The sequence below is a fragment of the Kitasatospora sp. NPDC085464 genome, assembly GCF_044541955.1.
Taxonomy (GTDB): Bacteria; Actinomycetota; Actinomycetes; order Streptomycetales; family Streptomycetaceae; genus Kitasatospora.
Genome location: NZ_JBITTM010000067.1, coordinates 1 through 45,191, shown reverse-complemented (window position 1 = coordinate 45,191; position 45,191 = coordinate 1). Strand labels below are relative to the sequence as shown.

The window sequence follows — 45,191 nt, the reverse complement described above, 5'->3', positions numbered from 1 at the left end:
GGGGACGGTGACCTGACGTTCTTCGGTGCGGCGGCGAAGTGCTACGCGTCGGACGCGGCGATGGAGATCACGACGGACGCGGTGCAGTTGCTGGGTGGGTACGGGTACACCCGTGACTACCCGGTGGAGCGGATGATGCGGGACGCGAAGATCACGCAGATCTACGAGGGCACCAACCAGGTCCAGCGCATCGTCATGGCCCGCAACCTCCCGTAAGGCGGCCACGGGCCCCGTCCGGCCCGGGCACCCACGGCCCCCGACCGCCCGTCCGCGGTCGGGGGCCGCGCCGGTCGGAGGAAATCCGGGCGACGGCGGGCAGCTCCGCTCCCTAGGCTGCCCGCCATGTCCTCAGCACCTTCCGTGTCCGCCCTGCCCGCCTCCGCCACGGCCTCCGGTTCCGCCACGGCCCCCGCGCCGTCCACCCTCAGCCTGGCCGCCGTCACCCCCGAGAACATCGACGCCGCCCTCGCCCTGCGGGTGCGCCCCGACCAGGAGGGCCTGGTCGCGCCGGTGGTGAAGTCGCTGGCCGAGGCGTACGCGTACGGGGAGACCGCGTGGCCGCGGCTGATCCTGGACGACGGGAAGCCGGTCGGCTTCGTGATGGCCTTCTTCGACATCCGCTTCCACCCGGAGCAGCCCGACGACCACCCGCGCTCCGGCCTGTGGCGCCTGCTGGTCGACGCCGACGCGCAGCGCGGGGGCTACGGCCGCTTCGCCGTCGAGCAGGTCTGCGCCGAGATCCGCCGCCGCGGCGGCACCCGGGCCACCGTCACCTACGTGCCCGGCCCCCACGGCCCGGCGGAGTTCTACGCCCGCCTCGGCTTCCGCCCGACCGGCGAGCTGAGCGGCGACCAGACGGTGGCCGAGCTGGAGCTCTGAGGCCTCCCGGGGCCCGTCCCCGGGAGCCGGTCAGTCGAGCAGTGCCGCCGCCTGCGCCCGCGCCCGCCGCAGCCATTCGGCGCGGTCGGCGGCGGTCGAGTCGGTGACGGTGCGGAACACCGTCCGCCGGACGTCGGTGACGCCGACGTACGGCAGCACGCAGGCCGCCCAGATCCGCTCCAGCGGGTCGCCGAACTCGCTGCGCTCGCGGTCCTCGGGCGTGTCCGAGGTGTTGAGCACCAGGGCCCGCCCGGCCCGCAGCAGTCCGGCCGGTTCGCCGTCCGCCGTGCCCAGCTTGTAGGCGACGCCGGGGGCCAGCACCCGCTGCACCCAGCCGGCCAGGACGGCGGGCGGCATGCCCCACCAGTTGGGGTGGACCAGCACGATCGCATCCAGGGTGGCCACCTCGGCGCGGTGCAGGGCGAGGCCGGCATCGGCGGACGGGTCCGCCGCGTCCACCGTGCCGGTCTCCTCGGCGGTCAGCAGCGGCGCGAAGCCCTCCGCGTAGAGGTCGTGCGCCCGTACCTCGCAGCCGCGCCCCCGCAGTTCGTCTACCACGGCCTCGTACAGGGCGTGGTTGAAACTGCCGGGGCGCGGGTGCGCCAGGTAGACCCCGATCGTGCTCATCGTCCGTTCCCCTCCCGCTGGTTGACGAAAGGTGATGCTACGTTCCGAGGGCGACGGGTAGGGTGCCGGGCCATGACCGAGCCGGACTTCCTCACCACGACCAGGGCGTTCTACGACACCATCGCCGCCGACTACGCCGACCGCTTCAGTCGCGCGATGGACACCAGGCCGACGGACCGCGCCGTGCTGGCGCTCTTCGCCGACCTGGTCCGCGCCGAGCGTCCGGACCCCAGGACGGCCGAACTCGGCTGCGGCCCGGGCTACGTGACGAGCCACCTGCACGGGCTGGGCCTGGACGTGCGCGGGATCGACCTCTCGCCCCGGATGGTCGAGCTGGCCCGGGCCGCCTACCCGGAGGTTCCGTTCGAGGTCGGCTCGCTGTTCGAACTGCCCTTCCGGGACGGCGAGTTGACCGGCGCGGTGGCCTGGTACTCGATCATCCACACCCCGGCGGAGCGCCTCCCCGAGGTGTTCGCCGAGTTCGCCCGGGTGCTCGCCCCCGGCGGCCGACTGCTGCTCGCCTTCCAGGTCGGCGAGGAGCCCCTGCGTCTGGAGCGGCCCTTCGGCCACCCGGTGTCACTGGACTTCCGCCGCCTGCGGCCGGAGCGCGTCGAGGAGCTGGTCCGCGGGGCCGGTCTGGTGATGACCTCCCGTACGGTCCGCGAGCCGGACGGCGAGGAGAGCACCCCGCAGGCCTACCTGCTGGCCCGCAAGCCCGCAGCCGCCCGCCAGCCGTCCGTCGGCGGCCCGGCCGGGCCGTCCTAGGCGGCCTCGGACGCGGACGGCTGCGCGGGCCGGGCCGGCTGTGATGGCGCCCCGGAGGCGGTCACGATCACCTCGTCCAGCACCTCGCGCGAGCGCAGCAGGTCGTTGATCGTCCGGTCGATCCGCTCCCGCTCCGCGGTGAGCTCCTCGACCAGCAGCGGGGTGGCGATCTCGCTCGGGCTGCCGTCGGAGTCCCGCATGCAGGGGAGGATCTTGTAGATGGTGCGGCTGTGCAGCCCGGCCGCGAACAGCTCCTGGATGTGCACCACGCGGTCGACGGCCGCCTCCGGGTACTCCCGGTGGCCGCCGTCGGTGCGGCGGGCCACCAGCAGGCCCTGCTGCTCGTAGTAGCGCAGCGAGCGCTCGCTGACGCCCGTCCGCCGGGCCAGTTCGCCGATCCGCATGCCGTCCACCCCGTCGTCCGATCCGAGCCCCGAAAGGGCTTCGCCCCGTAGGGACTTGAACCTGACACCGATGTTAGCTTCTACGGTCTCCGGCATGACGACGAACACTGGAACCGCCGGTCTCTTCGAGCCCGCGGACCTGGGCCCGCTCCGCCTCCCCAACCGCCTGGTGATGGCACCGATGACGCGCACCCGGGCCGGCGCCGACGGTGTTCCGCAGCCGATCATGGCCGAGTACTACGCGCAGCGCGCCGGCGCCGGGCTGATCATCGCCGAGGCCGCCACCCCGAACCGGGTCGGCCGGACGTACGCCGGCACCCCCGCCGTCCACGCCCCCGAGCACGTGGCCGGCTGGCGCACCGTGACCGGGGCCGTCGCCGCGGCCAGCGGCCGGATGTTCCTGCAGCTCCAGCACGGCGGGCGGATCGGCCACCCGGAGAACAGCGGGCTGCACCCGGTGGCGCCCTCGCCGGTGGCCTTCCCCGAGACGGTCCACACGCCGAGCGGGCACCGGGAGGCCGTCGTCCCCAGGGAGCTCACCGGGGCGGAGATCCGGCAGACCGTGGCCGACTTCGCGGCCGCCGCCCGCAACGCCGTCGAGGCGGGCTTCGCCGGGGTCGAGGTGCACGGCGCCAACGGCTACCTGCTGCACCAGTTCCTCGCCCGGAACACCAACCGGCGCACCGACGCGTACGGCGGCCCGGTTGCGAACCGGATCCGCTTCGTGGTCGAGGTGGTCCGGGCGGTCGCGGCGGAGATCGGCCCCGAGCGGGTCGGCCTGCGGGTCTCGCCCGGCTTCACCGGCCAGGGCATGGACGAGGGGGACACCGCCGAGATCTACCGCGCGCTGGTCGGCGAGCTCGCCGACGACGGCCTCGCCTATCTGCACGTGGTCTTCGCGGACCCGGAGGACGCCGTCTTCCAGGAGCTCCGCAAGACCTGGCCGGGCACCCTGATCGCCAACCCGGTGCTCGGCTGGGGCGGGCCGCTGCCCGAGGACGGCGGCCGGGCCGCCGCCGAACGGCTGCTGGCGGCGGGGGCGGACCTGATCTCCTTCGGCCGCGGCTTCCTCGCCAACCCCGACCTGGTCGAGCGCCTGCGCACCGGCGCCCCGCTCAATCCGCTCCGCGACGGGCTGATGTACGGAGGGGGAGTCGAGGGGTACACCGACTACCCCGCGCTGAGCGGCCGGCAGACCGGATAGCACGGCGCCTCCGGCCTGCGCGCTCCCGGGGGTACCGCGCGGGAGCGGACCGCTCGTGCCATGATCCCTGCATGAGTTCCAACGTTTTCTTCGACATCACCATCAACGACGAGCCGGCCGGCCGCATCGTCTTCAAGCTGTTCGACGAGGTCGTCCCGAAGACGGCCCAGAACTTCCGCGAGCTGGCCACCGGCCAGAACGGCTTCGGCTACGAGGGCTCCGGCTTCCACCGCGTGATCCCGGCCTTCATGCTGCAGGGCGGTGACTTCACCAACCACAACGGCACCGGCGGCAAGAGCATCTACGGCGAGAAGTTCGCGGACGAGAACTTCCAGCTCAAGCACGACCGCCCGGGCCTGCTGTCGATGGCCAACGCCGGCCGCAACACCAACGGCTCGCAGTTCTTCATCACCACCATCGTGACCGACTGGCTGGACGGCAAGCACGTCGTCTTCGGCGAGGTCGTCGAGGGCATGGACCTGGTGAAGAAGATCGAGTCGCTCGGCTCGCAGAGCGGCCGCACCTCGGCCGTCATCAAGATCGCCAAGTCCGGCGTGGTCGAGTAATCACCGCCGTCTGAGGCACGCGTACCGCCCCGGAGTGGGAAGTCGGATCCGCCGACTTCCCACTCCGGGGCGGTGGCGTTTCCCGCCGACCGCCCACGAACGAGGGTCCTAGGCCCAAGGACCGATGGCCCGGCGTCCCCGGCCCGGCTGGAATGGGCGGATGGACGACGACAAGGCGTACGAGGGCCTGACACCCGCCGCACGGGCGGCCTACCTGGGGCGGATCGGCGTGCCGGACCCCGGGGAGCCGTCGGCGCAGGCGCTGGCGCGGCTGCAGGAGGCCCACCTGCGGGCCGTCCCGTTCGAGAACCTGAGCCTCCACCTCGGCGAGACCGTGGTGCTCGACCCGGCGGCCCTGGTGGCGAAGGTGGTGGAGCGGCGGCGCGGCGGGTTCTGCTACGAACTGAACGGCGCCTTCGCCGAGTTGCTGCGCTCCCTGGGCTACCGGGTGAGCCTGCTGTCGGGCCGGGTCTTCGACGGGGAGCGCCTCGGCCCGCCGTTCGACCACCTCGCGCTGCGGGTCGACCTGGACGAGCCCTGGCTGGTCGACGTCGGCTTCGGCCGGTTCAGCCGCCTCCCGCTGCGCCTGGACGGGCGTGCCCCGCAGCCCGACCCGCACGGCACGTTCATCGTGGCCCCGTACGGCGCCCACGGCGAGCTGGACGTCCGGATGGACGGCGCCCCGCAGTACCGCCTCGACCCGCGCCCGTACCCGCTCGCCGACTTCGGTCCGACCTGCTGGTGGCAGAGCACCTCGCCGGACTCGCCCTTCACCCGCTCGACCACCTGCTCCGTGCTCACCGAGGACGGCGGCCGGACGACGCTCAGCGGCACCCGGCTCATCCGCTCCGCCGCCGACGGCACCCGCACCGAGCGGCAGCTCACCGGGGCGGAGGCGCTGAGCGCCTACCGCGAGCACTTCGGCATCGCGCTCGACCGACTGCCCGGCTGAGGTCGGGTCGGGGCCGGCCGGGTCGCGGGAGGGGCAGGGTAGCCCGGGCGGGCGGCCGCCGGGCCGGAACCGCCCAATCGTCCCGACCCGCGCCGACGCCGCCCTACGCTCTCCTCGGACGTGGGCCGAGCCGCGGCCGAACCCGACTTCCCGGCAAGGTGGTTCAGCGATGATCGAGCAGGGCGCCGACGACGGTGAGGTGACCTACGAGCAGGTGACGGTGGTCTCCCTGGCCTCCTGCGAGCCGGCTTCCCGCGAGCCGGCCGCGGGGGAGCCGACCGGCCCGGCGCGGTTCGCGGTCCGGGTGGTCCGCGAGGGCATGACCGTCAAGCGGGTGGCGGGCTACTGGGTGCGCTGGGACGAGCGCCGGGGCGACGAGCTCCGCCACCACGCCCGCTGGGTCGCCGACGAGGAGTACGTCCGGCCGGGCACCGGCAGCCTGGACGGCACGCTGGCGGTGACGGTCGCCGCCTACTGGACGGACGGGGCGCGGGTCTTCACCCGGCGCCCGAGCACCGAGACCGCGGTGATCTTCCGGCCCGGCGAGACCGAGCACGAACTGGTGCTGGAGCAGGCCGCGCCGCACCGACCGGCCGCCCTGTCGGTGCAGCTCGCGCACGCCCGCTGGCTGGGCGGCGCCGGGCAGCCGATCCACTACGGCTACTCGGGTGCCACCGAGGACGCGGGCGGCGAGGGGGAGTGGCTGGTGCGTTTCCCGGAGTGCGGCACCGGCCTGCTGCCGTACGCCGGTCAGGCCGAGGCAGGCTGACCCGGCGGGGAACCGGGGAGGGTCGGCCGGACGCCGCCCCCGGAGGGCCCCCTGGGCGCATCCCCGTCCCGTGGAAACGCCGCCGCCTCCCGGACCGGGCGGTCGGGGAGGCGGCGGCGTCGACGGTGGAGCGGGGCGAGCGCCTACTTGACGTCCGGCACCGCGGTGTCGTTCTTGAAGGCGTCGAAGACCTGCTTGGACTTGTTGGCGTCCCACAGCACCGCGGACTCGCCGGTCTTGGTCCGGAAGTCCGCGTTGCCGATCGGCACGGTGATCGTCTTGCCGCCGCCGCCGTTGACGTCCTTCATGGCGAGGAAGAGCGAGCCGAGGTCGGTCAGCCCGCAGTCGTCGTCCACGATCAGGGTGCCGAGCGCCGAGTCGACCAGCGGGTAGAAGGTGAACGGGTCGAGCAGGTTGCCCGGGGAGGCGGCCTGGTGGGCGAGGGCGCCGAGGAACTTCTGCTGGTTGCGCATCCGGCCGAGGTCCTGGTCGGCCATCTGGTGGCGCTGGCGGACGAAGGCCAGGGCCTGCTTGCCGGTGAGGGTCTGGTCGCCGGCCTGGAGGTCGAGCCCGGAGTCCTTGTCCTTGACGGGCTGGTCGATCTTCATCTCGACGCCGCCGATCGAGTCGACGATCCCGACGAAACCGGCGAAGCCGATCTCGGCGTAGTGGTCGATGCGGATGCCGGTGTTCTGCTCGACGGTCTGGACGAGCAGGCGTCCGCCGCCGGCGCCGAAGGCCGAGTTGATCTTCGCGGTGGTGCCCTTGACAGGCTTGCCGTTGCTGCCCGCGTGCTCGGGGATCGGCACCCAGGAGTCACGCGGGATGCTCATCAGGGTGTTCCCGTTGTCCCCGACGTGCAGGATCATCATCGAGTCGCTGCGCTTGCCCTCGTCGTGGCCGGTGTGCAGGTCGTCCTGCTCGCCCTCGGTGAGGCCCTGGCGGCTGTCCGAGCCGACGATCAGCCAGTTGGTGCCCTTGCCCGCGGCCGGGCGGCCCGGGTAGTCGGCGAGCACGTTCTCGTGGTTGAGCTTGGAGTCCGCCCAGAACCAGGTGGAGACGGCGGTCACCATGACGGCGATCAGCAGGCCGAAGACCGTCCACTTGACGATCCGGCGCCGCGGCCAGCGCGTGGCCTGCGCACCGGCCGGCCGGGCGCCGGCGGGGCCGGCCGGACCGCCGGGGCCACCAGGGCCGCCGGGACCGCCCGGACCACCCGGTCGCCCGGGGCCGGTCGGAGCGCCGGGGTGGCTTCCCGGAGCGCCGGGGTGGCCGGCCGGAGCACCGGGGTGGCTGCCCGCGGCGCCGGACCCCTGCTGCGGAACACCACCGAGCCGGGACGGCCCCGGCTGCCCCGCGGGCCGCGGCGCGGACGCCCCCGGCCCGCGCGGGTTCAGCGAGGCCGGAAGCGGCGGCTCGGCCGCCGCGCCGCCTCCGCCGTTGCCGCCGTACGGGTTCCCGCCGCCCCCCGGGCGGCCTTCCTGCCACGTGTTCATGCCGTTGAGGATGCCCGACCCCGGTCGGGCTGACTCCCCCCGGGGGGCCCACCGGGCCTCTTGTAGCAGTTTTGATGCACGTACCGGATCGTTCTGCCGTAACGTCCGGACACCCCGCGGTCCAGCGGCTGAAACGATTCTTGACCGGCTCGAACAGGCCGTGCTTGCATGCCAGGCATGGATCAGCCTGCACTCACGCGTCGGCGGCACGTCGACCTCCGGCGTGGTGCGGCCTGTTCGCTCTGTCGCGGCTGACGCGCACCCGTCGAGACCCGCACGTCCCCCGACGTGCCGCCCCGGCGCCGGGCCCCACCCCGGTGACCCCGCCGCAGCGCCTCCCCCCCGGCTGCGCAGCGCCGCCCCGCTTCCAGCCAGAGGTGAACCCATGGCCGTCGTCCTGTCCGTTTCCGGCTCCCCGTCCGCCACCTCCCGCACCACCCGCCTGCTGCGCCACGTCGACGCGCGGCTGGCGGACCGTGGCCACCACGTCGTCCCCTTCGAGGCCCGCAGCCTGCCCGCGCACGCGCTGCTGTCGGGCGACTTCGACCACCCCGAGATCGTCGCGGTCACCGAGCTGTTCGCCCGTGCCGACGGCGTGGTGATCGGCACCCCCGTCTACAAGGCCGCCTACTCCGGGCTGCTGAAGGCCCTGCTGGACGTGCTCCCGCAGTACGCGCTCGCGGACAAGGCCGTCCTGCCGCTGGCCACCGGCGGCTCGCCCGCGCACGTCCTCGCGGTGGACTACGCGCTGCGTCCGGTGCTCAGCTCGATGGGCGCCGGCCACATCACCCAGGGCTGGTTCGTGCTCGACCGCCACATCACCGCCGGGGAGGACGGCTCGACCCTGCTGGAGCGCGAGGCCCGGATCCTGCTGGAGCCGGTCGTCGAGGGCTTCGCCACGGCCCTGGAGCGACTGGCCGCACCGGCGCTGACCGGCTGCTGACCGGCCGGGCTGCCGTCGCCGCGGCCCGTACGGGGCGTCCCCGAGGCGGGCCGCGGCGACCCCTAGGGGGAGGCACGTCGTGCCCCGTAGAACCTTGGTTGAGGCGCTTCATTCCGTCGGATGACGAGCCGTCCGCCGTCCACTCCTAACGTGGTTCACACATCCCCACCCGCCGGGAAGCGGCCCGGAAACGTCGGGTCCGGCAGCCAGGTCCACCGGGAGGGTGGGGCTTACTCCCGGTCGAGGACTACGGCCTGCCCCATGTCGTGCGGCGGGCGGGCCCGTGAGGCTGGGGCCAACGGGTGAGCGCACCTTCCACGAGGAGACTCCAGTGACGACGGCAGCAGCAGCCGTGTACGACCCCCAGCTTCCCGGCGGAGCCTCCGCCGTCGCCGCATCGGCACGTCAGGTCACCAAGGCGTACGGCTCGGGCGAGACCAAGGTCACCGCGCTCGACGCGGTCGACGTCGACATCCAGCGCGGCCGGTTCACCGCGATCATGGGCCCCTCGGGCTCCGGCAAGTCCACCCTGATGCACTGCCTGGCCGGGCTCGACACGGTCAGCGGCGGACGGATCTGGATCGGCGACACCGAGATCACCGGCCTCAAGGACAAGCAGCTGACCAGACTGCGCCGCGACAAGATCGGCTTCATCTTCCAGGCGTTCAACCTCCTGCCGACCCTGAACGCGCTGGAGAACATCACGCTCCCGATGGACATCGCCGGCCGCCGGCCCGACCAGGCCTGGCTGGACCAGGTGGTGGAGACCGTCGGCCTGGCCGGCCGGCTCAAGCACCGCCCGACCCAGCTCTCCGGCGGCCAGCAGCAGCGCGTCGCGGTGGCCCGCGCGCTGGCCGCCCGCCCCGAGATCATCTTCGGTGACGAGCCCACCGGGAACCTGGACTCCCGGGCCGGCGCCGAGGTGCTGACCTTCCTGCGCCGCTCGGTGGACGAGCTGGGCCAGACCATGGTGATGGTCACCCACGACCCGGTCGCCGCCGGCTACGCGGACCGCGTGCTCTTCCTCGCCGACGGCGTGATCGTCGACGAGATGCACGCGCCCACCGCCGACTCCGTCCTCGAACGCATGCGCCGTTTCGACGGCAAGCGCACCAGCTGAGCGGCGGGCCACACCACCATGCTGCTCAAGACCTCCCTGCGGAGCTTCTTCGCCCACAAGGGCCGGATGGCCCTCTCGCTCATCGCCGTCGTGCTGTCGGTGGCCTTCGTCTCCGGCACCCTCGTCTTCTCCGACACCGCCACCAGCACCTTCGACAGGCTCTTCGCCGCGACCGCCTCCGACGTGTCCGTCCAGCCGCCCAAGCCGGCCGAGGACGAGGAGCAGCAGGCCGCCGTCAAGCCGCCGACCGTCCCGGCCGCGCTCGCCGACCGGATCGCCGCGCTGCCGGGCGTGAAGAAGGCCGTCGGCCGGGTCATGGTCCAGAACGCGATCCTGGTCGACCCGGCCACCAACAAGCTGGTCGGCCCGACCAGCGGCGCGCCCACCATGCTCGGCAACTGGACCGAGACCCCGCGCAACCCCGTCACCATCACCTCCGGCCACGCGCCGCACGGCCCCGGCGAACTGGTGCTGGACGCGGACACCGCGAAGAAGGCCAAGCTCGGCCTCGGCGACAAGGTCCGGGTCGAGAACTCCGGCGGCAAGCACGACTTCACCATCGCCGGCATCGCCACTTTCACCACCACCAATCCGGGCGCGGCGCTGGGCTTCCTGGACACCCCGACCGCCCAGCAGGTGCTGATCGGCGAGCCGGCCTACACCTCGATCGACGCCTTCGGCGACGGCAGCCGCAGCAACGACCAGCTCAAGGCGGACGCGGCGGCCAGGATCGGCGGCGGCTACCAGGTCAAGACCGCGGCCGAACAGAAGGACGAGAACACCAAGCAGGTCGGCAGCGGCCTCGACTTCATGAAGTACGCGATGCTCGGCTTCGCCTTCGTCTCGGCGATCGTCGGCGGCTTCCTCATCATCAACACCTTCTCGATGCTGGTCGCCCAGCGGACCCGGGAGATCGGCCTGCTGCGCGCCATCGGCGGCAGCCGCTCTCAGGTCAACCGCTCGGTGCTGGTCGAGGCGCTGATCCTGGGCGTGCTCGGCTCGACCCTCGGGGTCGCGGCGGGCCTGGGCGTCGCGGTCGGCCTGATCAAGCTGATGAACGCGATCGGCATGGACCTCAAGGCGGCCGACCTGCAGATCGGGCCGGACGTCTTCGTCGCCGGCTACGCGCTCGGCATCGTGGTCACCCTGGTCGCCGCCTGGTTCCCGGCGCGCCGGGCGAGCCGGATCTCGCCGATGGCCGCCCTGCGCGACCACGGCACCCCGGCCGAGGGCCGCGCCAACCTGGTCCGTACGGTCGTCGGCCTGCTGCTGACGGCGGGCGGCGGCGCCCTGCTGGTGCTCGGCGCGCTGTCGGAGAAGGCGGCCACCGGCGGCCGGTACCTGGGCCTGGGCGTGCTGCTGACCCTGGTCGGCTCCGTGGTGCTCGGCCCGCTGCTGGCCTCGGCGATCGTCCGGGTGCTGGGTGCGGTGCTGCCGGCCGTGTTCGGCCCGTCCGGGAAGCTGGCCCAGCGCAACGCGATGCGCAACCCGCGCCGCACCGGCGCCACGGCCGCCGCACTGATGATCGGCCTGGCGCTGGTGATCGCCTCCTCGGTGTTCAGCTCCTCGGCGGTCACCTCGGCCAATGCGCAGATCGACAAGTCGGTGGGTGTGGACTACATCATCCAGGGCGGCCGCACCGAGGTCACCCCCGAGATGCTGGACATCGTGCGCCGGACCCCGGGCATCGACCACGTCACCACCCAGAAGTCCTTTATGTCGAAGGTCCGGCTGCCGGACGGCGGGCAGGCGAAGAGCGACCTGACCGCGGTGCCGTCCGCCTTCTTCGGCACCGACTTCCGGCCGACCGTCAGGACCGGTGCGGTGGACTCGATCGCCCGCGGCTCGCTCGGGATCGGCGAGGCCTTCGCCAAGGACCACAACCTGAAGGCCGGCGACCGGGTGACCGTCGACTACGGCAAGGGCCGCACCCAGGAGCTGCCGGTCGGCGCGGTCTTCGCCAAGGGCGAGCTGTTCGGCGACGGCTCCTTCGTGGCCATGGACACCATGGCCCGGGTGGTCCCGGCCGCCGAGCAGCCGCCGGTGTGGACCTTCTTCGCCAAGGCCGCCCCCGGCGCCGACGTCGCCAGGACGCTGGCCGCCCTGCAGGACGGGCTCAAGGAGTACCCGCAGCTGGTCGTCAAGGACCAGGCCGGCTACAAGGAGCTGGTGCAGTCCCAGGTGAACACCCTGCTGTACCTGATCTACGGGCTGGTCGCCCTCTCGATCACGGTCGCCGTGCTCGGTGTGGTCAACACCCTGGCGCTGTCGGTGGTCGAGCGGACCCGGGAGATCGGCCTGCTGCGGGCGATCGGGCTCTCCCGCCGCCAGCTGCGCCGGATGATCAGGCTGGAGTCCGTGGTGATCGCGGTGTTCGGCGCCGTCCTCGGCACCGGGCTGGGCCTCGCCTGGGGCGTCACCGTCCAGGGGGTCCTGCGGGACCAGGGCCTCGGGACGCTCTCCGTCCCGGCCGTCACGATCGCGATCACCCTGGTCTCCTCGGTGGTGATCGGTCTGGTCGCGGCCCTCGTCCCCGCCTTCCGGGCCGGACGGATGAACGTCCTCGCCGCCATCGCGACGGACTGATCCGGCGCCGGGGGGCGTCGGAGCAGGAGCGGGGACAGGGGCCGGGTGCGCGCAGCACCCGGCCCCTGCGGCATGCGGAGGCGGGCCGTCCCCCGGGCCGTCGGGAGCCTGTTGCGAGCGGTGCCCCTGACGCCGGTTCGGCCTCCGGACGGCTGAGATGATCGTCCGATGTTCCCCTCGGACGCTCCGCCGCTGCCCAGCGCCGCGCCCCTCACCGCCGCGGCCGCCGCCCGCTGGCGCGCCGCCCGTACGGCCTGGCGGCTGGACGGCCGCTGGCTCGCGCTGCTGCCGCTCGCGTTCGCCGTGCTGGCCACCGCCGTGGAGCCGAGTGCCGCCCGGTGCAACGCCGCGGGCGTCTGCCGGGACACCTGGGGTTCGGCCCTGGCCGGCTGGTCGGTCCTGGCCGAGGTGGTCCTGCTGGCGACCAGGATCCGGGCCCGGGCGCTCGTCCCGCCCGTCGTCCTGGCCCTGCTCTGGTACCTGCCGGACGGCTTGGTCACCCCGCTCGCCCGGTGGTCGGCGGTGCTGCTCCACGTGCTGCTCACCGCCGTCCTGCTGGGCGCCGAGGCCGGCCGCCGCCGCGCCCGCCAGCAGTTGGACGAGCTGATGGCGCCGCCCGTCCCCTTCCCGTGGACGGCCGCGGGCGCGCCCTCGCCCGTCCACCGCGACGGACCGTCCGTGCGGCGCCGGGTCCTCGGCGTCGTGCTGCTCGTCGTCGCCGCGGCCTTCCCGCTGTACGGGCTCTGGGCACAGGCCCGGACGGACGCCGCCGCCGAGCAGGCCGCCCGGGTGACCGGCACCGCGGGCACCGCCGACCGGGACGGCGTCCTGACCGTCCGCTTCCAGCCGCCCGACGGCGGACCCGAGCGCACCGCAGCCCTCGACGTCTGGTGGCAGCGGCGGCCGCAGCCCGGCGAGCCCGTCCCGCTGCTGGTGGACGGCGACTACGTGCGCGCCCTGGGCGACGACTACGACCTCTCCGGCCAGCTGAGCGCCGGCGGCCTGATCGCCCTGCCCGGCCTGGTGCTGCTCGGCTCCGCCGCCGTCGCCGCCGCCCGCCGCGACCGGCCGGCCTTCGAGGGCTCCGCCCCCGCGCTCGCCGTGCGGGTGCGCGCCGACGCCCGCGGCGACCTGCTGGTGCAACCGCTGGACGGGCCGCCGGACGGCCCCGGCCTCTGGCGGCTGGTCGAGCGCGACCGCTACCGCTGGGCCGGCGGCGGCGCGCCGGACGGGGAGGGTTCGGCCTGGGTGCCCGAGTACCTGCCGACCGGCGACGAGGACGCCGACTACCCCGACCCGCTGGCCCACCCCGACCCGGACGACCCGGACGGCTTCGACGACGACCCGGACGACGTCGACGCCCTGCTGGGCGAGGACGACGAGGAGTTCCACGACCGCGCGACCCCCGCCCAGGCCGCCGCCCGGTTGGCCCACGCCGGCCGCAGCGTGCCCGCCGTGCTGTACCGCGGCCCGGACGGAACCGACCACCAACTCCTCGTCCGGCCGGGCCTGTTGGACGGTGACCCGTACTGGGTGGCGGCGGTGGCCGACCCCGCCGCCCGGGCCCCGCGGTTCAGCCGGCTCACCGAGCGCTACCGCGGGCGCGAACTCGCCGTCGCCGCGCTGACCGCCGAGACCGTGGCCGCCGCCCCCGCGGCCGGACCGGACGCCGAGCCGGTGGCCGCCCGCCGCTGGGAGATGCCCGCGCCGCTGCGGGCGGCGGCCGGGCCGCTGGCCGCGCTGCTGGTCGCGGCCGCCGTGGTGCTGCTGGACGACGACGGCTGGTGGGAGAACCTGGTGCGGCCGCTCTGGATCGGCTCCCTGGCGATCCTCGCCTGCGCCCAGACGCTGTCCTGGCAGATCGTGGCCGACCGCAACGGCCTGCGGGTGGCCACCGCACTGCGCACCCGCAGCTTCCGGTGGGCGGAGATCAGCGCGGCGGCGGTGCACCGGAACCTGCTCACCATCCGGCTGTGCGGCGGGCGGGAGTTCTCCTTCGCCAGCCGTCCCGCGGTCTGGCTGGCCGGCCTCTTCGGCGACCGGTACGACCCGGAGGCGCTGGCCCGCACGGTGGCCACCGCCGCCCACCGGCCCGACCTGCGCCCGGACCGCGCGCTGCCGGACCGCCTCGGCGGCCCCCAGCACCTGGTGAACCGGATCGCGCTGGCCGGCTACGCGGTGTTCACCGTCGCCCACTACGCGCTCTGAAGCGGCACCGGCCGGCACCGGATCCGCACCGGACCGGCACCGCGCCACCCCGGCGGGGAACCGCTCCGACCAGGGAGTGCGGTGTTCTCGATCACAGTGCCGGTGCCGCGCCGCGAGGTGCGCGCGGCCGCCCGGACCGGGGCGAGACGGGGGCGCGTCCGCACCGGTACGGTGGGCCCCGATGAACACCAAGGCTGCTGAGGAGCTGCCGGCTGTCTCCGTGATCATGCCGGTGCTCAACGAGGAACGTCACCTGCGCACGGCCGTCCGGCGCATCCTGGACCAGGAGTACCCGGGGCCGATCGAGGTGGTGATCGCCCTCGGTCCGTCCGGCGACCGCACCGACGAGATCGCCGCCGAGCTGGTGGCCGAAGACCCGCGGGTGCGGACGGTCGCGAACCCCACCGGCCGGACGCCCGCCGGACTGAACGCCGCGATCCGGGGCTCCCGCCATCCGATAGTGGTGCGCGTGGACGGCCACGGCCTTCTCACCCCCGGCTACATCGCGACCGCCGTCCGGCTGCTGGGCGAGATGGACGCGGCGAACGTCGGCGGCATCATGCACGCCGAGGGCGAGACCGAGTGGGAGCACGCGGTCGCCGCCGCGATGACCTCCAAGCTCGGCGTCGGCAACGCCGCCTTCCACACCGGTGGCCTGGCCGGCCCGGCGGACACCGTCTACCTCGGCGTGTTCCGGCGCGAGGTGCTGGAGAAGCTCGGCGGCTACAACGAGGAGTTCATCCGCGCCCAGGACTGGGAGCTGAACTACCGGATCCGCCAGGACGGCGGCCTGATCTGGTTCACCCCGCAGCTCAAGGTGACGTACCGGCCCCGGCCCTCGGTGCGGGCGCTGTCCAAGCAGTACAAGGACTACGGCCGTTGGCGCCGGGTGGTCACGCGCTACCACCGCGGCTCGGTCAACCTGCGCTACCTCGCCCCGCCGGCCGCGCTGCTGGCGGTCACCCTCGGACTGGTGCTCGGCGCGGCCGTCCACCCGGCCTTCCTCGCGGTGCCCGGCGCCTACCTGCTGGGCATCGTCGGCGGTGCCGTGACCGAGGGCCGCGGCCTGTCCTTCAAGGCCAGGACGATGCTGCCGGTGGCCTTCGCGACCATGCACCTCAGCTGGGGCTTCGGCTTCCTCACCTCGCCGCGTTCGCTGGCGCGCCGGGTGATCGCCAGCGTGGGCCCGTCCGCGAAGGACGTGCTCTCCAAGACCGGCTGACCCCCCCCGCGAGGACCGGGCCGCTCCGCGAGAACGCCCCGGGCCCCCGGCCGTCGACCAACGGGCCGTCATCCGCTCCGGATGACGGCCCGGCAGCTTTCCCCGGCCCGCGGGGCGGACGGCCCCGTGCCGGTCCGCCCGCAGCGGCCTACTTGGCGCAGGCGTCGGTGTCGTCCGCCTGCACCCGCTGGAGGTCCTCGGGCGCCGCGGTCGGCGCCGCCGCCGGGCCGGCGGGCGCGGCAAGCACGTCCTTGCCCAGCACCAGCAGCAGTCCGGCCTTCGGGTCCGCCTTCGCAGCCGGCTTGACCGCGTCGCCCGGCAGCCCGAGGGCGGCGGCCAGGGCGCCGGCCGCGGCCTCCTGACCGGGCTGGTAGGACACCGTGGTGGTCTCGGCGACGGGGGCGTCACTGCCGACCGCGGCCTTGGCGAAGCCCTTCGCCTGGAGCTTGTCGACGGTCGGCCCGGACTGCCCGCGCTTCCCGCTGCCGTTGCGGACCGTCACCTGGACGGCCTTGGTGTCCACCGCCGGGGCGGTGGCGGCGGGCGTCGTGGGCGCGGCGCCGTCGGGCGCGGCCGGGGCGGCGGTCTCGGTGAGCGAGCGGTCGGCCGCGACCATCGCGAAGAGCTGTCCGGCGTCCGGCTGCTTGAAGATCACCCGGTCCTTGTCCTGGGGGTCCTCCAGGACCGGAACGGTGGCGAAGGTGATGTTCTTGGTGTCGACCTTGCTGATGTCCAGCGCGAGGTCCTTGAGCTTGTCCACGCTGCCGATGCCGGAGTCCACGGTCAGCGCCTTGGTGGCGGCGTCCGCGAGCTTGTAGAGCTTGGTCGGGCTGGTCAGGGTGTCGTCGCTCTTGATCTTGCGGATCATCGAGCTGATGAACTGCTGCTGCAGGGGGATCCGGCTGAGGTCGCCGCCGAAGCCGACCGCGTGCCGGGTGCGGACGAAGGCCAGCGCCTCCTCGCCCTGGACGACGTGCCGACCCTTGGTCATCTTCAGGTGGGAGCCGGAGTCGTTGATGTCCTTGGCCGCGCAGACCTCGACCCCGCCGACGGCGGTGGAGAGGGTCTTCACCGCCTCGAAGTTGACCTGCACGAAGTGGTCGACCCGGATCCCGGTGTTCTTCTCGACGGTCTTCCAGGTGCAGCCCGCGTCCCGCCCGCCCTGGCCGAGGCTGTTGTTGAACTCGTTCCGCTGCGAGCCCGGGACCTTCTTGCCCTGGGCGTTCTGGCAGTCCGGGATCGGCACCATCAGGTCGCGCGGGAGGCTGATCACCGTCGCGTTGGAGCGGTCCTTGGAGATGTGGAACAGCAGCGTGGTGTCGGCGTGTCCGACGCTGCCCTCGTCGCCGTACGCGCGTCCGAGGCCCTCCCGGCTGTCGGTGCCGATCACCAGGATGTTCAGCGCCTCCCCGGCGGCCTTGGGGCGCTCGGCCTCGTCGCCCAGCTGGACCTTGACCGAGGTCAGGTTGCTGTTGAAGTGCCGGTACAGGTAGTACGCCCCGCCGCAGCCCGCGACCATCACCAGGGCCCCGGCGCCGGCGGTCCACTTGAGCGCCCGGCGGCGGCGCTGCCGCTTGGCGAGGGCGGCCGCCCGTCGCCGGCTGTCCCGACGGCTCTCACCGGCCGGTGCCTCGGGCGCCTCGGCTGCCCGGCGGCGGCGCTGCCGGGGGACACCGGGCGCCGGGTCCACCCGGTACCGGCCGGTTTCCGGTTGCTCCTCGTGCACGGGGTTCCCTACGTTCGACCGGTCACGGCTCCGGCCCGCCCGTACTGACGGGCCGATCCGGACACAGTAGACGAGCCGAATGGGGGAATCGTTCCTGGTGTGATCTGCATCATGGTTGAACAAAGCGGAGGTAAATTACGTTCACCTGTCCGCATTTGGCGGTCACACCGGCGCCGACCTGCGGCGTGGCGGAGTCCGGCCGTACCCGGCCCCGCGCGGCCCGCTCAGTGCTGTGCGCAGGCGTCCACGTCGGCGGTGCGTCCCTCGAAGGTGGGCGAGGCGCCCGCCGAGGGTGACGCGGTGGCCGTGGCTGCCGCCGTGGTCGTCGCTCCGGCCGCCTCGCCGGAGTCCGCGCCCGGGCTCGCGTTCGCTCCGGTGGTCCGCGCCGCACTCGGCCCCGAACCCGCCCCGGTACTCGACCCCGAGCCGGCCCCGGCGCCCGCCCTCGTGCCCGCTCCCGACGACGGCGCCGACCCGGGCGGCCGGACGGTGACGGGCCGGTCGTCGCGCAGCGCCGTGAACAGCTGGCCGGTCTGCGGCTGCACGAACTCGTCCCGGTCCGAGTCGTAGCGGTAGGGGCGGCGCGGCGCGGTCAGGAAGACCACGTTCGCCGACGGGATGCCGCGCAGGTCCTGGGTGAGGTCGTACAGCGCCCCGAGCGAGGACAGCCCGCCGTCCGCCCGGACCGAGGAGGTCGCCGCGTCCAGCACCGGCCACAGCCGGGTCGGGTTCAGCAGCACCCCCTGGGACTCCACCTTGCGGATCAGCGCGGCCAGGAACTGCTGCTGACGGCCCATCCGCTGGGTGTCGCTGCCGTCCCCCAGGCTCTCCCGGGCCCGGACGTAGCCGAGCGCCTGCTCGCCGTGCAGGGTCTGCCGGCCGGCGGGCAGGTCGAGCTTGGCGTCCTTGTCGTGGATCGGCTGCGGCACGCAGACCTCGACGCCGCCGATCGCGTTCACGATCGTCTTGAAGCCGCTGAAGTCGAGGATCACGTAGTGGTCGATCCGGATCCCGCTCAGCTGCTCGACGGTGCGGATCGAGCAGGCCGGGCCGCCCGTCTCGAAGGCCCGGTTGAACTGCATCAGCACGGGCTTGCTGCGGGTGCCGTCCGGCTGCTCGCAGGCGGGGACGGAGACCATGACGTCGCGCGGGACGGAGACCGCCGTCGCGTGCTTCCGGTCGGCGGCCAGGTGCAGCAGGATCGTGGTGTCCGAGCGCTCGGTGCCGGCCTGGCCGCCGTAGGAGCCGTTCGAGCCGGAGCGGTCGTCGCTGCCGATCAGCAGGATGTTCTCGGCGCCCCGCGCGCCGACGGTGCGGCTCGGCCGTTCGGCCTCCAGCTTGGCGAGCAGCCGGTCGGTGGTCGAGTCGGTCCGGATGTTGCCGTCCAGCTTGCGGTAGGCGATCCAGAGCAGCACCCCACTGGCGACCAGCAGGAACGCGACGACGCCGGCGGTGATCATCAGCCACCGCCGGCGCCTGCGCGGGCGTCCGGTCCCGTTCGGGGGAGCGTCCTCGGGGAACGCGTCCGTCGGGGGAGTGTCGGTCGGGGGGTGCTCGGTGTCGTCCTCGGCCATGGCAGGCATCCCTACCCGCCCGGCCGGGGCCCGTGGGTCACCCGAGGCGCAGTGTCACCCGTTCGGATTCGATCCGCTTCTCCCACTGCTCGGCGCCCAGTGCCTGGGAGTTGCGGCACAGCACCACCGAGGCGCCGGCCGCCAGCGGCGCCAGCAGGCCGGCCTCCAGGCCCGCCCAGTCGTCGTACGAGAGCGTGGAGAGGACCCGGTCGCCGGGCTTCAGGCCGAGGCGGACCGCCCCCTCCCGGGCCAGCGCGACGGTCTGCTCGCCCGTCAGCTTCAGCGGCAGCCCGTCGACCTCCGTCTCCAGGGCCTGGCCGTCCGGGGCGACGGGGGAGTACGGCGCGAAGCGGTCGCCCTGGCCGGGCACCTCGGCGGCGTAGTCGAGGAAGCCGTCCGGGCGCTGCGGGAAGCGTCCGCCGAGCGGGCGCAGGGCGAGCGCCACCCGCTCGCCCTCGCAGGCATGGGCGGCCTCCAGGCCGTCCGGGCCGCTGACCACCAGGTCCGCGGTGGCCGGGGCGCCGCCCGGCACCGCCGCCACGCCGACCGACCAGCAGGCGAGCAGCCAGACGGCGCTCTGCCAGTGGGCGGGCAGCAACAGTGCCGCCCGGTCGCCCGGGCCGGCGTTCAACTCGTCCTGCAGGAGGTTGGCCGTCTTGGCCACCCAGTTGTCGAAGGTCCGGGCGGACAGCTCCACCCGTTCGCCGGTGGCGTCGTCGTAGAAGGTGACCAGCGGGGCCGCGGGATCGACGGAAGGGGTGCCGCCGCGCAGGAATGCGTGCAGCAGCTCGACGGGGGTGCGGGCATCGGCAGCGAAAGGCGCAGTCATGGTGCGCCCCAGCCTACGGCCTTCGAGTGGGAGGTCGGGAGGGGTGGCGGGCGGCACGCGCGAGCGGCGTACGCTGACGTGGCGACAGTGGCGAATTGTCGTCAATATCCGTTTCATGCGTATCTCACTTCTCGCCGGCGCGGCCACGAGCTGCGTCGCCGTCCTGCTGCTCCAGTCGACCGCCGTCTCCACCGCCGTCTCCACCGCCGTCGCCGACCCGGCACCCGCCGAACAGACCTCCGCCGGCGGCGGAACCGTGACGAGCATGTCGCTGACCGCCGCCGAACACACCGTCACCCAACGCGCCACCAAGCCCTTCTCGCTCATCGGGGTGAGCTGGGACGACCCCCGGCAGTCCCTCGCGGGCACCTCGATCCGGGTCCGCACCCACCGCGTCTCCACCGGCGCCTGGACCGCCTGGCGTCCGCTCGCCGTCGAGAACGAGGACGCCCCCGACGAACGGGACGGCCGCTCCGGCATCCGCGGCTCCACGGCACCGCTGTGGACCGGCCCCAGCGACGGCGTGGCCGTCGAGGTCACCCCCGGACCGAAGGGGCTGCCCGCCGGGCTCCGCGTCGAACTGGTCGACCCGGGCAGGGGCGCCGCCTCCGCGTCCGCCGTGCGCGTCCTCCCGGCCGAGACCGCGGCCGCCCGGACACCACAGGACCACGAGGCGCCGCGGCCGGGCATCGTCACCCGGGCGGGCTGGGGGGCCGACGAGTCGCTGCGCGAGACGGGCTTCGTCTACACCGGGACGGTCAAGGCGGTCTTCGTCCACCACACCGACACCGCCACCGACTACGCGTGCAGCGACGCACCGCAGATGATCCGCGCGATCTACCAGTACCACGTGCAGAGCAACGGGTGGCGGGACATCGGTTACAACTTCCTGGTCGACCGCTGCGGCACCATCTACGAGGGCCGCGCCGGCGGCGTCTCGCAGCCCGTCCTCGGCGCGCACACCCTCGGCTTCAACAGCGACTCGGCCGGCGTCGCCGCGCTGGGCACCTTCACCACGGAGGGCCCGCCGCAGGAGATCGTGGACGGCATCAGCAAGATCGCGGCCTGGAAGCTCGGCCTGACCGGCCAGGACGCGGCCGGCCACACCAACCTGACCTCCGGCTCCTCGCAGAGCCGCTACCCCAAGGGCACGGTCGTCTCCTTCGACACCGTCTCCGGACACCGGGACGCCTTCGCCACCGAGTGCCCCGGCGACGGCCTCTACGCCCGGCTCGACGACATCCGCTCCTGGGCCGCGCACCTCCAGGGCCGCTGAGCCCCCGTCGGCACCCCCTCGGTCGGACCGGACGCCGCTACCCCGGCTCCGGTCCCGGCCCGACCAGCGCCCGCAGCTCCTCCGTCAGCCCCGCGGTCAGATCCGGCCGGAGGTCGAACCGCGCCGGGGTGTTCTGCAGCAGCGCGATCCGCCACCCCGCCCCCGCGTTCACCGCGATCACCGTCTGCACCGCGTTCAGCCCGGGGTCCAGCTCCCCGGCGTCGTCCGGCACCATCCCGGCGGCGGCCTCCAGGTGCGCCACCCCCGGCGCCAGCGCCCGCACCCGCCGCACGGTGGCCACGTACCGGGGCGTCGCGTGGTCCGCGAAGATCCGCCCCAGCTCGGCGGCGATCACCGACCGGCCCCGGTGCCCGCTCCCGTCGAAGCCGATCACCTGCCCGTCCACCGCGAACGGCCCGGCGAAGGCCGCGCCGTCCCGGCGGTTCCACCCCTCCAGCATCCGGCGGTACAGCCCCCGCACCGCGATCTCGTCCCCGGAGGGCAGTTCCGGCAGCCGCGTATCGTTCATGTACCCATGGTCGACGACGGCGGCGCAGGAGGCGACGGCAGTGACGGGCGGGACGGACGGCACCGGCGGCGGCTCGGCGCGGCGCTGGCGGCCGGGCTTCCCGCTGGACACGGCCCGGACCCTGCTGCCGCTGCGCCGCGGTCCCGCCGACCCGTCGTACCGGACCGCCGGGGACGGTGCGGTGTGGCGCGCCTCCCGCACCCCGGCGGGCGTCGGCACCCTGCGGGTGCTGCCGCACCCCGCCGCGGGCGAGATCGAGGCGACCGCCTGGGGCCCCGGCGCGGACTGGCTGCTCGACCGGCTGCCCGCGCTGCTGGGCGCGGAGGACACGCCGGAGGCGCTGGTGCTGCCGCCCGGTCCGCTGCGTGACGCCCAGCGTCGTACGGCCGGGGTGCGGCTGACCCGGACCGGCCTGGTGCTGGAGTCCCTCGTCCCGGCGATCCTGGAGCAGAAGGTCACCACCGACGAGGCCTACCGCGCCTGGCGCACCCTGCTGCGGGACTTCGGCACCCCGGCGCCGGGCCCGGCCGAGGGGATGCGGGTGGCGCCGTCGGCCCGGGAGTGGGCGATGGTGCCGAGCTGGGAGTGGCACCGGGCGGGCGTGGACCCGAAGCGGTCCGCGACCGTCATGCGGGCCGTCCGGCTGGCGCCGCGGCTGGAGGAGGCCTCCGCGATGGGCCACGAGGAGGCGTTCGCCCGCCTCACCGCCGTCCCGGGCATCGGCGTCTGGACGGCGGCCGAGACCCTGCAGCGCAGCAACGGGGACCCGGACGCGGTCTCGGTCGGCGACTTCCACCTGCCCAACCTGGTCGGCTGGGCCCTGGCCGGCCGCCCCCGCAGCGACGACGACCAGATGCTCGCCCTCCTGGAGCCCTACCGCCCGCACCGCCACCGCGTCTGCCGCCTCCTGCTGGCCACCGGCACGCGGGCCCCCCGCTACGGCCCCCGCCTCACCCCCAACGACCACCGCCACCGCTGACGCCAAGCGCACACCCGGTGTACGCACCCGTGTGTACGCTTGAGCCATGACTGACGCCATGAGCATCCGGGAACTGCGCGCGCACCTCGCCGAGGTGGTCACTCAGGCCGAGGCCGGCGAGATCACCGTGATCACTCGCAAGGGTGAGCGAGTGGGAGCGATCGTGCCGATCGAGATTCTCGACGCCATAGAGGAGGCGGAGGACGAGATCCTTGCCCGTGAGGCGGAGAAGCACCGGAACGAACCCACCGTGAGCATGGCCGAACTCCTGGCGGACCTCTTCTCGGACCCGCCGGGGGCCGTCGGGAGCGCCGCGTGAAGTACGCGTTCCGGTTCACCGCGCACGCCCGGAGGCAGCTGCGCGGCATCGGACAGGTCGATGCCATGCAGATTCTTGCCGCGCTCACCCGGCTCGGCGACGACCCGTATGCCGACGGCCCGGACGTCAAGAAGCTGACGGGCCACGCGGGGCTCTACCGCCTCCGCGTGGGCGCCTACCGCGTGGCGTACGAGATCCATGACGACGTGCTGGTGATCCTCGTCGTGAAGGTGGGCAACCGTCGCGAGATCTATCGCGGCCTCTGACCTCCTTACCGCACCTCGACGAAGGCGTCGGCGCTGCGCTCCGGGCGCAGGCGCGGGGGCTCGGCGGGGCGGCCGACGGCGACGGCGCCCATCGGGTCCCAGCCGGCCGGCAGGTCCAGGGCGCTGCGGACGGTGTCGCGGCAGAACATGGTGGACGACACCCAGGCGGAGCCGTAGCCCTCGCCGGTGAGGGCGACCAGCAGGTTCTGCACGGCGGCGCCGGCGGCGACGGTGAACATCTCCCGTTCGGCGGCGGCGCGCCGGGCGTCGGGGTAGTCGTGCGAGCCCTCCATCACCAGGCAGGGCACCACCAGGTACGGCGCGTCGCGCAGGACGTCGCCGCGCGCGGTGCGGCGGGCGATCCTGGCGTCGTCCCAGCCGTCGAGTTCGCGCAGGTCGCGCTGCCAGGCGGCGAGCATCGCGTCGAGCAGCCGGGTGCGGGTGTCGGGCGACTCCAGCAGCACGAACCGCCAGGGCGTGGTGTGGTGCGGGGCGGGCGCGGTGACGGCGGCCGCGACGGCGCGGCGGACGGCGGCCGGGTCGACGGGTTCGGCGGTGAAGGAGCGGACGGTGCGCCGCAGGGTGACGGCCTGCCGCAGCGCCTCGGAGGTGCCGAGCCGGAACATGTCGTCCGTGGAGGGCCGGACGAGCGGCCGGACGCCGTCGCCGTCCTCGGCGGTGACCAGGTGCCCGAGTCCGCGGACGACCGCCACGGGGACTCCGGTGGCCTTCCCCTTCACCAGGTCGGCGGCGGCGGCGAGCTCGTCGGCCGTCGCGGTGACGGTCATCTCCAGCTCGTTGCCGTGGCTGTCGGTGCGCCCGCGGTGGTCCTCCAGCACGCAGAGCCCGGCGGCGCCGATCGCCACGTCGGTGAGCCCGTTGCGCCAGGGCCGCCCGAAGGTGTCGGTGACGAGGACGGCGAGTCGGCGGCCGGTGAGCTGCTGCAGCCGGGCCCGCAGCGCGCGGGCCGAGGCGTCCGGGTCCTCGGGCAGCAGCAGGACGGTGCCGGGGGCGGTGTTGGAGGCGTCCACCCCGGCGGCGGCCATGACGAAGCCGTTGCGGTTCTCGACGATCCGGATCGGTCCGCGCCGGGCCACCAGCCGGACGGTCTCGGCGTCGATCGCGGCCTCGCGGTCGGCGTCGTGCAGCAGCCGGCCCTCGGCCTTGCTGACGATCTTCGAGGTGACCAGCAGGATGTCGCCGTCGAGGTACGTGCCGGCCTTGGCGATGAGCGCGGCCAGGTCGGCGCCGGCGTCGACCTCCGGGATCCCCTCGATCCCCAGGATCCGCAGCGGCTCGGTCACTTGCGGACCTGCTCCGCCAGCGCCAGCGCCGCCCGCGCCATCTCGGCGGTGGCCTCGACGTCGGTCATCAGCAGCGGGACGGCCCGGCAGGCGATCCCGGCGCCCTCGACCGCGGCCACCGACGCCTCGTCGGCGGTGTCGACCAGCCAGCCGTCGATGAGGGCGGAGCCGTAGTTCAGTGCGACCGCCTCGGCCGTGGCCTCGACGCCGACGGCGGCGAGCACCTTGTCGGCCATGCCCCGCACCGGCGCCCCGCCGATGATCGGCGAGAGCCCGACGACGGGTGCCGCGGCGGCGGCGACGGCCTCCCGGATGCCGGGGACGGCGAGGATGGTGCCGATCGAGACGACCGGGTTGGACGGCGGGAAGAGGATGACGTCGGCCTCGGCGAGCGCCTCCAGCACGCCGGGCGCGGGCTTGGCGGTGTCCGCGCCGACGGGGATGATCGCCTCGGCGTCCACGGCGGCGTGCAGCTTGACCCAGTACTCCTGGAAGTGGACCGCCCGGGTGCCCTGCTCGTCGGTGATCCGCACGTGGGTCTCGACCCGGTCGTCGCTCATCGGCAGCAGCCGCACGCCGGGCTTCCAACGGACGCACAGCGCCTCGGTCACCTGGCTGAGGCTGTACCCGGCGGTGAGCATCTGGCTGCGGACGAGGTGGGTGGCGAAGTCGCGGTCGCCGAGCCCGAACCACTCGGGGCCGACGCCGTACTCCTTCATCTCGGCCTTGATCGACCAGGTCTCGTCGGTCCGGCCCCAGCCCTGTTCCTCGTGGATGCCGCCGCCGAGGGTGTACATCACGGTGTCGAGGTCGGGGCAGACCTTGAGGCCGTAGAGGTGGATGTCGTCGCCGGTGTTGCCGATGACGGTGATCTCGTCCTGCGGTCCGACCGCCGCGAGGAGTCCGCGCAGGAAGCGCGCTCCGCCGATTCCGCCTGCCAGTGCCACGATGCGCATGGGGTCATCCTGCCACGGTCCGACCGTCCGTCAGCCGTGCGCTCGGTGCGTTCCGGCCTGCGCCTGGTGCTCGGCGTGCTGCTCGGGGACGGCGTGGGCGCCGTACTGGTTCATCTCGCTGAGGCCCGGCGTGTAGAGGTGGATCGAGACGGCGGGTTCGAGCGCGCCGTTGACCACCTCGTGCAGGTAGCCGGACGAGAACACCCTCTGCCCGCCGGGCTTCAGGGTGCGGGCGCCCTCCCCGGCGTGCGTGAGGGAGCGTTCGATGAGCTCGCCCCGGACGACGGTCATCACGCCGGAGGAGTCGCCGTGGTCGTGGAAGCCGCTGCTCTGGCCGGGCAGCCAGCTGAGCAGCCAGACCTCGTAGCCGGGGCCGGTCTCCAGCCGGGCGTACCAGCGGGTCAGCGCGTCGTAGCGGACCAGCGGCTCCCAGCGGGCGCGGTCGGCGGCGATCTCGCGGACCAGCCGGGCGTACTCGGCGACGGTGGTGGGGTGGGCCGGCAGGTCGGTGCGGGCCAGGTGCGGGAAGGCGAGCGGGTCGCCGGCGATGGAGACGTCGCTCAGGCCGTCGTGCCAACGGCCGGTACGGGCGGTGGGGGCGGTACGCGCGAGGCCCAGGCGGGCGAGCTTGTTGCGGTCGCGGTTCCGCTTGCGGATGCGGATCATGCGCACGGGAGTCGTCCTCGGAGGAGTCGGCTGGTTCGTCGGGATCAGCCGGATCCGGGATGTCCTGGGGCGGGATTCGCGGGCGGCCTCTGTGCTTCCTGGGGGCGGCGCGCGGTGGGACGCGGGCGCCTAGATACAGCAGGAACAGAGGCGACAACAAGAGTTCACGGCACGGCGAAGCGTGGAACCGCTCCGGGGGCTGGCGAACTCTGACATAGGAGCAAGGACACCGCATCCACGCGGGCGGTGTCAAACCGAATCGTGCGGCATTCGAGTGGGTTCGGCCCGGATCTTTCCCTGATGGGGTGATTCATCACTCTCTATGTTTCGATGGGAAGATCGCCGGGAAGGCAGGCCGATGACCGGCCTGTGGCGGTGACGGAGCGTCACCTGGCGAATGGTTGCGGACGGTTCGGCGCTGTTCAGGGCCTTGAAGCAGAAGGTCCGTTGTGTCCGGATATGTACACTATTCGTAACGGCTTGGTGCCGGGGAGTGAATCCTGGCCCCAATACCAGAGCTCGGCTTGACTGGGCCAGAGTGACGCAACTGTAATTTCACTCGTGTCGTCAGCCGCACGAGGCAACGGCAACCACGGGGACGCCAAGTAGGGGCAGAGGAGGCGCGCCACATGAGCGAGCTCTTTGAGCTGTTGATCGGGGACGGCATCGCGGAGGACGAGGAGGAACTCGGTTGGCAGGAGCGCGCGTTGTGCGCCCAGACCGACCCCGAGTCCTTCTTCCCCGAGAAGGGCGGCTCGACCCGCGAGGCCAAGAAGGTCTGCCTCGCCTGCGAGGTCCGCTCGGAGTGCCTGGAGTACGCCCTCGCCAATGACGAGCGCTTCGGCATCTGGGGCGGCCTGTCCGAGCGCGAGCGCCGTCGGCTCAAGAAGAGCGCGGTCTGAGGGGGCGGGCCCCCGCCGCCGCTGATCCTTCGACAGCGGCGGACGACCGCACGGCTGTACGGGCGCCTCACCGTGGTGGTGGGGCGCTTTCGTGTTCCCGGCCCCCTTCCCGCAGGCTCCGTCCCGGTCCCCGTCGCCCCTCCTCCACGGTCTCCCCGGCGGTCGCCTTCACCGTCCCCGCACCGGCACCCCGCACGAACCGTCCACCGGGAGCCGTTAGTGTGGTGCGCCATCCGGTTGCCGTTCACCGGCTGTGTCCACCGAGAACTGGGGCCCGCGCACTCGATGACCGTCTACAGCCACCAGAGCGGCCTCACCGCTTCCAGGCCGCCCGCCTATCCGCGCCACCTGGTCACCGCGGTGATCGTCTCGCACGACGGCGCCCGCTGGCTCCCGCAGGCACTGGCCGGCCTGCTCGGGCAGGACCGCCAGGTCCAGCGCGTCCTCGCGGTCGACACCGGCTCCACCGACGACTCCCCGCGGCTGCTCGCCGACACCCTCGCCGACTGGCTCCCCGAGAGCGGCCCGATCGTCCTCGGCCGCCGGGCCGGTTTCGGCACCGCCGTCGCCGAGGCCGTCTTCAACAGCCCGCCGCTGCGCCCCGAGGACCTGCCCTACCGGCTCGACCCCTCCGGCTACGACCCGGTCACCGGCGGCTGGGACGACTTCGGCGACCCGCTCGCCCAGGAGGACGACCTCGGCCGCGGCGGCCCGCGCGAGACCCAGCCGATCGAGTGGCTCTGGCTGCTGCACGACGACTGCGAGCCGCAGACCGACGCGCTGCGCCGCCTGCTCCAGGTCGCCGACTCCACCCCCAGCGCCGCCGTCGTCGGCCCCAAGCTGCGCAGCTGGTACGACCGCCGCCAGCTGCTCGAAGTCGGCGTGACGATCGCCCGCTCCGGGCGGCGCTGGACCGGCCTCGACCGTCGCGAGCAGGACCAGGGCCAGCACGACCAGGTCCGTCCGGTGCTCGCCGTCTCCAGCGCCGGCATGCTGGTGCGCCGGGACGTCTTCGAGGAGCTCGGCGGCTTCGACAAGGCCCTCCCGCTGATGCGGGACGACACCGACTTCTGCTGGCGGGTCAACGCCGCCGGCCACCGCGTCGTGATCGCCCCCGACGCCGTGCTGCGGCACGCCGAGGCCGCCGGCCGCGAGCGCCGCGCCATCGACTGCGCCTCCTCCCACCCGCACCGGGTGGACAAGGCCGGCGCCGTCTACACCCTGCTCGCCAACTGCCGGGGCGCACTGTTCCCCTACGTCCTGCTGCGGCTGGTGCTCGGCACCCTGCTGCGGGCCGTCACCAACCTGCTCGGCAAGGACCCGCGCCAGGCGGTCGACGAACTGGCCGGCCTCGGCCACGAACTCGTCCGCTTCCCAAGGCTGTTGGCCGCGCGCAAACGCCGCTCCCGGACCAGGGCGGCGGACGCCCTGGACGACCGCACACTCTTCCCCGCGCCGGGCGCCACCACCCGGCTGGCCGTCGAGGGGGTCATCAGCTCCCTCGGGATAGGCGGCAGCGACGACACCGGCAGCCGGCACGGCTCGGTCGAGGCCGGCGGCGACGACGACTCCGAGGACCTGGTCGTCGAGCAGTTCGCGCTGGTCAAGAAGCTCGCCCGGCGCCCGGCGCCGGTGCTGTTCGCGGCCCTGCTGGTGTTCGCCCTGGTCGCCTGCCGCGGCCTGCTCGGCAGCGGAGAGCTGTTCGGCGGCGCCCTGCTGCCCGCCTCCGACGGCGCGGGCGGCCTCTGGTCGATGTACGCGGACGCCTGGCACCCGGTCGGCACCGGCTCCACCGCCGCCGCTCCGCCGTACCTCGGCGTGCTCGCGGTGTTCTCCTGGCTGCTGTTCGGCCACGCCGACCTCGCGCTCACCGTGCTCGTCGTGCTCACCGTCCCGCTGTCCGCGGTCAGCGCCTACCTGGTGTCCCGCCCGCTGCTGGACTCCAAGCTGGTCCGCGCCTGGGCCAGCGCCACCTACGCGCTGCTGCCCGCCGCGACCGGCGCACTCGCCCAGGGCCGGATCGGCACCGCCGTCCTCGCCGTACTGCTGCCGCCGCTGGCCCGCGCCGCCGCGATCGCGGCCGGCCTCGGAATCCGGGACGAGAGCGCCGCCAAGGGCGCCCGCCCGGGCTGGCGGCCGGTCTGGATGGCCGTCCTGCTGCTCACCCTGGCCACCGCCTTCGTCCCGCTGACCTGGGCGCTCGCCGTCCCGCTCTGCCTGGCGATGCTCGTCGCCGCGGTGCTGCGCGGCGGGGCCTTCGGCTCCGGCGGTACGGCGCTGCGGCTGCTCGGCCTGCGCGTCCTGGTGATCCTCGCCGTCCCGGTCGGCGTGCTGGCCCCGTGGTCGCTCAAGGTGCTGTCGCACCCGCAGTCGCTGCTGCTGGAGGCCGGGCTGCCCGGCCTGCACGGCACCGGCGCGAGCGCGGCCGGCCTGCTGCTGGTCAACCCGGGCGGCGCCGGCGTGCCCCCGATCTGGCTGTCGGCGGGTGTCGTCCTCGCCGCGCTCGCCGCGCTGCTGCGCGCCGACCGCCGCCGCGCGGTGCTCGCCGCCTGGGGCGCGGCCGGCGCCGGCCTGGTCTTCGCGGTCGTGGTGGCGGGCACCTCCGTCACCCCGGCCTCCGGCGGCCCGGCGGTGCCCGCCTGGGCCGGCCCGGCAACCCTGGTCGCCGGGATCGCCCTGCTGGCCGCGGCCGCGATCGGCGCCGACGGCGCCAACGCCCGCGTCGCCGGGATCGCCTTCGGCTGGCGCCAGCCGGTGGCCGCCCTGGTGGTGGCCGCGGCCGTGCTGGCCCCGCTGGGCACCGGCCTGTGGTGGGCGCTGACCGGCGCCGGCAAGCCGCTGAACCGCGCCGCGGTCGGCCAGGTGCCCGCCTTCATCGCGGAGGAGGCCGGCACCACCGACCGGTCCCGCACGCTCGTCGTCACCGGCGAGAAGGGCGGCGGCGCCGTCCGCTACACCGTGCTGCGCGGCGCCGGCCTGACGCTCGGCCAGGCCGAGTCCACCGTCGACCCGGCGACCGGCACCCAGGACGGCCTGAACCGGATGGTCGGCAGCCTGCTGGCCGGCTCCGGCGCCGACCAGGCCGGCGCCCTGGCCGGCTACGGCATCGCCTACGTGCTGGTCGAGCAGCCGGTGATCGACGCCTTCAAGGACGTCCTGGACGCCACGCCCGGCCTGGTCAAGGCCAACCAGGACAACGGGACCGCGCTCTGGCAGGTCAACGGCGCCCCCGCGGTCCGCGCCGTGATCACCGCCCCGGGCGCCACCCCGGTGGTCGTCCCCGCCGGGACCCGCGACCTCGCGGCCACCGTCCCGGCCGGCCCGGACGGCCGGGTGCTGCGCCTCGCCGAGTCCGCCGCACCCGAGTGGAAGGCCACCCTGGACGGCACCGCGCTGGAGTCCACCACGGTCGACGGCTGGGCACAGGGCTTCAGGCTCCCGGCCGGCGGCGGCAAGCTCACCGTCACCCGGGAGGGCAGCCTCGCCCACACCGGCTGGATCTGGGCCCAGGTGCTGCTCGGTCTGACCATCCTGGTGCTGGCCCTGCCCGGGCGCCGCAACCACAACGACGACGACCTGCCCGAGGAGGTGGTGGCCGCCGCCGCGCTGGCCGCCGCCGCCCAGGCGCAGGCCCCCGCCCCCGGCAGCCGCCGGGCCCGCCGGATGGCCGAGCGGGGCGAGGGCGGCGAACCCGGCGCCGACGACACCGGGGTGTACGAGGGCCGGCCGGGGGCGATCCCGGCGCAGCCGGCCGCCGAACCGGTGACCGAGGCGGTCCAGGCGGCCGCCGCCGTCCAGGAGGCCGAGCCGTACACCGACCCGTACCAGACGTACCAGCAGGCCGACCCGTACAGCTACGACCAGTACGCGGCCCAGCCGCCGGTGGCCGCGCCGTACGGCGGCCAGGGCTACGAGACCCAGGGGTACGACGGCCAGGGCTACGACGGCCACGGGCAGCAGGCCTACCCCCAGCAGGGCTACGAGCAGCCGTACGGGTCGGAGCAGCAGTACGGCTACGACGCGTACGGGCAGCCGGACCACCGGCAGCCCTGGCAGCCGGGGCAGCCGCCGGCCGAGCAGCCCTACTACGACCCGAACGACCCCAACGGCACCGGCCGGTACCCGCACCAGCCCGGATCGGGGAGCTGACCCGCGATGAAGAAGCCCGCATTCAGGAAGAAGTCCGGCGCCGACGAGGCCCCCGAGCCCGTCGGGACGGCCGTCGCGCCGGAGCCGGCCGCGTCCGCCCCGGCCGCCGGGCCCGGCCGGTTCGCCGGGAAGGCCGGCGGGACGAGGACCACCCCGTCCCTGCTCGCCGCGGCCGTGGTGCTCGCGGCGGTGTTCGGCATCGCCCAGGTGCGCCCGCCGGCCGCTCCCCCGGCCGAGGCGGCCGGGGGAGCGGCCGCGACCACCGCGCAGGTCGAGCGGACGGGGGCGGTCTGTCCGCAGCCGCTGCAGGGCCTGACCGGCTCGACCACGCTCACCGCCTACACCCCGCCCGGGACGGGCTCCGCCACCGGCGGCGCCGGCTGGCTCTCCGACGCGGCCGCGCCCGCGGTGGCCGCCCAGCCCTCCGGCACCCCCTCCGCTGCGGCCACCCCGACGGCGACGGCGACCGCAACCCCGGCCCCGGCCGGCTCGGGCGCCCCGACCGCCCAGGCCAAGGACAAGAACGCCGCGCCCGCCGACGCCCGGCTGACGCTGGCCAAGCCCGGCACCCCGGCCACCGGACCGGCGGGCAACGGGGACACCGCACCCGGCACCGGGGCGGTCGCCACCGGCGCCCTCGCCCCGGGCTTCACCGTCACCCAGACCACCGTCGTCACCGAGCCGCGCGGCCTCGGCCTGTCCGGACTCACCTGCACCCCGGCGGGCACGAGCTTCTGGTTCGCCGGGGCCAGCACCGCCGCCGACCGGGTCGACTACCTCAGCCTGGTCAACACCGAATCCTCCGCCGCGGTGGTCGACATCAAGCTGTACGGCGACAAGGGCCTGATCGACAACGACGCCGCCAACGGCCTGACCGTCGCCCCCGGCAGCTCCCAGTCCGTCCTGCTGTCGACCCTCAGCAAGGGCGCCGTCACCGACCTCGCGGTGCACGTGGTGGTCCGCTCCGGCCGGGTCGGCGCGGCGCTGCACGCCGCCGACGGCGGCAAGGGAGCCGACTGGATCCCGGCCTCGGCGGCCCCGGCCGCCACCCAGGCGATGGCCGGCCTGCCCGCCGACACCTCCGCCGCCCGACTGGTGGTCTGGGCGCCGCCGGAGGACGACGCCGACCTGAAGATCCAGCTCTCCGGCAAGAACGGCTGGTTCTCCCCGGCCGGCAACGAGTCGATCCACGTCAAGGCGGGCATGGTGGCCGCCGTCGACCTCGGCAAGGTCACCCGGGACGAGGTCGCCGGGCTGCGGCTGTCGCCCAGCGACCCCAAGCACCCGACCCCGATCGTGGCCGGGCTGCGGATCGACCGGGCGGCCGCCAACGGCAAGACCGATGCGGCCTGGCTCACCGGCAGCGACCCGGTCGGCGCCCGCGGCAGCGTCGCCGACAACCGGGCCGGCGGCTCCACGCTCTACCTGACCTCCACCGGCGACGCGGCCACCGTCCGGGTCACCGCCTCGGCGGGCAGCGGCGGCGGCACCCCGGCCACCAAGGAGGTCCAGCTCCCGGCCGGCGGCACGGTCGCCCTCCCGGCGCCCGAGCCCGCCGGGCTGAACGGCGTCTTCGCGCTCAGCGTGGAGACCGTCTCTGGCGGCCCGGTGGTCGCGGCCCGGATGCTGTCCATCCCCACCAAGGACGTGCCGATGTTCACCGTCCAGGCGCTGCGCGACGACCGCAGCACCGTCAAGGTCCCGCAGGCCGCCCAGGACCCGGGCGTCGTCCTGAACTGAGCGAGGACGACCGGCGCGGCCGGGACGGCGAGGACGACGGGGCGGCACCGGTGCGGTGCCGCCCCCGCGTCAGTCCTCGTCGTAGCGCGGGTCGATGGCGTCCGGCGAGAGCCCCAGCAGCTCGGCGACCTGCTCGATCAGGATCTCGTGCACCAGCGCCGCGCGGTCCTCCCGGGTCTTCGCCCGGATCTCCACCGGCCGCCGGTAGACCACGATCTGGCTCTTGCGCCCCTGCTTGCCCGGCGACACCCGCCCCAGCGGCACGCCGTCCTCGGCGTCGGCGCCGTCCGGCTCGTGCAGCGGCACCTCCTGGACGGCGAACTCCACCTCGATCAGTTGCGGCCACCGCCGCTCCAGCCGCTCGACCGACTCGCGCACGTAGTCGTCGAACAGTTCGGAACGGGTGAGCGAGATCGGCACCTGCGGCGGCGCCAGCGGGCCGCGCATCCCCCTGCCGTGCCGGTCGCGGTGCCGGGGGCGGCGCGCTGGGCCTGTCGATGACTGCGGTGCGGAGCTGTCCATATCACTGCCGAGAGTAGTCCTTGGACGGTCGGAAGTGGACCACTCCGGCGGGGAATCGCCCGGGGCGGCCGATACGCGTCCCCGGCGCCCGGAGGGCGACACGGCACACCCTCCGGGCAGGCGGTCTTCGCTCCCCGGCGGGGAGTGCGGTACCGTCCACCCTCGTGAGCTCTGTACGTCGTTGTTCGCGGACCGCGTGCGGCCGGCCGGCCGTCGCGACGCTGACGTACGTCTACGCGGACTCGACCGCCGTCCTCGGCCCGCTCGCCACCTACGCCGAGCCGCACTGCTACGACCTGTGCGCCGAGCACGCCGAGCGCCTCACCGCCCCGCGCGGCTGGGAGGTCGTCCGGCTCGCCGCCGAGGCCGGGCCGCTGCGCCGCAGCAGCGACGACCTGGAGGCCCTCGCCAACGCCGTGCGCGAGGCCGCCCGCCCGCAGACCCCCCGTCAGGGCCGCGCGCCCGAGGGCGAGTCCACCGAGGGAAGCCGCCGCGGCCACCTCCGGGTGCTGCGCTCGCCCGACAACTGACGCCTGTCCCGGCACGGGGCGTTCGTCCGGCCCGGGTACGCTGCCGGTCTACCGCCACCGCGCCCGTCGACCGGACGGGCGGTGGCCGTACCGTGACCGACCAGTACAGAGACCAGGGTGGAGCCGCAGTGCGCGACCTCAAGCAGCTCGTGAAGGCGTACGACGTCCGAGGCGTCGTCCCGGACCAGTGGGACGAGAGCCTGTCCCGGGCCTTCGGTGCCGCGTTCGTGCAGGTCACCGGCGCGTCCGCGATCGTCGTCGGCCACGACATGCGCCCCTCCTCCCCGTCGCTCAGCCTGGCGTTCGCCGAGGGCGCCGCGGCCTACGGCGCCGACGTGGTGCAGATCGGGCTCTGCTCGACCGACCAGCTGTACTACGCCAGCGGCAAGCTCGACCTGCCCGGCGCGATGTTCACGGCCAGCCACAACCCGGCCCAGTACAACGGCATCAAGCTGTGCCGGGCTGGCGCCGCCCCGGTCGGCCAGGACACCGGCCTGTCCGAGATCCGCGAGCTGGTCGAGTCCTGGACCGCCGAGGACGACACCGTCACGATCCCGGCCAAGGACGTGAAGCCCGGAGCGCTCTCCGAGCAGGAGACCCTGCGCGGCTACGCCGACCACCTGCTGGGCCTGGTCGACCTCACCGAGATCCGCCCGCTGAAGGTCGCGGTGGACGCCGGCAACGGCATGGGCGGCCACACCGTGCCGACCGTCTTCGACGGCCTGCCGATCGAGCTCGTCCCGATGTACTTCGAGCTGGACGGCACCTTCCCGAACCACGAGGCCAACCCGCTCGACCCGAAGAACCTGGTCGACCTGCAGGCCAAGGTGCGCGAGGTCGGCGCCGACGTGGGCCTGGCCTTCGACGGCGACGCCGACCGCTGCTTCGTCGTCGACGAGCGCGGCGAGCCGGTCTCCCCGTCCGCGATCACCGCCCTGGTCGCCGCCCGCGAGATCGCCCGCGCCCGCGCCGCCGGCGAGGACGAGCCCACGATCATCCACAACCTGATCACCTCCTGGACCGTCCCCGAGGTGGTCCGCGAGCTGGGCGCCAAGCCGGTGCGCACCCGGGTCGGCCACTCCTTCATCAAGCAGGAGATGGCCGTCACCGACGCCGTCTTCGGCGGCGAGCACTCGGCCCACTACTACTTCCGCGACTTCTGGCGCGCCGACACCGGCATGCTGGCCGCGCTGCACGTGCTGGCCGCGCTCGGCGGGCAGCCGGGCACGCTGTCCGCGCTCACCGCCGAGTACGACCGCTACGCCGCCTCCGGCGAGATCAACAGCACCGTCGCCGACCAGGCCGCCAGCACCGCCGCCGTCCGCGCCGCGTACGCCGGCCTGGAGGGCACCGAGGTGGACGAGCTGGACGGCCTGACCGTGGCCGGGCCGGACTGGTGGTTCAACCTGCGCGCCTCCAACACCGAGCCGCTGCTGCGCCTGAACGTCGAGGCCAAGGACCCGGCGAAGATGGCCGAGCTGCGCGACGGCGTGCTCGCCGTCGTCCGCGGCTGAGCGGACGCACCTGAGCGGACGCGCCTGACCTCGGCGCCCGGTGCCCCGGCCGGTAGGGTTTCCTATCGGCCGGGGCACCTCCGCGCCACCACCGAACTTTGGAGAGCCCCCATGAAGCTCGAATCCTTCCTGCTGGAGATCCTGGTCTGCCCGCAGTGCCGGGCCGCGCTCACCGAGGGCGGCACCGAGGAGCAGCCCGAGCTGGTCTGCACCGGTGCGGACTGCGGCCTCGCGTACCCGGTCCGCGACGGCATTCCGGTCCTCCTGGTGGACGAGGCCCGCCGCCCGGCCTGATCCTTGGGGCGAAGCCCCACCCCGCCAGCCGCTCAGGACCGCAGCCGGAGGCCCGCCGCATGCTCGACGACACCCTGCTCGACGACCCGGCCGCCCTCCAGCGCGCCGACCAGGACCGCGCCCTGCTGGCCCTGGCCGGTGCCGGCGCCCGGGTCCGGACCGCGCTGCGCCAGGCCGACGCGGCCGGCCTCGACCGGCTGCGCCCGGACGGCCGCCCGCGGGCCGTCATGGTCGCCGGGCACGGCAGCGCGCTGACCGCGGCCGGGATGCTGGCCGCGCTGGCCGGCACGGCCAGCCTGGTGGTCGCACTGCCGCCGACCGAGGCGGCCGCCCCGCGCAGCGACCGGGCCGGCGCCCCGCCCGCCTTCACCACCGGGCTCGGCTGGCAGCTGCCCGGCTGGGCCGGCCCGCTCGACCTGCTGGCGATCAGCTCCGCCGACGGCGGCGAGCAGGGCCTGGTCGCCCTCGCCGAACAGGCCTACGCGCGCGGCTGCTCGATCGTCGTCACCGCCCCGGCGGGCAGCCCGCTGGCCGAGGCCGCACTGCAGGTGCGCGCACTGCCGCTGCCGTACGTGACCTCGGTGCTGCCCGAGGACGGCCCGCCCCCCGCGGCCGCCGAGCCGGACCTCCCGGCCGAGGACCCGGCCGCGCTGTGGTCCCACCTCACCCCGCTGCTGGCGCTCGCCCAGAAGATCGGCCTCACCCAGCTGCCGTACGACGCGCTGCCGGGCGTGGCCGACCTGCTGGACGCCACCGCCGTGCGCTGCCGCCCGGACGCCGCCGCGTACACCAACCCGGCGAAGGGCCTGGCGGCGCGGCTGGCCGGGACGGTCCCGCTGCTGTGGGCGGAGGACCCGATCGCCGGGGCCGCCGCCGCCCGCTTCGCCGCCCAGCTGGCCGACCGGGCCGGGCGGCCGGCGCTGGCCGGGGAGCTGCCGCAGGTGCTCACCGCCCACCGCGGCATGTTCACCGGGCAGTTGGGCGCGGGCGCGGACCCGGACGACTTCTTCCGCGACCGGGTCGAGGAGCCGGACCCGCTGCACCTGCAGGTCCTGCTGCTGCGGCACACCCCGGGCGCGGCCGGGACGCAGGGCGAGCAGGACGGCCCGGTCGAGGTGTCGGAGGAGGACGCCGGCCCGCGCAGCTTCGGGGTGACCCGGGCGCACCGGCTGGCCGCCGCGCACGACGTCCGGCTGACCGAGTACGCCAGCACCCGGCCGGACGCGCTGCTCGGGCTGGCCGACCTGGTCGCGCTGACCGATTTCGCCGCCGTCTACCTGGGCCTGGCTGCCGCGCAGTCCTGAGACGGTCGACCGGGCCGGGCCGTGCGGCCGGTACGGTAAGCGGTCGAGGACGCTGACCCGAACCCGTGAAGGACATTCAGGCATGAGTACCGAAGGCGGCACCAAGGCACTGGTGGCGGCGCTGTCCGCGAATCTGGCGATCGCGGCGGCCAAGTTCACCGCCTTCGGCTTCACCGGTTCCTCGTCGATGCTGGCCGAGGGCGTGCACTCGGTGGCCGACTCCGGCAACCAGGTGCTGCTGCTGGTCGGCAGCAAGCGGGCGCGCCGGGAGGCGGACGAGGAGCACCCCTTCGGGTACGGCCGCGAGCGCTACGTGTACGCCTTCCTGGTGGCGATCGTGCTGTTCAGCGTCGGTGGTCTCTTCGCGATCTACGAGGGCTGGCACAAGGTCAACCACCCCGAGGCGCTCGACTCCTGGGTCTGGGCGGTCGGCGTGCTGATCTTCGCGATCGCGATGGAGGGCTGGTCCTTCCTCACCGCGATGCGCGAGTCGGCGAAGCTCAAGGGCCGGCAGAGCTGGACCCAGTTCATCCGCACCGCCAAGGCGCCGGAGCTGCCGGTCGTGCTGCTGGAGGACACCGGCGCGCTGATCGGCCTGGTGCTCGCGCTGTTCGGCGTCTCGCTCACGGTGATCACCGGTGACGGCGTCTGGGACGGCATCGGCACCCTGTGCATCGGCGTCCTGCTGGTGGTGATCGCCGTGGTGCTCGCCCTGGAGACCAAGTCGCTGCTGCTCGGCGAGTCCGCCGACAAGGACTCGGTGCGACGGATCCGCGAGGCGCTGGTGGACGGCCGGTCCGTCACCGGGGTGATCCACATGCGGACCATGCACCTCGGCCCGGAGGAGCTGCTGATCGCCGCCAAGATCGCCGTCAACGCCGAGGACAGCGCCGCCCGGGTGGCGGAGGCGATCGACGCGGCGGAGGAGCGGGTCCGGGCCGCCGTCCCGATCGCGCGGGCGATCTACCTGGAGCCCGACGTCTACAGCGCCGAGAAGGCCGCGGCGGGCGAGGACCCGGCCGCCACGCCCGGCGGGCCGGGCCCGGAGGCCTCGCACTGACGGGCCACCGACGGGCCGGGCCGGGGCTTCGGCCCCGGGCCGACCGGAGGCCTCGCCGAGGCCCTGGGGCCGGGCTTGAGACCCGGTCGGATCGGGGGCCGAAATCGGTCATCGGCAGACGGCTCGTGGGGCCGGCGGTGTAGATTCGTCACCAGAGCCAGAACGTCGCTGCTGATGGCGGTCGATCGGCAACCCGCACCCGTAGGGTGTGCGCCGGTCGAGGGAGAGAGGTCCTCCGACGGTTTGTGCTGCGCAGGGAGCCGGTCCGCCGCCGCGGGGATCCGGTGGCCCCGGCGTGGCCGTGCACCCGTACGGCCCGCCATGCGCGATGCACATCCGGACCTTCGGCCCCACCCCATCAGCGAGGAGCAGACGCATGTCGACCGACATCACCGGTGACTTCAAGGTCGCCGACCTTTCCCTGGCGCCGTTCGGCCGCAAGGAGATCCAGCTGGCCGAGCACGAGATGCCCGGTCTGATGGCGATCCGCGCGGAGTACGCCGAGTCGAAGCCGCTGGCCGGCGCGCGCATCACCGGCTCGCTGCACATGACGATCCAGACCGCCGTGCTGATCGAGACCCTGACGGCGCTCGGTGCCGAGGTCCGCTGGTGCTCCTGCAACATCTTCTCCACCCAGGACCACGCGGCCGCCGCCATCGCCGTCGGCCCGGAGGGCACCCCGGAGAACCCGCAGGGCATCCCGGTCTTCGCCTGGAAGGGCGAGACCCTGGACGAGTACTGGTGGTGCACCGAGCAGGCGCTGACCTGGCCCGACGGCAAGACCCCGAACATGATCCTGGACGACGGCGGCGACGCCACCCTGCTGATCCACAAGGGCGTCGAGTTCGAGAAGGCCGGTGCCGCGCCGGACCCGTCCACCGCGGACAACGACGAGTTCCGGATCATCCTGGAGCTGCTCAACCGCACCCTCAAGGACACCCCGAACAAGTGGACCGAGGTCGCCGCCACCATCAAGGGCGTGACCGAGGAGACCACCACCGGTGTCCACCGCCTGTACGAGATGCACCGTGACGGCCAGCTGCTGTTCCCGGCGATCAACGTCAACGACGCCGTCACCAAGTCGAAGTTCGACAACAAGTACGGCTGCCGCCACTCGCTGATCGACGGCATCAACCGCGCCACCGACGTGCTGATCGGCGGCAAGGTCGCCGTCGTCGCCGGCTACGGCGACGTGGGCAAGGGCTGCGCCGAGTCGCTGCGTGGCCAGGGCGCCCGCGTGATCATCACCGAGATCGACCCGATCTGCGCGCTGCAGGCGGCGATGGACGGCTACCAGGTCACCACCCTGGAGGACGTCGTCTCGATCGCGGACATCTTCATCACCACCACGGGCAACAAGGACATCATCCTTGCCTCGCACATGGAGAAGATGAAGCACCAGGCGATCGTCGGCAACATCGGCCACTTCGACAACGAGATCGACATCGCCGGCCTGGCGAAGCTGCCCGGCATCGTGAAGACCGAGGTCAAGCCGCAGGTCCACGAGTGGCGCTTCGCCGACGGCCACACCATCATCATGCTGTCCGAGGGCCGCCTGCTGAACCTGGGCAACGCGACCGGCCACCCGTCCTTCGTGATGTCCAACTCCTTCGCCAACCAGACGATCGCCCAGATCGAGCTGTTCACGAAGACCGAGCAGTACCCGATCGGCGTCTACGTGCTGCCGAAGCACCTGGACGAGAAGGTCGCCCGCCTGCACCTCGACGCGCTGGGCGTGAAGCTGACCACCCTGACCCAGGACCAGGCCGACTACATCGGCGTTCCGGTCGAGGGCCCGTACAAGCCGGAGCAGTACCGCTACTGATGCGGTGTCGCTGACGCTCTGACGCGCTGATGCTCTGACGCCGGTGGCCGGCACCCCCGCCCGGGGGTGCCGGCCACCGGCGTTCCGGCTCGTTCAGCGGACGATCACGTCGGAGGTCCAGGTGCCCGGGTCCGGGCCGAGGGCCGTGGTGTGGGCGAGCAGCCAGGGCAGGCCGCCGAGCTGCTCCAGGGTGGCGGGCATGCCGGCTCCGGCGCCGATGGAGACCTCCACCCCGTTCTGCACGGTGACCAGCGGCGGGTTGGGGTCCGTGTAGGGGGAGCCGTCCGTGCTGGTGAAGGTGGGGTGCGGCCCGTCGGGGCGCATGTTGACCGAGACGTTCTTGCCGTCGAGCTGGAACATCAGCCACAGGCTCCAGGCGCCCGTACCGTCGGTGTCGGGCTGCGAGAGCATGACGTCGGTGGCCTTGAACGCCTCCGGCAGGCCGGTGAACCGCACCGGGAGCGGGACGTTCCAATGGCCGAAGCTGACGCCCTCGGCGGCCTTGTGGAGGATCTCCTCGGTGACGTCCCCGGTCTTGCCGCCGTAGCCCGTGATCTCCGCCCAGCGCCCCGAGGCGGTCTGCCAGCGCAACGTGTGCTGGAAGTCCCGGGGCGAGTCCGAGGCCGCCCAGTAGGCCGGCCGCCCGCCGATCGGCTCGGCCTCCACCTGGTGGAGCTTCGTGCTGCCGGGGCCAGTCATCGGCGGTTCCTCGCCGGCCCCGTACTGCGAGACCAGGATGCGCGGGGCGTCCTGCCCCTCACCGCGGGCCTGGGCGTAGACGCCGTGGTAGCCCGTCTCGTAGCCGATGCTCCGTTCGCCGTGGGCCCAGGCGGGCAGCCAGCCGAAGTGGACCTCGGTGGTCAGCGGGTCGACGCCGACCGGGGTCGGGGCGGCGGTGGCGGACGGCGACGGCGAGGTGGTCGCCGTGGGGCTGGCCGGCGGCGCGGGAGTGGCGGAGCCGCCCCCCGGGGCCAGCAGCGCGGTCGTCGTGATCACCGCAGCGGTGACGACGGCGACGGCGCCGACCAGGGCGCGCCTGCGGCGGCGCAGCCGGGTGGTGCCCTCGGCGATGGACCGGCCGGCGTCCAGGCGAGGCGGTGGCGCGGGCTCGTCGGCGAGAGCCGCCAGCCGGCTGGTCAGGTCGTCGTGATCCTTGCTGGTCATGGCGTCCTCTCGGCGACGGTGGGACGGGGCGTGAGGTTGCCGCGCAGCGTGTCCAGGGCGCGGGAGCTCTGGCTCTTGACGTTCCCGGAGGAGCAGCCCAGGGCCTCGGCGGCCTGCTCGATCGACAGGTCGCAGTAGTAGCGGAGCACCACCGTGGCCCGCTGGCGGGGCGGGAGCGCGGCGAGCGCCCGGCGCAGGTCGAGGGAGGCGTCCAGGTCGATGCCGGCGGCCACCGCGTCCGGGTCGGCCTCCGAGCGGACGGTGCGGCGCCACCACGGGGAGCGCTGCTCGGCCAGGAACGTGTTCACCAGGACCCGGCGGGCGTAGCCGTCCCGGTTCTCCATCCGTGCGGCCCGCGCCCAGTTCACGTACAGCTTGGTGATCGTCTCCTGGACCAGGTCGTCGGCCCGGTGCCAGTCCCCGCACAGCAGATAGGCGACCTTCCGCAGCCAGCCGCTCCTGGAGGCCACGTACTCCGTGAACTCCGCGTCGCGCGTCTGCTTCGCCATCTGCACCCCCTCTCGTAGTGGCGGCGGCACCGGTCCGGTGCCGTCCACCCCCCTAATGCGCGGGGCACCGCGGAACGTTGCACGTGAGTCGGACCCGGAACGCGCACGTAGTCTTTCGGGCATGCCCAATGGCCGGTACTCGCTCCACGACACCCACGACCACGTCCTGCTCGGCGAGGAGCGTTTCAGCTGCGCTCCCGGGGCGGCCGGGTGGCGGTACGTGTCCAAGACCTACGCGCCGGACGGCCGGGTGATCGGCGGCGTCGACCTCACGCTGGACTCGCGGGCCCGGCCGCTGCGGATGGAGCTGCGGGCCGGGGGCTGGCAGGTGCGCGGCGGCGCGGTGGACGGGGTGGCCTGGGTACGGACCGACGCGGCGGACCCGGGCGGCGAGCACGCGGCGGAGGGGCACGACCGGGCGCACGCCTTCACCGGCCGCTCGCCCGGCTTCCTGGTCGCCACCGCCCGGCTGCTGCGGCTGCGGGAGGGGGCGAGCACGCGGGTGCGACTGGTGGCGTTCACCGAACCGGTCCTGGCGCCGCGCACGCTCGACCAGGGGTGGTTGTTGGAGGGCGTCGACACCCACGAGACGGACTCGGGGCCGCTGCTCGTCGAGCGGTACCAGGTCGCGGACCTGGAGACGGGGGAGCAGCAGGTCGTCCACCTGGCGGGGGACGTGGTGCTGGCGGCGGGCGGGATCGAGCTGGAGGAGCTGGAGTCGCCGCCGAACGCCTGGCGGGTGGGGGAGGACGAGGAGTAACGGGTTGCGGGACCGCCGGTGGCTCGGGCCCGGTCTGGGGTTCGAGCCGATCCGTGGTTCAGGCCCGGTCTGTGGCTGGGGCCGGCCCGTGGTTCAGGAAGGCGGGGCGAAGCCGGTGCCGGCGGCGGGCTTGTCGAAGGACGGGGCGGTCGGTGCGACCGGGGCGGGGGCGGCCGGAACGGGCGCCGGTGCCGTGGGTACCGCTGCCGTGTGTACCGGTGTCGGCGGTACCGGGGAGGTCGGTGCGGGGGCGGTCGGAACGCCGAGGACCCGGAGCGGACGTCCGTCGGCGGTGCCGGGCACCGGTCCGGAGGCCGGGCGGGGCACCGGGACCTGCGGGGGCACCGGCCCGGCCGCCCACAGCTGCTGCTGGGCGCGCGTCCACTCCCGCCGCTGGCGCTCGGTGAGCACCGCGCCGAGGTACGCCGCCGGGTGCAGCCCCGGGGGAACGGGGTGGCCGATCCGGGCGGACAGGTCCTCGGCCAGCCGGGCGGTCATCCGGTTCATCACCGCAGGGTCCAACTGGCCGATCCGGCCGAGCAGTTGTCGCACGGCGAGCCAGAGCGGCTCCGGAACGGCCGAGAAGTCCATCGCGACCAGCTCGGGGCCCATCGTCTGGAGCAGGTGCGGGTGCACCGGCGGCAGCGGGGTGGCGGAGCCGCCCGCGCCCGGGGTGCGTTCCCGGACGACCACCGTCCCGGCGAAGATGTCGCCGAGCCGCCTGCCCTCCGAGTTCACCGCCGAGGTGATCACGGCCGGGGAGCCGGACAGCGCGATCAGCTCGAAGAACCCGACCAGCCCGCGCACCAGCGAGTGCCGGAACCGCACCGGGCCACCGTCGGTGCGCACCACCCGCAGGCCGAGCGCGGCCTTGCCCAGCGAGCGCCCGTGGCTGAAGGTCTCGACCATCACCGGGACGGCGACCAGGAAGAACACCATCATGCCGATCACGGTGGCTGCCAGGGCGGCGCCGTCGAGCCCGACCAGCGCGACGCTCAGCAGCAGCGTGACCACCAGCAGGGCGGCGAACTCCACGAGCAGGTCGAGCACGATCGCCAGTGCCCGACTCGGCAGCTTCGCCGTTTGCAGGCCGAGGACGACCGCCTCACCCGTCACCAGGTCGCTCAAGACACCCGTCCGTTCACGCTCTTGGAGCCCCTGCGGCTCGCCCTTAGGGGACCCGGGACCGCCGGGGGCGGCAGCGCTGTGGAGGGAATCGGCCCGGACCGGCCCCCCACGCCCCGCTCTCCGCAGTCTGATCCGCAGTCGCCAACATACGGGGCCCGGCGGGCGCGCGGGAAGTGAGATCCCCGGGGGCGGTCGCCCGGGGCGCTGCTGGCATGCTGGGCCGCACGTGTCCGTCCGTACCCGCCCGCGCACGCACGTCCGCGCCCACCGCCGATCATGGAGCCGCCGAATGGACCTGGACGTCTTCGTCGCCACCCACCAGGGGGAGTGGGCACGGCTGGACGCCCTCGCCCGCCGGCGCCGGCTCAGCGGCGAGGAGGCGGACGAACTGGTCACCCTCTACCAGCGCACCACCGGCCACCTCGCCAAGGTCCAGGCCGCTGCGCCCGACCCGGCCGTGCTGAGCCGCCTGACCGGCCTGGTCTCGCGCGCCCGCAGCGCGGTGACCGGCTCCCGCACCAACGGCTGGCAGGACGTCGCCCGCTACTACACGGTGAGCTTCCCGGCCGCCCTCTACCGCGCGCGCCGCTGGTGGGTGCCGGTCGCGGTCCTCTCGCTGCTCGGCACCGTACTGCTCGCCTGGTGGATGGCCACCCACCCGGAGGTCCGCAACAGCCTCGTCGCCCCCGACCGCCTGCGGGAGCTGACCCGCCCCGGCGGACAGTACGAGGCCTACTACTCGGACCGGCCGGCCAGCTCCTTCGCCGCGCAGGTCTGGACGAACAACGCCTGGATCGCCGTGCAGTGCCTGCTCTACGGGATCGCGCTGGGCATTCCGGTGGTCTACGTGATGTGGACCAACGTGGTGAACCTCGGCATCGGCGTCGGGCTGATGGCCTCCGCCGGGCGCCTCGACGTATTCCTCGGTCTGCTCATCCCGCACGGCCTGCTGGAACTGACCGCGGTGTTCGTGGCCGGCGGCCTGGGCCTGCGCCTGGGCTGGACCGTCATCGACCCCGGTCCGCGCACGCGAGCCGTGGCCCTCGCCGAACAGGGCCGCTCGATCATCGGGATGTCGATGGGGCTGGCCACCGTGTTGGCGGTCTCCGGTGTCCTCGAAGCCTTCGTGACCCCGTCCGGCCTGCCCACCTGGGCACGAATCGCCATCGGTGTCCTGGCGGAGGTGGGCTTCCTCCTCTATGCGCTGGTGCTGGGGCGAAAGGCCGCCGAGGACGGCGAGTTCGGCGATGTGGACGCGGCCGACCGGGCCGACCTGCAGCCCGTCGCGGCCTGAGCCGCGTGATCAACACCCCTCTGAGCTGCTACTCTTCCCTCATCCCGGCCAAACCATTGACGTGGTGAGGGTGGGCTAGTAGGTTTGAACGGTTGGGACTGGCTGGACAACGGTCGGGCCCGGGCGTTAGTGTCTACGACACCGCCGAATCGAGGCGAGCGCGTTTCACGAAATGCGCGCCCTCCGACGAAGCAAATCCCACGGACTGAGCACACCGAATGCTTTGATAAGCTTCGGAGCGAAGTTTGCAGGAAATCCCGCCAGCGGGAATCGGATGAATGAAACTCCGGAAAACGGAGCGGAAAACGTCTGGTAAGCTGGAAACACGAAA

41 protein-coding genes are annotated in these 45,191 nt (G+C 74.0%); 27 read left to right on the top strand and 14 right to left on the bottom strand.

The features are described 5' to 3' along the window. Both ACIGG8_RS38500 and ACIGG8_RS38495 read left to right on the top strand, forming a co-directional pair. The coding region (locus ACIGG8_RS38500) for an acyl-CoA dehydrogenase family protein (protein ID WP_363627431.1) at nt 1-216 on the top strand (216 nt) is incomplete at its 5' end. A 126-nt stretch (nt 217-342) separates the two neighbouring features. After that, entirely contained in the window at nt 343-879 is a 537-nt protein-coding gene (locus ACIGG8_RS38495) for a GNAT family N-acetyltransferase (RefSeq protein WP_396553246.1), read from the top strand. Nucleotides 880-909: 30 nt separating this feature from the next. Here ACIGG8_RS38495 and ACIGG8_RS38490 read toward each other — a convergent pair whose 3' ends face one another. Further along, a complete protein-coding gene (locus ACIGG8_RS38490) occupies nt 910-1,506 on the bottom strand; it encodes an NAD(P)H-dependent oxidoreductase (RefSeq protein WP_396553245.1) in 597 nt (198 codons plus the stop codon). Between the two features lie 72 nt (nt 1,507-1,578). Between ACIGG8_RS38490 and ACIGG8_RS38485 the strand changes: the two genes are divergently transcribed. After that, nucleotides 1,579-2,271: a class I SAM-dependent methyltransferase gene (locus tag ACIGG8_RS38485; RefSeq protein ID WP_396553244.1), complete on the top strand. Its 693-nt coding sequence runs from the start codon at nt 1,579-1,581 to the stop codon at nt 2,269-2,271. Here ACIGG8_RS38485 and ACIGG8_RS38480 read toward each other — a convergent pair. Then, on the bottom strand, nt 2,268-2,675 hold the full coding sequence (locus ACIGG8_RS38480; RefSeq protein ID WP_396553247.1) for a MerR family transcriptional regulator: 408 nt from the start codon (nt 2,673-2,675) through the stop codon (nt 2,268-2,270). The two genes, ACIGG8_RS38485 and ACIGG8_RS38480, sit on opposite strands and share 4 nt — an antisense overlap. 94 nt (nt 2,676-2,769) lie before the next feature. Between ACIGG8_RS38480 and ACIGG8_RS38475 the strand changes: the two genes are divergently transcribed. The 4 genes from ACIGG8_RS38475 (at nt 2,770) to ACIGG8_RS38460 (ending at nt 6,166) form a co-directional block, all read left to right on the top strand. Continuing rightward, a complete protein-coding gene (locus ACIGG8_RS38475; protein WP_396553243.1) occupies nt 2,770-3,879 on the top strand; it encodes an alkene reductase in 1,110 nt (369 codons plus the stop codon). A gap of 71 nt (nt 3,880-3,950) precedes the next feature. Continuing rightward, nucleotides 3,951-4,445, top strand: a complete 495-nt coding sequence (locus tag ACIGG8_RS38470) for a peptidylprolyl isomerase (protein ID WP_350520060.1) — start codon at nt 3,951-3,953, stop codon at nt 4,443-4,445. 160 nt (nt 4,446-4,605) lie between these two features. Beyond that, nucleotides 4,606-5,397 carry an arylamine N-acetyltransferase gene (locus tag ACIGG8_RS38465; protein WP_396553242.1) on the top strand — a complete coding sequence of 264 codons (792 nt, stop codon included), beginning with the start codon at nt 4,606-4,608 and terminating at the stop codon, nt 5,395-5,397. A gap of 169 nt (nt 5,398-5,566) precedes the next feature. Then, nucleotides 5,567-6,166 carry a hypothetical protein gene (locus tag ACIGG8_RS38460; RefSeq protein ID WP_396553241.1) on the top strand — a complete coding sequence of 200 codons (600 nt, stop codon included), beginning with the start codon at nt 5,567-5,569 and terminating at the stop codon, nt 6,164-6,166. Between the two features lie 143 nt (nt 6,167-6,309). Here ACIGG8_RS38460 and ACIGG8_RS38455 read toward each other — a convergent pair whose 3' ends face one another. Next, nucleotides 6,310-7,662 (bottom strand): LCP family protein, encoded by a 1,353-nt coding sequence (locus tag ACIGG8_RS38455; RefSeq protein ID WP_396553240.1) that lies wholly within the window; start codon nt 7,660-7,662, stop codon nt 6,310-6,312. A 385-nt stretch (nt 7,663-8,047) separates the two neighbouring features. Here ACIGG8_RS38455 and ssuE point away from each other — a divergent pair, with 385 nt between their 5' ends. From ssuE to ACIGG8_RS38430, 5 genes are all read left to right on the top strand, one after another. Next, nucleotides 8,048-8,605, top strand: coding sequence for an NADPH-dependent FMN reductase (gene ssuE / locus ACIGG8_RS38450; RefSeq protein WP_396553239.1), 558 nt, complete (start codon nt 8,048-8,050; stop codon nt 8,603-8,605). A 331-nt stretch (nt 8,606-8,936) separates the two neighbouring features. After that, nucleotides 8,937-9,725: an ABC transporter ATP-binding protein gene (locus tag ACIGG8_RS38445; protein WP_350520065.1), complete on the top strand. Its 789-nt coding sequence runs from the start codon at nt 8,937-8,939 to the stop codon at nt 9,723-9,725. 18 nt (nt 9,726-9,743) lie between these two features. Continuing rightward, entirely contained in the window at nt 9,744-12,311 is a 2,568-nt protein-coding gene (locus tag ACIGG8_RS38440; protein WP_396553238.1) for an ABC transporter permease, read from the top strand. A gap of 168 nt (nt 12,312-12,479) precedes the next feature. Beyond that, the gene (locus tag ACIGG8_RS38435) at nt 12,480-14,519 is read left to right on the top strand and encodes a hypothetical protein (RefSeq protein ID WP_396553237.1); all 2,040 of its coding nucleotides are present in this window, start codon (nt 12,480-12,482) and stop codon (nt 14,517-14,519) included. A gap of 181 nt (nt 14,520-14,700) precedes the next feature. Then, on the top strand, nt 14,701-15,741 hold the full coding sequence (locus tag ACIGG8_RS38430; RefSeq protein ID WP_396553236.1) for a glycosyltransferase family 2 protein: 1,041 nt from the start codon (nt 14,701-14,703) through the stop codon (nt 15,739-15,741). A gap of 148 nt (nt 15,742-15,889) precedes the next feature. Here the strand turns inward: ACIGG8_RS38430 and ACIGG8_RS38425 are convergent, their stop codons facing one another. The 3 genes from ACIGG8_RS38425 to ACIGG8_RS38415 all read right to left on the bottom strand — a co-directional run bounded on the left by ACIGG8_RS38425 (nt 15,890) and on the right by ACIGG8_RS38415 (nt 19,870). Next, complete coding sequence (locus ACIGG8_RS38425) at nt 15,890-17,467, bottom strand: LCP family protein (protein WP_396553235.1); 1,578 nt, start codon at nt 17,465-17,467, stop codon at nt 15,890-15,892. A gap of 224 nt (nt 17,468-17,691) precedes the next feature. Then, entirely contained in the window at nt 17,692-19,041 is a 1,350-nt protein-coding gene (locus ACIGG8_RS38420; RefSeq protein WP_396553234.1) for an LCP family protein, read from the bottom strand. Nucleotides 19,042-19,078: 37 nt separating this feature from the next. After that, nucleotides 19,079-19,870 (bottom strand): TIGR03089 family protein, encoded by a 792-nt coding sequence (locus ACIGG8_RS38415; RefSeq protein WP_350520071.1) that lies wholly within the window; start codon nt 19,868-19,870, stop codon nt 19,079-19,081. A gap of 115 nt (nt 19,871-19,985) precedes the next feature. Between ACIGG8_RS38415 and ACIGG8_RS38410 the strand changes: the two genes are divergently transcribed. Then, nucleotides 19,986-21,146, top strand: a complete 1,161-nt coding sequence (locus ACIGG8_RS38410) for a peptidoglycan recognition protein (RefSeq protein WP_396553233.1) — start codon at nt 19,986-19,988, stop codon at nt 21,144-21,146. Between the two features lie 37 nt (nt 21,147-21,183). Here ACIGG8_RS38410 and ACIGG8_RS38405 read toward each other — a convergent pair whose 3' ends face one another. Continuing rightward, nucleotides 21,184-21,675: an SgcJ/EcaC family oxidoreductase gene (locus ACIGG8_RS38405; RefSeq protein ID WP_396553232.1), complete on the bottom strand. Its 492-nt coding sequence runs from the start codon at nt 21,673-21,675 to the stop codon at nt 21,184-21,186. On the opposite strand from ACIGG8_RS38405, the gene ACIGG8_RS38400 reads away from it, so the two are divergent. The 3 genes from ACIGG8_RS38400 to ACIGG8_RS38390 are packed head-to-tail and all read left to right on the top strand — an operon-like array spanning nt 21,674 to nt 23,239. Continuing rightward, entirely contained in the window at nt 21,674-22,654 is a 981-nt protein-coding gene (locus ACIGG8_RS38400; RefSeq protein WP_396553231.1) for a DNA-3-methyladenine glycosylase family protein, read from the top strand. The genes ACIGG8_RS38405 and ACIGG8_RS38400 overlap by 2 nt on opposite strands. Nucleotides 22,655-22,700: 46 nt before the next feature. Further along, nucleotides 22,701-22,973 carry a type II toxin-antitoxin system Phd/YefM family antitoxin gene (locus ACIGG8_RS38395; RefSeq protein ID WP_396553230.1) on the top strand — a complete coding sequence of 91 codons (273 nt, stop codon included), beginning with the start codon at nt 22,701-22,703 and terminating at the stop codon, nt 22,971-22,973. Beyond that, a complete protein-coding gene (locus tag ACIGG8_RS38390) occupies nt 22,970-23,239 on the top strand; it encodes a type II toxin-antitoxin system RelE/ParE family toxin (protein ID WP_350520075.1) in 270 nt (89 codons plus the stop codon). Before ACIGG8_RS38395 ends, ACIGG8_RS38390 begins: the two co-directional genes overlap by 4 nt. Before the next feature lie 5 nt (nt 23,240-23,244). Here ACIGG8_RS38390 and ACIGG8_RS38385 read toward each other — a convergent pair whose 3' ends face one another. Genes ACIGG8_RS38385 through ACIGG8_RS38375 form a run of 3 tightly spaced genes read right to left on the bottom strand, consistent with a single transcriptional unit; the run spans nt 23,245 to nt 26,171 of the window. Beyond that, complete coding sequence (locus ACIGG8_RS38385; protein ID WP_396553229.1) at nt 23,245-24,543, bottom strand: coenzyme F420-0:L-glutamate ligase; 1,299 nt, start codon at nt 24,541-24,543, stop codon at nt 23,245-23,247. After that, nucleotides 24,540-25,499: a 2-phospho-L-lactate transferase gene (gene cofD / locus ACIGG8_RS38380; protein WP_396553228.1), complete on the bottom strand. Its 960-nt coding sequence runs from the start codon at nt 25,497-25,499 to the stop codon at nt 24,540-24,542. The genes ACIGG8_RS38385 and cofD overlap by 4 nt, the downstream gene beginning before the upstream one ends. Nucleotides 25,500-25,529: 30 nt before the next feature. Further along, a complete protein-coding gene (locus ACIGG8_RS38375) occupies nt 25,530-26,171 on the bottom strand; it encodes a cysteine dioxygenase (RefSeq protein WP_396553227.1) in 642 nt (213 codons plus the stop codon). A 623-nt stretch (nt 26,172-26,794) separates the two neighbouring features. Between ACIGG8_RS38375 and ACIGG8_RS38370 the strand changes: the two genes are divergently transcribed. From ACIGG8_RS38370 to ACIGG8_RS38360, 3 genes are all read left to right on the top strand, one after another. Continuing rightward, nucleotides 26,795-27,067 (top strand): WhiB family transcriptional regulator, encoded by a 273-nt coding sequence (locus tag ACIGG8_RS38370; RefSeq protein ID WP_030062195.1) that lies wholly within the window; start codon nt 26,795-26,797, stop codon nt 27,065-27,067. Nucleotides 27,068-27,352: 285 nt separating this feature from the next. Continuing rightward, entirely contained in the window at nt 27,353-31,216 is a 3,864-nt protein-coding gene (locus ACIGG8_RS38365) for a glycosyltransferase (RefSeq protein ID WP_396553226.1), read from the top strand. 6 nt (nt 31,217-31,222) lie between these two features. After that, nucleotides 31,223-32,956, top strand: coding sequence for a DUF5719 family protein (locus ACIGG8_RS38360; protein ID WP_396553225.1), 1,734 nt, complete (start codon nt 31,223-31,225; stop codon nt 32,954-32,956). A gap of 69 nt (nt 32,957-33,025) precedes the next feature. On the opposite strand, the gene ACIGG8_RS38355 is transcribed toward ACIGG8_RS38360, so the two are convergent. Beyond that, nucleotides 33,026-33,478, bottom strand: a complete 453-nt coding sequence (locus tag ACIGG8_RS38355; protein WP_350520081.1) for a metallopeptidase family protein — start codon at nt 33,476-33,478, stop codon at nt 33,026-33,028. 164 nt (nt 33,479-33,642) lie between these two features. Between ACIGG8_RS38355 and ACIGG8_RS38350 the strand changes: the two genes are divergently transcribed. From ACIGG8_RS38350 to ahcY, 6 genes are all read left to right on the top strand, one after another. Next, on the top strand, nt 33,643-34,008 hold the full coding sequence (locus tag ACIGG8_RS38350) for a DUF3499 domain-containing protein (protein ID WP_350520082.1): 366 nt from the start codon (nt 33,643-33,645) through the stop codon (nt 34,006-34,008). A 128-nt stretch (nt 34,009-34,136) separates the two neighbouring features. Then, complete coding sequence (locus ACIGG8_RS38345) at nt 34,137-35,522, top strand: phosphomannomutase/phosphoglucomutase (protein ID WP_396553224.1); 1,386 nt, start codon at nt 34,137-34,139, stop codon at nt 35,520-35,522. Between the two features lie 111 nt (nt 35,523-35,633). Further along, nucleotides 35,634-35,816, top strand: a complete 183-nt coding sequence (locus ACIGG8_RS38340; protein ID WP_280686052.1) for a Trm112 family protein — start codon at nt 35,634-35,636, stop codon at nt 35,814-35,816. A 59-nt stretch (nt 35,817-35,875) separates the two neighbouring features. Beyond that, entirely contained in the window at nt 35,876-37,120 is a 1,245-nt protein-coding gene (locus ACIGG8_RS38335) for an SIS domain-containing protein (protein ID WP_396553223.1), read from the top strand. Nucleotides 37,121-37,202: 82 nt separating this feature from the next. Further along, a complete protein-coding gene (locus ACIGG8_RS38330) occupies nt 37,203-38,180 on the top strand; it encodes a cation diffusion facilitator family transporter (protein WP_396553222.1) in 978 nt (325 codons plus the stop codon). A gap of 376 nt (nt 38,181-38,556) precedes the next feature. After that, a complete protein-coding gene (ahcY, locus tag ACIGG8_RS38325; RefSeq protein ID WP_396553221.1) occupies nt 38,557-40,005 on the top strand; it encodes an adenosylhomocysteinase in 1,449 nt (482 codons plus the stop codon). A gap of 93 nt (nt 40,006-40,098) precedes the next feature. Here ahcY and ACIGG8_RS38320 read toward each other — a convergent pair whose 3' ends face one another. Together ACIGG8_RS38320 and ACIGG8_RS38315 are read right to left on the bottom strand one after the other, a co-directional pair. After that, on the bottom strand, nt 40,099-41,169 hold the full coding sequence (locus tag ACIGG8_RS38320) for a hypothetical protein (protein WP_396553220.1): 1,071 nt from the start codon (nt 41,167-41,169) through the stop codon (nt 40,099-40,101). Beyond that, nucleotides 41,166-41,678, bottom strand: coding sequence for a SigE family RNA polymerase sigma factor (locus ACIGG8_RS38315; protein WP_396553219.1), 513 nt, complete (start codon nt 41,676-41,678; stop codon nt 41,166-41,168). The genes ACIGG8_RS38320 and ACIGG8_RS38315 overlap by 4 nt, the downstream gene beginning before the upstream one ends. 121 nt (nt 41,679-41,799) lie before the next feature. Here ACIGG8_RS38315 and ACIGG8_RS38310 point away from each other — a divergent pair, with 121 nt between their 5' ends. Further along, on the top strand, nt 41,800-42,438 hold the full coding sequence (locus tag ACIGG8_RS38310) for a hypothetical protein (protein ID WP_396553218.1): 639 nt from the start codon (nt 41,800-41,802) through the stop codon (nt 42,436-42,438). Nucleotides 42,439-42,531: 93 nt separating this feature from the next. On the opposite strand, the gene ACIGG8_RS38305 is transcribed toward ACIGG8_RS38310, so the two are convergent. Next, nucleotides 42,532-43,566 carry an RDD family protein gene (locus ACIGG8_RS38305; protein WP_396553217.1) on the bottom strand — a complete coding sequence of 345 codons (1,035 nt, stop codon included), beginning with the start codon at nt 43,564-43,566 and terminating at the stop codon, nt 42,532-42,534. A 289-nt stretch (nt 43,567-43,855) separates the two neighbouring features. Here ACIGG8_RS38305 and ACIGG8_RS38300 point away from each other — a divergent pair, with 289 nt between their 5' ends. Further along, a complete protein-coding gene (locus ACIGG8_RS38300; protein WP_350520091.1) occupies nt 43,856-44,860 on the top strand; it encodes a stage II sporulation protein M in 1,005 nt (334 codons plus the stop codon). Nucleotides 44,861-45,191: the final 331 nt, after the last annotated feature.

Bases quoted from the DNA above. Each gene is read 5' to 3' on its own strand.
- ACIGG8_RS38495 (WP_396553246.1), top strand. From the start codon at position 343: ATGTCCTCAGCACCTTCCGTGTCCGCCCTGCCCGCCTCCGCCACGGCC.
- ACIGG8_RS38490 (WP_396553245.1), bottom strand. From the start codon at position 1,506: ATGAGCACGATCGGGGTCTACCTGGCGCACCCGCGCCCCGGCAGTTTC.
- ACIGG8_RS38485 (WP_396553244.1), top strand. From the start codon at position 1,579: ATGACCGAGCCGGACTTCCTCACCACGACCAGGGCGTTCTACGACACC.
- ACIGG8_RS38480 (WP_396553247.1), bottom strand. From the start codon at position 2,675: ATGCGGATCGGCGAACTGGCCCGGCGGACGGGCGTCAGCGAGCGCTCG.
- ACIGG8_RS38475 (WP_396553243.1), top strand. From the start codon at position 2,770: ATGACGACGAACACTGGAACCGCCGGTCTCTTCGAGCCCGCGGACCTG.
- ACIGG8_RS38470 (WP_350520060.1), top strand. From the start codon at position 3,951: ATGAGTTCCAACGTTTTCTTCGACATCACCATCAACGACGAGCCGGCC.
- ACIGG8_RS38465 (WP_396553242.1), top strand. From the start codon at position 4,606: ATGGACGACGACAAGGCGTACGAGGGCCTGACACCCGCCGCACGGGCG.
- ACIGG8_RS38460 (WP_396553241.1), top strand. From the start codon at position 5,567: ATGATCGAGCAGGGCGCCGACGACGGTGAGGTGACCTACGAGCAGGTG.
- ACIGG8_RS38455 (WP_396553240.1), bottom strand. From the start codon at position 7,662: ATGAACACGTGGCAGGAAGGCCGCCCGGGGGGCGGCGGGAACCCGTAC.
- ssuE (WP_396553239.1), top strand. From the start codon at position 8,048: ATGGCCGTCGTCCTGTCCGTTTCCGGCTCCCCGTCCGCCACCTCCCGC.
- ACIGG8_RS38440 (WP_396553238.1), top strand. From the start codon at position 9,744: ATGCTGCTCAAGACCTCCCTGCGGAGCTTCTTCGCCCACAAGGGCCGG.
- ACIGG8_RS38435 (WP_396553237.1), top strand. From the start codon at position 12,480: ATGTTCCCCTCGGACGCTCCGCCGCTGCCCAGCGCCGCGCCCCTCACC.
- ACIGG8_RS38430 (WP_396553236.1), top strand. From the start codon at position 14,701: ATGAACACCAAGGCTGCTGAGGAGCTGCCGGCTGTCTCCGTGATCATG.
- ACIGG8_RS38420 (WP_396553234.1), bottom strand. From the start codon at position 19,041: ATGGCCGAGGACGACACCGAGCACCCCCCGACCGACACTCCCCCGACG.
- ACIGG8_RS38415 (WP_350520071.1), bottom strand. From the start codon at position 19,870: ATGACTGCGCCTTTCGCTGCCGATGCCCGCACCCCCGTCGAGCTGCTG.
- ACIGG8_RS38410 (WP_396553233.1), top strand. From the start codon at position 19,986: ATGCGTATCTCACTTCTCGCCGGCGCGGCCACGAGCTGCGTCGCCGTC.
- ACIGG8_RS38400 (WP_396553231.1), top strand. From the start codon at position 21,674: ATGTACCCATGGTCGACGACGGCGGCGCAGGAGGCGACGGCAGTGACG.
- ACIGG8_RS38405 (WP_396553232.1), bottom strand. From the start codon at position 21,675: ATGAACGATACGCGGCTGCCGGAACTGCCCTCCGGGGACGAGATCGCG.
- ACIGG8_RS38395 (WP_396553230.1), top strand. From the start codon at position 22,701: ATGACTGACGCCATGAGCATCCGGGAACTGCGCGCGCACCTCGCCGAG.
- cofD (WP_396553228.1), bottom strand. From the start codon at position 25,499: ATGCGCATCGTGGCACTGGCAGGCGGAATCGGCGGAGCGCGCTTCCTG.
- ACIGG8_RS38370 (WP_030062195.1), top strand. From the start codon at position 26,795: ATGAGCGAGCTCTTTGAGCTGTTGATCGGGGACGGCATCGCGGAGGAC.
- ACIGG8_RS38365 (WP_396553226.1), top strand. From the start codon at position 27,353: ATGACCGTCTACAGCCACCAGAGCGGCCTCACCGCTTCCAGGCCGCCC.
- ACIGG8_RS38360 (WP_396553225.1), top strand. From the start codon at position 31,223: ATGAAGAAGCCCGCATTCAGGAAGAAGTCCGGCGCCGACGAGGCCCCC.
- ACIGG8_RS38355 (WP_350520081.1), bottom strand. From the start codon at position 33,478: ATGGACAGCTCCGCACCGCAGTCATCGACAGGCCCAGCGCGCCGCCCC.
- ACIGG8_RS38340 (WP_280686052.1), top strand. From the start codon at position 35,634: ATGAAGCTCGAATCCTTCCTGCTGGAGATCCTGGTCTGCCCGCAGTGC.
- ACIGG8_RS38335 (WP_396553223.1), top strand. From the start codon at position 35,876: ATGCTCGACGACACCCTGCTCGACGACCCGGCCGCCCTCCAGCGCGCC.
- ACIGG8_RS38330 (WP_396553222.1), top strand. From the start codon at position 37,203: ATGAGTACCGAAGGCGGCACCAAGGCACTGGTGGCGGCGCTGTCCGCG.
- ahcY (WP_396553221.1), top strand. From the start codon at position 38,557: ATGTCGACCGACATCACCGGTGACTTCAAGGTCGCCGACCTTTCCCTG.
- ACIGG8_RS38320 (WP_396553220.1), bottom strand. From the start codon at position 41,169: ATGACCAGCAAGGATCACGACGACCTGACCAGCCGGCTGGCGGCTCTC.
- ACIGG8_RS38315 (WP_396553219.1), bottom strand. From the start codon at position 41,678: ATGGCGAAGCAGACGCGCGACGCGGAGTTCACGGAGTACGTGGCCTCC.
- ACIGG8_RS38310 (WP_396553218.1), top strand. From the start codon at position 41,800: ATGCCCAATGGCCGGTACTCGCTCCACGACACCCACGACCACGTCCTG.
- ACIGG8_RS38300 (WP_350520091.1), top strand. From the start codon at position 43,856: ATGGACCTGGACGTCTTCGTCGCCACCCACCAGGGGGAGTGGGCACGG.